Below are 57671 nucleotides of genomic sequence, written 5' to 3'. Positions count from 1 at the left end.
GTGCCATGCTCAAGGCCGCTCCAAAAGATCAGGTTTTCGTAGTTGATGAGGCTTATGTCGATTTCGGCGGCGAAAGCTGCATTCCTCTCCTTGCAGAATTTCCGAACCTCGTGATTGTAAGGACTTCCTCAAAAAGTTTGTGCGGTGCTGGCCAGCGATTGGGATATCTCGTTGCAAATAAAGAACTTGTCCAGGCTGTTACAACCGTTAAAAATTCCCTCAATCACTTCCCGATTGATTTCCTTGCCCAGCAGGCAGGTATTGCGGCTTGCCGTGACGCAGGCTATTACGTCAAGGCGGCCCAGGCAGTTGCATTCGAGCGCGATGAGTTCATCGATTTTTTGCGCGAAAAAGGCTGGACTGTTCTCGACAGCCAGACAAATTTCGTATTCTGTAAAAAAGACGGCGTAAACGGTGATGCTGCCTACAAAAAAATCAAAGAAGAAGGAATTTTGGTCCGTCACTTCGCCACTCCTGGCATCGAAGAGTACCTCAGAATCACAATCGGCACTCACGAACAGATGCAGGCCTTGCGCGAAATAATGGAAGATATGTGAAGTTAGCAATTTGGAGGTTAATTATGAAATTTTTGGTTCTTTCTGATATACACGGAGATTTGGATAATCTCGATAAGCTGGATTCCCGCTTTAAGGAAGCTGATGCGGTTCTTTTTGGCGGAGATTTCGCTAAATTTGAGCATGAGGAAACTGGAAAGCCAGTGCTTGAAAAACTTTTGAGCAAGCACGAGAACATTTTTTCTGTTCTTGGAAACTGCGACAATCCGGAGTTCCTTTCTGATATTGAAAATGCCGATGTCTCTGTCGAGGGCGCCCTAGCTTTCCATGAAGGAATTGCAATCTGCGGAAGTGGCGGCGGCACAAAATTCACAGGCACAACTCCTTTCGAGCGTGATGAAGACGAGATTCTTTCTGATTACAATGTAGTCGAAAATTCCAGCGGTGAGTGTGCTGATGAGAACGGCCACTGGTCAAACCTTATCCTGATCATGCACAACCCGCCAAAAGACACTGCCTGTGATGCCCTTCCGAACGGAATCCACGTTGGCAGCGAAAAATTGCGCTCTTATATTGAAAAAAGAACGCCTTTTTTGGTCGTTACAGGCCATATCCACGAGAGCGCGGGCATTGAAAAGCTTTCTAATACAACAGTGATTAACCCGGGCTCGCTCGCCGAAGGAAAATACGGTTGGATCGAAGCCGAAAAGGATTCCGAAGGCAACTGGAGTGTAAAAAAAGCAGAACTTTTAAGCCTTTAATCTTGTTTTTCAAAAATACTGCATTAAAATAGTATTGATAGATATTACATCAATTGTCTATTTTAGTGCAGTTGACGTGATAGTTAAAAAGTTTACCCCAAAAGGAGTTCTCCTCTTATGAAAAAAGTTAATGTAAGCAAAAAAATCTTTCGTAACTTTCCATTTTCATTTTTCCACTTTTTGTATGTAATTACTATACTTTTGTTAGGGGGGGGGCTGCTAGTCTCCTGCAATAACATCCTTGAGGGGGGCGATTTCAAAGAACAGCTTGAAAAAGACATCGCCTACGCAAACGCAAAATCACTCGAAATCATTGTCCAGCCAAGAGAGGGGACTGGTTCTACAATTCCTTCTGGCAAGCAGACTGTCAAGCAGGGCTATCCGCTTGAAATCCGCTTTTCTGAGGCTGGCAGCTACAGTTTTATAAAATGGATTGCCGTTTCTCAGGAAGATGGATCAGAGCTTGAAGGAATTGTCTTTGACGATCCTAAATCTCCAAAAACGAACGTAACAGTCAATATTGACTCTGCTGACGTGCGAATCATTCCAGAGTGTTCCGAACGAATCGTAGTCACCGAAGCAAATCCTGGATATTCCGATGCCGGAGTAAGCCGCGACCGTGCAATTACAGTTACTTTTTCCAAAAAGCCTTCAAAATCAAGTTTCATTTTCAGCGAGAGCGAAATTCCTGCCGATGCAACCAATAAAAAGGCCGTTTTTGATGATGAAAAGAATGAAGTTCCGGGCGAATTCTGGGCTTACACTCTCGGCGGGCAGACTTACCTCAAAAATATTTCAATTACCAATTCCGACGGCATTTCACTTGCCGAGCATTTCTTGCAGCCGGAGCTTGACGGAAACATCCTCACAGTTCCAGTTGACAGATCAAATTCAATCGAAATCGAAAGCGGTTCAAGCCTTACAATTGTCGTCACAATTTCTGATGGCATATGCGATGACAATGGCGTTACTATGAACGGCGAAAAACAGTGGCGATACCGTGCAACAGAGGCGACAGACGAAAAGGCCACGCTCACTCTTTCATGTGAAAATGACGAAGGTTCTGTTTATCTGGCAGGCACCCGCGATTACAACATCAGCCAAAAGATAACACTTTCATTTACAGAAAATGCAGACTATCAGTTCCTGCGCTGGAATTATGACTCTAAAATCGTAAACATTGCCGAACCGGATAAAATCAACACGACGGCGATTGTCGTCGAAAAAACTGACGCTTCAGAAATCAAAGCTGTCTGTGCAAAAAGATTGCGAGTTTCTAGTTTCAGCCCGAAGATTGACGATAAAACACCAAGCGTAAGCAAAAATTCTTCTATTATAATCACATTTGACCATGACTTGCCGACTGATGCCGAAGGTTATGCCCAGCTTTCAAACATTTCGATTGCTGTGGGCGGCTCTCCTGTAAAATCAAGCTTCTTGGAGCCTGTAATAAACGGCAGTTCAGTCACTTTTGCGGCAGACAAAACAAATATGCTCGAGGTTCCGGGCGACCAGACAAAAACGGTTACAGTCTCAGTTCCTGCAGATTTCTTCTATAAAACTGATGACGGCGCAAAGGTCACTTTTGGTGGCAATGGTGAAGTCTTCAATTACAAAATCGACAGCACCACGCTTGAAAAAGCCGAAATCACTTTCGGGGCTGCCAAAGACTCTGGCGTAATCACACCGGCTACTGGCACTTATCATTATTCAATCGGAAGTGAAATCCCGCTCAGTTTTGCCCTTTCAGCCGGCTGGCAGTTCAATGGTTGGAGCGTAAGCGGGGCAGACCAGAACGTTGCCGACAAAATCAAAATTGCTGATGAAAAAGCCCTTTCAACAAAAATCTCTGTTTATGAAGCACTTCAAGGCGTTACTGTAACGGCAAAAACAAGTGAATGTCTTCGTGTCACTGAAACAAGCCCTTCAGAAAAAACAAATCCAAAAGATTCTTCTATTATAATTACATTCAACAAGCCTCTTGCCAAAGAATGTTCAGCACTTTTGGACAAAATTCGAGTCAGCTCAGACGGAAACAGCCTCGACAGCTATTACACAGACCGTTCCATCAGCGAAATTAGCGGAGATAACGGAGATTTTAAGCAAATCACAATCAAGAACACAAGCTATCTTTCTGTTCCTAAAAACAACACAAAAATCATAACAGTCACTGTGCCTTCTGATTTTTACTACAATGACGGGGACACAAAAATCAGCCTCGCCGAATATTCATTCAGCTTTACGATTGACCATACTACAGAGGCAAAGACTGGAATCACATATAAAGTTGTAAATGGTGAAGATGGTTCAAGTCTTTCTGCTGGAACTATAAACCGACCATCTTACGAAGAATACAATATTGGCGAAGAAGTAGAGCTTTCACTTGATTTGTATAGCGGCTACCAGTTCTATGGCTGGGATATTACGGATTCTTATGGCTATTCAGTTACAGACCAAATCAGCTATGTCAATTCAAATTCTTCTTATCTTGCACCAACTCTCAGCATAAATAAGCCAGCTGAAGGCATAACTGTCAGCGCAATCTGCTACAAACGTCCTACGATTAGCACTAGTAGCGTTGCACCGTACAGTTCAAATTCTGCGGAAGAGGTTGCAAAAAACACACCGATTGTCCTCACTTTTGACCATGCGATTTCTGATGAAACAAAAGATGAGATTATCGTAACTTATTCGGCAATCTCAAACTTCAATAAAGACTCTTATTTCTCAACATCAATCAGCACCGACAAAAAAACTGTCACACTCACTCCGATAAAAATGCTTCCTCTTGAACATGCCTACGAAACCGTGACCGTGACAGTTCCATGTCAGAAAGTCTATTATCTTGCTTCGGACGGAAGAACAAAAATCACCCCTGCAGATAAAGATTTCAGCTGGTCATACAGGGTAAACAGTTCGACATTGACCAAAACTGTAGTTCGATTTGCAACTAACGACGCTGCCGTAACTGGAAGACAGATTAATGCCGCCGGAACACTTCTTTCGAGTGGTACAAAGCAAGATATGAACGTAGAGCAGACTGTAAATCTCGAATTCCCTGTAGAAAGTGGATATAAATTTGCGGGCTGGAAGGTTGAATCTGCAACAACTGGCTACACTGTAGAGCCGGCAGGATATGTAACAAGCGGTACAATCACTGTAAAAAATGAAGACAAGTCTTACTTTACCCTTGTAATCGACGGCACAAATCCTGCAAAAGCCGTGATTACATCAAATGATGCAATTGGTAACGGAACGGACGGATATGGAATTACGGTGCTCGCAAAGGATGTTTTGCTGCCTGCAATTACTGAGCATACACCGTCTTCAGAAAATATAAATCCAAAAGACTCAACGATTACAATTACATTCAACAAGAATCTTGCCCCTTCATGTTCTGCGTCATTGGATTTGATAAAAATTACAATGAATGGAAATGATGTCAGCGGTTTCTTTGAAAAGCGTGAGTTGAAAAATAATGTCATCACTATCAAAAATACAAGTCTTCTGGACGTCACAGGAAGTGCAACCAAAAAAATTACGGTGACAGTTCCAGCAGTGTTCTATTATGAGCCAGAAGAAGGATTTAGGGCATATCTTTCTAAAGAAGAATCATTCGAGTACAAAATTGATTCAAGCACAGCGAATAAGACAAAAATCCGCTTCGATTCAAGCGAAAATTCCAAAAAATCACTCAAAGTAAACGAAGCCTCGACAAATGATGGCGGAATACTAGCATACAATAGGGGAGAGACAGTAAAACTTGAGTACGAAGTACCTGCGGGCTATAAATTTGCAGGCTGGAAGACAGTTTCACCTTCAAGTGATTACACAGTCAGCACTTCGGATTATGTAACAAGCGGAACAATCACTGTAAAAAACGGAGAGGACACATATTTAACTCTGAAAGTTGACTCAGATAATCCTGTAAAGGCAGTAGTTGAGACTATTGATGCTATTGAAGATTATGAGACGAGTGGCTATGGAATCAAAGTTCTGGCGAAGGATGTTGAAATGCCGGCTGTTACTTCTGTTACACCAGGGGATGGAATTCAAAAAACTGATGTAGCAATTAAATTGACATTTAATATGGCAATGGATGCTTCAAAACTTGTTTATGACACAGATAAAATTTCTATTACAAATGGCGCTAAGTCAATGAATGAACTTTTTGAAGCTCCTGTATTGAGTGAAAATCGAAAAGAACTGACTATTACACCAAAAGGACTTGCTTTAAAAGAGTATATAGATTCATTAAATGCTGCGGTTATGAATCTTACTGTATCTTTAGGAACAGGTATTACAATTACAAAAGACGGAGTAAGTATTCCGCTTTTACAAAATGAAAAATCAAGTTTTACAGTTTCTTATAAACCGGAAGTAGAACAAACTCCACCAACTAAAATTTCCTTTTTTGCTACAAGAAAAGAGTGTTCAATAGCAGGTGCTTCATCTATAGCTAGTGCTGATAAGTTTGTTTTGAAGCAAGTAAATAATATGACTAAGGCAGAAATTTTCCAGAATCGTACAAAAGGTACAGTATATCTTTACGGAAAGTATTCTGATTTAGACAGTGGTGTAAGCTCTGTAACAGTTACTCAAAGACTAACAAATAATACAACAAGAGGTATACCTGATGTTTCTGAGGAGACTACAACTGTATTTACAAAAACTACTAGTGGTGTTGAATTTAAGAATGAATCTGGAGGTATAACAACTTTCTGTATCCCTTATGAAATAACTGAAGAAGATGGAGCTATTCTTCTTAATGTTAGTGTAGCGGATGCTGTTGGAAATAAGGCAGAACCGACAGAAGTTTTTTCTGCTATAAAGAAAAGCGTTTTTTATATGGGAGAATATAATGGGGGGGACGGTAGTCCTTATAAGCTTTATAACAAATGTCTTGGAATAGATACTTCAGGCAATTATGATGGTGATCACGAATACAGAGTTGATTTTTCTACGTTTAAAAATGGTATAAATGACTTCATATTTAGTTTTGAAGATAGTCAACCTGCAATTTACGGTTCAAATATTTATGATAGTGATGCTGTTTGTCTAGGTTTTGACAATCTTACAATTCAAATGAAATATACTGATAAAAATAATAATCAAAAGATTGGTACCTTCACTGCAAACGGTGTGTCTTATGAACATCATTTAGTTTTAGACATAGATGGCTATTTATATGGAAGAACTATGGAGCTGATTATTACAGACGATATGGGAAATGTTGGAAGAAGAACATACTCATTCCCTGCTGAAACAGACTTCTTGTTTTTATTAGAAAAGCAGATTCCTTATCGGATTAATTATATTAACGTTGAATGTCCATCATCATATGTTGGGGCTGAATTTTCTTGTTGGGCATTTTTTAGATCTGGTGGAAACTATGCAACTGTAAATCAACCTATTTTTAGGGAAGAAATTGATTATTATCCAAATATTGAAATGAGGTATGATAAAACAGGTTGGGATGAAGGTGAAGATAGTTTTAATCTTGGAAAAACAAATACGCTTTCTAAGTCGTTAAAGAGTTTGAAGGAGGCTGCTTTACCAACAGTTACAGTTCCAAGTTCAAATAATTATTCTATTCAAAAAGGTAATTCTGATGAAATAAAAATCACACTAAATATAAATAAAAGTTCATGGAATACTTGTGATAAAATATTTATATTTAATAACGATGGTATAAAAGTTGATAAATCGCAAAATTGTTTGTATTTTACTGAAGGTTCAACAAGTATAACTTTCCCTTATTCTGCTATGAATGCTCATAAAAATGACATGTATTTTAGTATATATGGCGAAAAAAATAATTTACGTTCTTCTGCAACTACAATAAATATTCCAAAGGTTACAGCTACAGCATATGATACAGTAATGCCTACTATTAGGTTTAGATTTGATAATGAAGAGGTTCCTGATACTACAACTACCTCAATGAGGATTGCGAGTGAATATTCAGATTCTGTATATAGAGGTGAAACTTGTAGAATATATATAAAAGATGACTGGTCAGGTCCTAAAAGGGGTACATTTACTTTACCAGACGGTACAACTTATAATTTTAATTCAGCAAATTCTTATACAGTAGAAATTCCTTTCTGGAAATTGTTGAATGAATATAACACATTCAATTGTAGGTATGAAATATATGATAATAACAATAATAAAGCGGAAGGTGTGTGGTCACCTGTGATAGAAGACTGCTTTACTTGTTCTAACACAACACTAACTATTCCTGGTAGTCCACTTAACAGTTCATATTTCTATGTTGGACAAAATTCAGGTTCATGGTCAAAAAATGATAGTTTTATAGCTGATAATAGAAGAACAGAAAATCTTCCTGCTTCTAAATTTATAAAAGTTACAGGTTATCATTCATATGGATATCCAGGTAGTACTTTTAATGGTACAATATTTAAACCTCTTATCCACTACACAGGAAGTGCAAGCTCTGGAAAGTATGATTATATTTTACCAAATACAGAAAACTCAATTTTAATTGCGAGCGATGCCCCTGTATTTGCTCAGACTCTGGTTACAAATCTTCCTTACAGTGAATGCAGTAAGTGGACAGCAAAAGAGTGGGAAGCTTTCCATAAGCATGTAGGTGACAAATACATGGCATTCAGTTCAAGTGATCATAGCCCTCAGAAATACACAATTCCTGTAAGCGAGATTGAATCTGGTGAATGTTATTGTGTAGTTGTTCACTTTGCCGATAACAGTACATCTATGTCCGAGGTAAAGCAGAAGTAGTAATATTACAATAAATTTTCAATAGGAATCATGCCAAAACTTCTTGATGGAGCTGGCATGATTCCTGGAAATGTATCAGTCTTTCGCCAAATCGATAGATTGCCTGTCTTTGGCTAATCATGAGTTATATTTTCCAGATTCCAACCGAAAGTTTTTCCTTCACTTGATTTACCTATCCGTCAATCCTATTCAAAAAATTGACGGATAGATTTTGAGTTAGTTTGTTTCTGTAACCGGCTCGTGCGAAAGTTCTTCTTTAAGAGCAATTACTTGCTCCAGCGGGAGACTTGTACCTTGCGCAATTTGCTCTGGAGAACCAAGATTCATACGAAGAAAGTTCTTCGCATTTGCGATGGCAGTTTCTCGTGCACCGATTTGGATTCCTTCTATGCGACCATCGTTTCGGAGAGTCTCGTCATAAGATTCCTGATCGAACTCTGTATAAATGTCATCCAAAATCTTCATGCGCTTCTCCCGGAAAAATCCTTCCAGAAAGTCTCCTCTGATTGCGAAGTCAACTGCTTCATTAACCGCGCTGTCAAAAGTCATCCCTTGCGAAAGATTCTCCTTTACTTGATTTACAAACTCACAATAATAATACAACGGCTCACAGTTTTTTGAAAGGCTTTCATTGTGATTTTTGTTTATATTTATCACTGTCGCCGTCCATTCAAAATCTGTAGCAAATGTTTTACTGTCATTTGGAGCCTGTTCATCCTTAATGAACGCATCTGAGAGTTTGTATTTGATGATGTCCGCTTGTTTCGTATCGCCGTTATAGAACACAATGAACTGCGGAGCCGGAATCTTAACGAGCACGCTGCCGTAGAGATTTTTCTTGTGCTTGTCGATGTATTGCTGATACAGCTGAGAGAAATACAACAGCCCTCGGAGCGGCATATTTGGATTTACCGTACTCTGATGCTCGTACAAGCACATCTGTGAATGAATCAGGAACGACAAATCATTTTTCATCGAGACGTAAATAACATCCTCAAGCGTGGTGATTTCCAAGTCTTCAATGTTAGTGTGATTCTTCCCGCTGAGCGCATTGTAAAGCGAGAGAAGCCAGCGTTTGCTTCGTTCATCTTTGCCGCCGAAAATCGTGCGGAACAAGGTGTCCCGGTAAGTACGCTTCGGCTCTCGCTTCCGCACCGACCTAAACTGATTTTTCTTTTTGTTACGAATTCTCTTTTTCATGAATTCCTCCAGACAAATAGGATTTGAGAATCTGAAGAAGACACAGTGCGGCCGGTCACAAAGTCTTCTTCAAGTTCCCATACCTATTTATTTCCAAAAAAATTCGATTTTCGGCAATGTAAATGTAAAAAAGTCAGAAAATTACAAAAAAAATCTCCGCCCAGCCGTGGAGCAGTGGCGTTAGCCAGCCACTGGACTGAGCGTAGCGAGGGAAGCGGCCGAGGGTGACCGAGCTGCGGAAGGGCGCAAGGACATGGATTTGCGCCAAAAAAAATACTAGACAAAATGCATATTATCGCTATACTATAGAAAAAAAATATAATATGCATTTAAAAAAATTAAAAAAACTTATCCTTTTTACTCTTGCGGGGGGCTTTTTTGTCTCCTGCAGTCAAACCGTCGATTCAATGACGGAAGATTACAATTCAGTTTTTACTCTTACAAATTCTTCACAAGCTTCACAATCCGAAAATTCTAAAAATCCTTCAATTCACGACGCAGATTTTAATCAGGCGAATATGCTCACAGGTCCTTATACTGTACGCACTTACAGCACTCTTTGCCTCATCGCTCCTTCAGACGCGGAACGATACGAATGGACTGTGCTTCCCCTTCAAGGAAATGGTCTCAGCAAAGATTCTGCTTCTGTGACGATTTGCAAAAATCAGCAGCTTAATCTTTATCTTTCTGAATCTTCACTTCCTGTCTGGACTGAATATGCGCTGACGCTTACGGCTTATGCTGGTGATGGCAGTAAATACACCGACACAGCTACATTGTGGGTTGTGCCGGAATAAATAAAAAATGTATTTAAAAATAATGGAGGTTTTACCATGAAAAAAAGCTGGATAACATGTGTATCCCTGGTCGCAGCTGCTGCAGTCCTGATGTTTGCATCTTGCTCAAACATCTCTGAAGGGGACTCGGCAAGCTACTATTCAAAAAACGGAGCTTCGGCTAAGGCTGAGAAGACTCTCGTTGCAACAGTCAACGGAATTACAAGCATTGAGGCTGTTCAGTCTCAGGTTGCAAGCAGAACTGTTCTTCCTGAGCCTCAGGCAATCGACACCGGTCTTGTTTACGTACTCGAAGGAAAAAGCTCAATTGGTGGAAAGATTGACGCAAAGTCTGTGACCGTAAACGCAGGATCAGAAACTGGTACTGGTACTGTCACAATCAGCTTCCCGGACACATCAATCTGGGAACTTACGCTCACGGCATACAAAGATTCTGCTGTTGCAAGTGCTGCGACTCATGTTCAGGAAAAAGAATATTCTGCTCCGAATACTGCAAATGGTGCTGCTGCCGGAAGCACTGTTAAAAAATATGCCTATAACCCGGTTCTTACTGCTACAACAGAAGTAAGCCTTGTCGCAGGCAGCCCGAAAATTACATTCAACATGAACGTAAAAGGTCTTGAAACTCCCGGAACTGTTGCAATCGGTGCAAATCCAAGCGATGACTCAAAAAAGGCCGGATTCGTTTACACTGGAAAATCAGTTAAAATCACACACTACGAAATCGCTTTGTATGACCGCATTAGTGGTGCCGCAATCCTTAACAAAGCTGAACCATCGGTTGCTGCTACAACAGGTAAAGTTGAGGTAACTCCTACTGCTGGTAATGTAGATTTCAGTGCTGATAGCACATCTCTTGCAAATGTTGCACCCGGCGAGTATGTTCTTGGAGTTGCTTTCTATAATAATTATAACGAAGTTGACTATCAGGTTGGCTTCTGGTCTGATTACGTTGTTGTAGCTCCTGGACAGACGACTACATTCAGTGAGCTCATCACGGGTATTGATGAAAAACCAAAAGCTCCAGAAAACTTTACGGCAGAGCTTGTCGCAAACTCAGAAGTTAACGGAACCTTCCTTGCAAAACTCACATGGGAAGACAAGGCAACAAACGAGAACAACTACGAGATTGACTTGTACGAAGTCAATGATGATGCTGCTAAAACTGCACTCACTGTAGAGACAATTAAGACTGCAGCAAACGCAACTAAACTTGCAACTCTCGGTTTCTCTTCACACTATGATGCTGATACTGTAGAAAGTGACAAAATCGTTGACTTCAAGGACGGCTCACTCTACTATGGTGGCGGTTCTCTCTTCGCTTCAAGTGAGGAAGCTACACTCAAACTTGACACAGGAAAACTTTATGAAGTTGTAATTCGTGCTGTTAAGAGCGCGAACGACAAATCTGATGATGTAGCCCGTACAGCGACAGCTGATTTCACGGCAGCAAACCACATCAACCGCGTACGCATCTCATACATCACAGCACCATACACAATCAAAGTTGGCTCAAAGGAAGGCCAGCAGTACGTAACATATCATACGTTCAAGGGTGATGAGATTGCGCTCCTCGCAGATGCAAAAAATGGTTTCACTCTCTCTTATAAAGGCACTGATGTTCCTGCTGAAAACTTCAAGGGCTGGATTAGCGCGGCGGACGGAGAATCTTCTGTATCAGCTGCTACTTACAAGAACGTAAACGTACTTGCAGACATTGCGGTTGACTTTGCTGCAACTCTTAAAACATATTCTTACAGCACAGATGTAACTTCTGACTTTGTAGCACTCAAATCATTTACGAATTCTGCTGATTCAACAGGAACTGATGTAAATGTTACAGGAAATGTTGCAACTGTAAATGCAAAAGCCAATGAGCGTCTTAGTGTTTCAGCTGTTGATGCTGATTCAGAATATTCAGGTTACGTAATTGCAGTTGACGGATATTTGTACACTCAGGAACAAGCATGTACACTTTACCTCAGTCGTCTTGCAACAGGTACCCATAACATCCTCGTTGCCGGAGAAAAGGCTGATGGTTCGGGTAAAACAACTCTCTACTCATACAGCTTCACGCTCAAAGTAGAACGATAAAAATCTGATATAAAACCAAAAACGCATAAAATGCGGAATAAAAATCCAAAGATTGAGAATTTGAACTTGTTTCGGATATCAATTCTTTGGATTTTTTTTATTTTCCCAAATGAATTACTACTCCGGCACCGGCTTTTACTATAAATCCAAGACTTGAATCAAATTCACTTCCCGCATATATGGTCAGGGCTTTCCATTGGATTCCTGCCAGGGCATCTGCAAGGATGCAGTAGCTTGCTTTACTCGTGCGCCTGTATTTTAATTCGTTGTTGAAGAGCATGTTTCCGCCCAGGCCCAGCCGGCCCTCACAGAAGAAAAGAAGATTGTATTCCTTTATGTAGTGGCCTAAACCTGTCAGGGCATAAAGATGGGCACGGTAGAGCCAGGGATTGTTTAATTCTATTCCCTCGTAGCTTGTTGTATATGGATAATCACTTGCCGGAACTGCAAAAGAAAACTCTGCTCCGGCTCCGTAAAAGAAAGGAAGCTTTTTGTATGACTTCCATGCGGCGGAAAGTCCGAAAGAAGTGTGATAGTAGTCCTCATTTAAAGAGGTGACTAAAAAAGAAAGCTCCAGGGCATTCTTAAGGTTTTGAGTCTCCGCTCCGGCTTTATCTAGCTCCTTCTCTTCTGCCTGACTTTCCTGATTTGAGAAATATCCGTCTGCTTCTTCGCTGGTCTGGCTTAAAGGAATATCGGTTACAGGTTTTGCTTCCTTTTTGCCGGAATTTTTCTGTGAATTGATGAAGTCTTCCGGATTCTGCTGATTTTTTACAGCCTGAGAGTTGTCAGAAATATTCCAGCAGAGTAAAAGCCCCTTTTCAGTGCCCGCAAGCATTTTCTGGGAATTCGGGCTGAAAGCGAGTGAAGTTACCATGTCCTGATCCAAAGGAAGGGTGAAAAAGTGTCGTGTTCTTTTTGACTGAAGGCTGAAAATCTTTATTCCGCCGTTTTTTACCGCATAGGCAATTAATCTTCCGTCTGAACTGAATGAGGCGGTCTTTACAGGAAAATCAGAATCCCTGATTGTAAAAGATTCTCTTCCGTCTATTGAAGTGACTTCAAGGCTCTGGCTGTCAGACTGATAAAAAATGAATTTTCCGTCCCCAGAAATCCGCGGAGGAATTCCTGAATCCTTATAATAGGAAAAAATCCTTTCTCCTGAGCCGTCGTTTATATTTAAAATGTAAGCCTTTCCTTCCTCAGTACCTGCAAGAAGGGTTGAGCCGTCGTAGGATAAGTCAAAGGATGTTACAGGAGAAGCTGTTTTGACAAGCTTTTTTGATATGAACTGATTTGTAAGGCGGAGGGGAAAGTAAAGGGTTGCAACGTTGCCCTCGCCCGGCAAGATGACTGAAGTGTTGTCTCCTGCAAAGACAGCGTCATTCATGGGCTGTAAGTCGCTGCCGACTGCACGGATTGTGCCTGATGAGCCGACAATGTCCCGCATTACAACGATATTATCCTGACCCAGAGAGAGAAGACGGTTTCCGCCCTTGCTGAAGTGAACTTTTTTTACAGGCTTTGTGTGCTCCCGGTAAATTTCTATGATTTCGCCCGACTGGCTGTCCCAAAGGGCAATGCTGTTATTCCAGGCTGAGGCAAAGAATTTGCCGTCCTGACTCCATGCAACAGATGAAACTTCTTCGTCTGATTTTGCAATTATACAGTTTTGATTGATTTTTTCTTGTGAAAAGGAAAGACTTCCTGCCGCAAAAAAGAGGGCAGAAAATCCCAAAAGGCTTAAACGCCGAAAGAACATATTTTTAACTCCGTTTTTAGTATAGCACAAAAAACGGAAAAAATACTATAAATAGTCTTAATAAAAACTAAGTTGTATTATTTTACTGTCCGGGCAAAGCGGAAGCCCAGGTAGTTGTAGCACTCGTTTGGATCGTAGCTGTAGCGGTCGCCTGCGTATATGAAGGGAGTGTATTCGCTCCAGCTGCCACCCCGGCTTACACGCTCGCTGCCGGCTTCAATTCCTGTGGAACGCTCTCCCGGCTCTGTTTCAAGGTATCTTCCGCTCCAGTCCCAGACGAATTCAGTGACGTTGCCGCTCATGTCAAAAAGGCCCATGCCGTTTGGATTGCCGCTGGCTGCCTGTGGAGGGGCTTCCTCGCGGAAGGGAGTGCCTGCCGTGCCGACTTTGTGGGTGCCGTGGGAGTTGAATGATGTCCATGCAACTTCTTCTTCTGGGATTGAGTCGTCTTCCTTGCCGTATTTATCGACCTGACCGGATGCGAGGGAGCCTGACTGCATTCCTGAAACTGTTTTTCGGGCTGCGTATTCCCATTCTGATTCGCTTGGAAGACGGTAGCCGTCTGCCTGCCAGTCGCAGGTGCAGAGGTCGCAGCTTACGGTGTCCGTGGCGTCTTTGAGGACTTTGCCGTTGAGGATGTAGCAGGGAGTGAGGGCGTGGATTTCTGAAAATGCGTTGCACCAGATGATTGCGTCATACCAGGAAATCATTGTGACCGGCTGCTCGCAGTCTTCTGTCGGTTGGGCTCCGCGTTTGCCCCGGCTTCCTTCCTGACCCGGATTGATGAATTTGTAGCCAAGTGCCTCAGCGATTTCGCGGGTTTCGTACCAGAGCTCGTAAGTCGTTTCGTAGCGGTTGATTTCAAAAGGGGTAATCCAGCGCATGGCCGTGTAAGACTGGCTTCCGTCACCGATTACATAAACATCGTACTGGGCAGGCTCTTCTGGCCCAAGTCGGACTGGAGAAAGGGAGTTGAATTCCTGGGCTGCAAGGGAAAATCCCGCCATAAGCAAAATATATGTTACGAATAAAAATCTTTTCATATATAACTCCTTATACCAGGGGGCGTTACGGGGGCTTCCCCCGTAGAGTGGGTAGCGGCCAACGAAGTGGGCGCGAGGGAGAGGCTTCTCCCTTTTATTTTTTACGCTTCTTGTTTTTCTTGACTTTTTTGACAGGCCTGAGGTTCATGAAGATGTATGCAACGGCTCCGGAAATTATACAGAGGCCAGTGATGCAGAAGAAGCCGGCCCATGAATTTGACGTGCTCCATGGAAGGCGGATGTTCATGCCCCAGAAGCTTGTGATGAAGCTCATAATCATGAGGACCAGAGAAATTACCGTGAGTTTTTTCATGGTGACGTTCATGTTGTTGGAGATTACGTTTGCGAAAGCATCCATTACGCCCGTGGTGATTGAACTGTAGGTGTCGGCCATTTCCATAGCCTGTCGGTTATCGATTTCAACGTCGTCGAGCCATTCCTGATCGTCTGAGTCCAGCTTGAGGATGCGCGTGCGGCGGATTTTCTCGAGAAGAAGCTGGTTGGCCTTGAGTGACGTGGTGAAGTAGGTGAGCGACTTTTCGAGGTTGAGAAGCTGGATGAGCTCGGCGTTTTCGATTTGTTCGTGCAGTTCGTTCTGAATCGATGTGACCCGGCGGATGATTTCCTTGAGGTAGCGGAGGAACATGATGTCGCTGCGGGCCAGAATACGGATTAAAAAGGCCGGAAAATCTGAAAGGGAAAGACCCTTGATGCGGTTGGCGCTTAAATCCTTGAGAACCTCGCAGTCAGTCCAGCAGATTGTGATGATTTTGTCGGGAAAAATGACCGCGCCCACTGGTGCCGTTGAGTAACTGACTTCGGCGTTGGGCGTAAAGACCGGAAGACGCATGATGGAAAGAACATAGTCGTCCCAGTTTTCGATTCGGGAAAGCTCGTCCTGGTCCATTACGTCGAGCAAAAGCTCAGGGTCGAGCTTATATTCAGTTTGGAGGAAGGTGATTTCGTCCTGTGAGACTCTGCGCGCGTCAATCCAAAGGCGGCGGTCTGATTCGATTTGAGAAAGCTCTTCCCTGCTGATTTTGACAAACTGATTGTCTTCCTGAATCCAGTAGTTGATCATTTTAAGAATTATACCACAAAATCATTTTACAGTAAATTCTAACAAATGACCATAATTTTTCCGATATTCAAAAAGAAGAACAAGTTTTGTGGGAGAAACTAATCATGAAAAGAATTTTTAAGGAAGCAGCCCTTATTTTTACAGTTTGTATCTTTCTTGCAGGCTGTGCCTCTACGCCTGTAAAGTCTGCCTCAGTCCAGGAACTTATCATGCAGGGACGATATGATGAGGCAAAGGAAATTTTCAAGACAAAAACTGATATTAACGCTGTTGATGAGAACGGAGACTCGGCCCTTCATGTCGCTGCCCGTGTAAATGAGGCTGATTTGGTCAGCTTCCTTATCATCAAGGGAGCGGACACTGAGGTTCGCAATAACGATGGTGACACAGCCCTTCATGTTGCAATCAAAAATGATGCCATTGATGCGGCCAAAGTCCTTGCCATCGTCCACGGTGACATTTTCGCAAAGGATGCCGAGGAAAACACAGCCCTTGAGATTGCCCTTGAAAAAGGCGACGTCTGGTATGAGGCTATGATTACTTCTCAGACCGGCGAGCTCCGTGACATTGACGGAGAATCAATCGTTCATTATTTCGTTAAGACCCGCGATGAAAAGGCAATCAACCGCTGCATCCAGGTGGGCGTTCCCCTTTCAGTCCGCGACAATTACGGCCTTACTCCTCTGGACCTCGCATTTAAAAACGCGGAAAATGCGGCTTCTGTAAGGATTGCGGCAAAACTCCTGCTTGCGGGTGCTACTCCTGTCCGAGGCGATTACGCTTACTTTGAGGACGCCGTCCGAACCCATAACATGATTTTGCGCTTCAATGACGGTCAGACCCCTCTTCATCTTGCCACAATTGACGGCCACACAGGTGTCGTTGACTACATTTTAAATGATAATTCTTCAGTCCGTACTATAGATTTGCTCAAAGCCCAGGACATCAGCGGTGCGACTGCCCTTCATGAGGCTGTCCGCTACGGCCGGGTAGACATTGCAAACCTTTTGCTTAAGCACGGCTCAAACGTCAATTCAATGGATTCAATCGGCAAGACACCGATTCTTTTGATTATTCCGGAAGCTGCCCAGCAGGATATGTACCCCCTTCTTCTCAGATACAAGGCAAACGTAAATCAGAAGGATATGTACGGTGATACAGTCCTCCACGTTGCGACCATGGCAAATGCTCCAGTCAACACTCTTTCCCTTCTTGTCAGCAACGGAGCTGTCGTCAACGAGCGAAACAAGGAAGGCGTAACACCTCTTGCCCTTGCAATTGAGACCCAGCACCCAGAGCAGGTAAAATTCTATGCCCAGAACGGTGCTGACGTTTATGCGGAAGACATGCAGGGAAATACTCCGATTACAAAGGCCCTTGATTCAGAAACCCGCGAAATGCTTGAGACCTTGATTACAAAAACAAACGTAAATTCGACTGACTCAAGCGGAAACACGGCCCTTCATATCGCTGTAAACCGTGACGCTCCTATTGATTATATCCGCTATCTTGTTGAGATTGGCTCTGACGTAAATGCCCGCAACAAGAACGGTGACTCGGCCCTTTTCATCACAGTTCAGAAAAACCGACGTGATGCCGGAGACCTGCTCCTTGAAAAAAATGCCGACATCTTTGCGACAAACACCCAGAACAATTCTCCTCTCCGCCTTGCCTTGACCCGGGGCGGTGACGTTCAGGACTGGCTGATTACTTCAAAAACACTGAATTCAACGGACGGAAGCGGAAATACACCTTTGCACTATGCTTCTGAATGGCACTTGAACGGAGCCATCATTGCCTTGATTCAGAAAGGAGCAAAAGTTGATGCCCAGAACGGAAACGGCGAGAGTGCTGTTTATTCTGCAGTAAAGGGCGGTGATGATTCTCCTGCTACAATCAACGTGCTTGTTGCAAACGGTCTTGTCATTGATTCAAAAGACAAGCTGGGACGTGACAATCTTGGAAACACGCCTCTTCATGCGGCAGTAAAATGGAATGCCTTCAACACGGCAAAAAATCTGATTGCCCTGGGAGTTGACGTTGACGCCCAGAATTTGAGCGGTAAAACTGCCTTGAGTGATGCCTGCCGTTCTGCCAAAAAAGACATGGCTGTTCTTTTGATCCGAAGCGGTGCCGACATCAATGCTACTGACGCAACCGGCCGGACTGTCTTGATGGATGCAATCTCAAGCTCAAATGAGGAACTGGTCCGGCTTCTTTTGCAGTACAAGGCAAATGTTCAGGTTCAGGAAATGAGCGGACGCAACGCCTATCACGAAGCGGCCCTTACAGGCAATATCGGCATCATCAACTTAATCAGAAAATCGGGCGGAAATCCTCTGGCTCGGGACGCAGCCGGAGACACACCTTTCTCACTGGTGCTCAACTCTGACATTTCAGTTATTCAGGCTGTTCTTGGAAGCGACATTACAATCGCTGACTCAGACGGAAACACTCCGATTCACATTGCAGTTCACAAGCATGCTGACAGGAAGACTTTGACCCAGCTTTTGAACATGGGCTATCCTGCAAGCCAGAGAAACGGAAAGGGCCTGACCGCTTTGAACGAGGCCGTTGCCGCAAACGAAAAATCTCAGGCTCTGGTTCTTCTTGAATACGGCGCTGACCCATACATTTCTACGACAACTGGCGAAAATGCCCTTACTACTGTATTCACCACAAAAAATACGGATTTGCTGGACGCCATCGTAAAATACAATGCGACTAAGACTGACAGGCAGGGAGACGGAATCCTCCACTATGCCTCAAGAACGGCTGACCGTGCGACAGTCGAGCATCTGGTCGCCCTCAAGCTGGACAAAAACGTCCGCAATATCTCAGGCGAAACCCCGGCTCAAATGGCCGCAAGATGGGGCAGGGCTGATATTGCGGAATTACTGAAATAAATTATTTATATAGTAGAAAGATGGTCGGAATCTTTGCGATTTCGGCCTTTTCTTTTTTCCACTGGGCTATCGTTTTTGTCTTGATTGACTCTTGGTCAGTGGTGATTCCAGTGGCTATGCAGAGCTTGCTTTCGGGGCGGCAGGTTTTTATGATTGCCTCCAGCATTTTCTGATTGCGGTAGGGAGTTTCGATAAAAAGCTGAGTCTGGTCTTCTTTCCAGACCTTGTTTTCCAGCTGCTTGATTTTGCTTTCGCGTTCGCCGTTTTTGACCGGAAGGTAGCCGTTGAAGGCGAAGTTCTGGCCGTTAAAGCCTGAAGCCATGATGGCCATAATCATTGAGTTGGGGCCTACGAGCGGAACTACAGGAAGATTCTTTTTCTGAGCAATTTCTACAGCCCGGCTTCCTGGGTCTCCGATGCAGGGGCAGCCAGCGTCAGAAATCACGCCTATGCTTTCGCCTTTTTCGAGCGGCAAAAGAATTTTTGAAAGATCGGCCTTCTGGTCCGTGTGCTCGCTTAGCTCGGTAAAAGTGCAGCTGTCAATCGGAAAATCCTTGTCCAGCGAAATCAAAAATCTTACGGCTGCCTTGCGGCTTTCGACGATAAAATGCCGGATATTTTTAACAATCTCAAAATTATAAGAAGGAAGAACCTGTTCATTCGGAGTTTCGCCCATCGGGCAGGGGATTAAGTATAAGGCTGTTTGCATGATTAGATTATAGCAGAAAAATTTTAAATTAGGAATTAGCAATCAGGAATGAGAAATTAGCAGAAAATTTAAAACTGTGAAAAGAAATTTATCTTTCTATCTATATAAATCTGTGCTAATCTGTGAAAATCTGTGGATGTCTGTAATAATCTGTGGATAATTATATTGGAGAAAAATATGAAGATTTTGATTAGACCGCATGATATTGGAAAAGGCTCGGCTGACTGGCTGGGCGAGACTGCTCATGAATGGGGCTTTGACGGAGTTCAGCTTGCCATTGCCAAGGCTGTCGAGGGGCAGAACGGAAATCCCGGCACCCTTACGGACCAAGTGGTTTCTGAAATCCGCAATGGCTTTAATTCTCACGGCGTTGAGATTCCTCTTCTGGGTGCTTATTTTAATCCTGTCCACTCAAACAAGGACAAGGTAAAGCTGGGGGCAGAAAAATACGCTGACCATCTGCGCCATGCTGCTGAATTCGGGGCAAAATTCGTCGCTTCTGAGACAGGTAGCTATAACGATGACAAATGGACTTACAATCCCAAGAACCAGACCGAAGAAGCCTTTCAGGAAGTAAAGAAGATTTTCGCTCCCATGCCTGCAATTGCAAAGAAAAGCGGAGTTTGCATGGCTTTGGAAGGAGCCTGGGGCCACTGTATGTACAAGCCGGAACTTCTCAAGCGACTTGCCGACGAAATCGATCCGGACCAGGAAAATTTCCGCTTTATCGTTGATATTTACAATTATCTTTATATCGGGAACCACGAGGAACGGGCAAAGATTTTTGAGACCTGCCTCAAGCTCTTCAAGGGCAAAATCGCGGGCTTCCACCTCAAGGATTATGTCGTAAATGGTGACGAGCTTGAAATCGCGCCGCTGGGAAGGGGCCTTATGGGCTGGAAAGATTTCCTTCCGCTCATAAAAGCCGAGTGCCCGGATGCCTACCTGATTTTCGAGGGTGTTAAGGACGTTCCGAATTCCCTGAAATTCGTAAGGGAAATTGTAGGCTAATCTGAAACAGTCCTTCCGCCCCATTCTTTTGAGTGGGCGCGTTCGTGCTCTAGCGTTGCTTCGAAGTCTGCCATTGGCTCACAGTTTGCTTCAATCTGGCGGGCTGTGGCGTTCAATCTTCTGATGCATTCGCTTTTATCGTTGTAGCCCAGCTTTGATTTTTCGATTGCATCTCCGAGCACGCGGATTGACTCGTCGTAGATGCGGCAGGGGACAGGGAAGGGGTGACCGTCCTTGCCTCCGTGGGCAAAACTGAAGCGGGCCGGGTCAGAGAATCTGCTTGGTGTGCCGTAAATCACTTCGCTTACGAGGGTAAGGCTCTGCAGGGTGCGGGGACCGAGCCCCGGAGTGAGCAAAAGGGACTCAAAATCCTTGTTGTCGCTTTCGTAAGCCGTTGCCAGAACAGAACCCAGCCGATTTAAATCCACGTCTTCCGGCCTTACTTCATGGTGAGATGGCATTACAAGATTCCTGTCGTTACGGATTAAGATTTGACTACCCTGCCAGCTTGGGGCTTGGGGTGAAACCCCAGGAGAAGGGGTAGCGGAAGACGGCTTGCCGGCTGAAGCGAGGGGAAGGCTTTCCCCCTCAAAATCAAACTCCAGTTGTTTTGAAAAATCATTTCCTGAGATTTTTGCGATTTCCTTAATCATCCGGTCGGGATTTTCGTGGGTGAGGGTGAGGATTGTTCCCCTTGTTTCCCTGGCATTGCTGTCCGTGAGGTTTAAAATCTTGCCCTGATTTTCGCCCGTGACTCCTGAATGGGGATTTTCCACGAAAGAACGAAGATTTTCCGAGCTCCAGTGGTAGCGCCTTGCCGTCCGAAGATTTGTGTTCATTCCCTGCTGGACTACGACCCAGTCTCCCTCGTCACTGAGGACAAAATTGTGCATGTAAAGCTGAAATCCGTCCTGAACAGCGCAGCCGTCGACCTTTGCCGTGAGCTTGCTTGCATTTACCAGGGAAGTTCCGTCGAGGCCTGTCGCGTCTGCAAGATACAAAAGCTCGTCGGGTGTTTTTCGGGAGTATTTTCCGCGGCCGCCACATACGCAGAGACCGAATTCCCGGGCCCTTTCGTTGATTCCCCTTTTGAGGGCGTACATTACGCTGGTGGTGATGCCGCTTGAGTGCCAGTCCATGCCCAGAACCGCTCCCAGTGACTGAAACCAGAGGGGATCACTGAGGCGCACCAGCACTTCTTTTTTGCCGTAGTTAATAAGAAGGGCTTCGACAATTTCTGTTCCGAGAAGTTTCATTCTGTCTGCCAGCCACTTGGGGACAGTGCCCGTATGAAGGGGCAAATCCGCATGGCCTGAACGCTTAAGCATGATGAAGTGATTATATCGGTTTTGTTCAAAAAAATCCCTTATTTTCTCAAAAACGAAGTGAAATTTTTGTTGACAGAAAGTGATAGTGATACTATCATAAACCTTGAAAAAGAAATGATAGTACTACTATCAAATTAACAAGCGACTTCCAGAAAGGATACAAAAACAGGAGGACAATATGAAAAAAATTATTGCTGCGGCTTCGGCTCTTGCTCTTACAGCAGGCCTGGCTTTTGGCGAAACTCACGAGACTTTGAAAGCCCGCACATTGCAGACTGGCGTTGGTGACATTTCTTTTGGTGCATGGGGCAGGTCTACTTTCAATGTTGGACATGAGAGCAATTCTACTAAGATTACAGTGGATGCAAACTCTACAGCTAAAAATGCAGAGAGTGAATTTATGAAAGCAGCAATGGCTTATGAGGCAGCTAAGGTTGCTACAGATGCTTCAAGCCTTACTTATGTAAACACTGCTGTTGGAATGGCAGCTTCATCTGTTGGTGCTGAAGCCAACAATGTTAAAAATGTTACTCTTGCAGCTGACAGTTCAAATTTTGCAGAATATGCTGAGGCTGTTGCTACTTATGCAGGTTATACAGCTGCCCTTACAGCATACGGAAAAGGTGCAGATGTTCCTACTGTACTTGGAACAGCAAAGTCTGTTGGTGGCCAGGTAGGAGATTATGCAACAAAATATGCTACTGCCAAAGCCCTTGTAGCTGCAATTGAAGAAAAAGACGAGTCTTCTTCACGCAACTACGCTGGCCTTGCTCCTGACTGGTCTTATGGAAGCCGCGTTGGATTCTGGATTATCGGCCGCACTCCTGACGAGCACTTCGGCTTTGACTTCAACCTCGACTCAGACGCACGCGCTCTTTTCGTTCATAAGCTCTGGGACTCAAACGAATCTGCTGATAAGGTAAACTACAACGAGGACGGAAAATATGCCGTTGCAATCGGTGACCAGGCAAAAATCTGGGGTCTCTTCGACAACGACCTCTTCCAGACAAAAGTTGCTTTCGGCCGCATGCGTGAGCAGGAACTCCGCGGTACAATCGGTGATTTCGGTCAGCGTGAGTCTGGCGACGTAAAATCTGAGGACGATATTTTCCAGGAAATCTGGACTGCAACAGGTCTCTTCGCTTCAATCAAGGGTAACGAGGATTCTCCGCTTGCCGGCTTCTACATGAATGGTGCAGTTGATTTTGCAGGAACTTTGGGCGGAGAAAGTGCCGCTGATACTGACAGTGGAAAATCTGTCCGCCTCTATGATGCTGTCCGCGACTCACAGTTTGGTATCGGTTACACACTTCCTGGTCTTTTCCAGATTAAGGCTCAGTACTGGGGCGATTCAATTTCAGAATCAAACTACCGCTACGAAAAAGCTAAGTATGCTTCTGCCCGCGCCGCTGGATTTGACATGAACGATTACTATGGTAGAATGGAATTCGGTATCGACTGGCTTGGCTTCATGGGTGGAGCTACAAGCTTCCTCGACCCTAACTTAAATCTTTCAGAAACACCTAACGCTAATCTTATCGAGCTTGGCTTGAAACTTCCTCTCGTAAGCAAGAGTGAATTGCGCGAATATGATCCTGAGAAGTTCTACAACTGGTACGCTTGTTTGGGAACAATGGGCGTCATCAAGCAGGGATTCATCATGTACAAAGGTCACGTTTGGGGCGGAATGGGTACTTCAAACTTGAGCCAGTATTCTTATGGTCTTGTCAGCATGAAGGCTAATGAAGGTGCAGACATCGTTATGGCTGGTGCTGACTTCCTCGCTGAGGTTTGTATCAATCCATTCGGCAAGCAGGACGTTTTCGTAGGTCTTTCTGGAAACTACAACATCACTTCTGCAAATGCAAGCGGAAACATGACAAGCGGTCTTTCTGTAAAGGACTTGAAGTTGAACCAGCACAAAATCGCTGCTGAGGTCTATGTAAAGAAAACTTTTGCTGCCAACAACTTTATGTTCGCCGGAATCGCTGGTGACTTCACACTCCAGTCAATGGAAGGAAGTGTAAACGACGTTGTAGACCTTAAATATGACGGAAAAGCAAGCAAATTCTACATGCCAATCGGCGTAGAGCTTTTCTTCTAAAAATAACAAGGAGCTGAGTCATGAAAGAGATTGAAAAAAAAGAATATTTTTTTCACGGTGCGGACTGCACTGACAGTGAAAACAGAATTTTTGCAAATCTTTCCATTGACTCGCTCGTTGAATCTTACTTTGCCGGTGACGATGCCGAATTCTGCGAGAATCATGACTTCGCTTTTTACGCTTCGGGCTGGCAGAGCTGGGGCTTTGGCGGTGAAATTGATGCCGGAAGATACCAGAAAAAATATTTTCCGATTGTTCCCCAGTGGAAACAATATTTTACTGTTCCGGGAAAACTTCCTGAAAATCTTCGCTCAAAAAAACTGCTTGTTGGAAGTTTTTTCATCTACTTGCGCTGGAACCTAAACGGCAAAAATCTTTACCTTGCCCTGGCCTCAACAGGTAATGTTTCAGACCTTCTTCCTCCGGTGAATTTCTATGTTGACCGAAAGAAGCGGAAAATTACCTGCACGGCTTACGCTGACGGAAAAACCTGGCATGAGGGCGATAAAATCGCTGAGCTGGCAATTTTTTCTGCGCGTGACTTTTTTGAACTTCGTAAAATAACTCAGGAGCTTTTTCTTACTGACAATGCTGAGCGTTTTAGCTCCTTGGGTTTCCTCAATACAACTCCCTACAAAAACAAAATCACCCTTGGCGGCTGGGAATCCTGGTACAATCACTATGCTGACATCAACAATGAGCTTATCAAAGTCGATTTGGAGAGCCTGTCGCATACTGAAAATTTAATCAAAACCCACTTTATGGATTCGAAAAAGCCCTGCGTATTCCAGGTTGACGACGGCTGGGAAATAGCCCTCGGTGACTGGGATGCCCGAAAAGACCGCTTCCCCCAGGGAATGACGGCCCTGGCTTCATCGATTTCAGACAAGGGCTATGTTCCGGGGCTTTGGATTGCTCCCTTCATCATCGACTGGCGCAGCGACTTTGCCCAGAGCCACCGGGACTGGATTTTGTGCGATAAAAAGGGAAAGGCTATCGCTGCCGGTTTGAATCCTCTCTGGGGCGGAACTTTCGGCAAAAATCAGCCGGCCCTTCCGTATTCATACTTCTGCTTTGATTTGAGCCGGGATGAAGTCATTGAATATCTCGACTCCCTCATGGAAAAAGTTGTGAATGAGTGGGGCTTCCGCTACATCAAGCTGGACTTCATGTTCTCAGGAATGATTTGCGGAAACTTTAAAAACGGCGGCTCAGCATATCAGTGGTATGACCGTGCCGTCAAAGTCCTTACCAAGCGCAAGGTCAATAAAAAGGGAGAAAATGTGGCTTATCTTGGCTGCGGAATGCCATTTGAGTCAAGCTTTAAATCCCTTCCTCTTTCGCGAATCGGGCCGGACACAAAGGAAGCCTGGGATGTAGCCTGGATGAAGAAAGCAAATTTCCCTTCAAGAACGAGTGCCTTCCTTAACATGCAGAGCACACTGGGACATGCTTTCTGGAATCAGTGCATTTACATCAACGATCCGGATGTCGTTTTCCTGCGTTACGAAAACATCACTTTGAACGACAAGGAAAAGGTCCTGATTGCCCTCGTAAACTATCTTTTTGCAAGTCAGATTATGCATTCGGATGATCCTGTGCATTTTGACACAGAAAGGGAAGGGGCGCTCACAAAAAAAATCGAGGCCCTTTACAAGCTTTTTGAATTTGAGGATTTCGGCCTTGAGAACAGGAATTCGACATCTTACTTCATTTTCTCAAAGAGCAAGTATTCGACGGATTCGAAATACACGGGCTTCATCAATCTGAGCGACGAGAGCATTAATATAGAAAGAAGAGAACTGATTTCAAGATTCCGGGAAAAGACCGAGAATCTTGAGACTGTAATCGAATACGGAAATCGTGACGGCGAAATCTTCACATTTGAGCCTCATTCGATTTCAATTTACGAAAGAAAATAGAATTTACGAGAGATAATAGGAGAGAAGAGTTTTATGGATAAAAGCTCTGTGATTTTTGGAAATGTAATCGATAAAAAGACACTCCGCAAGGCTGCGGCCCAGCAGAAAAAATTCATTAAGAAGTTCGGGGATGACAGGAACCTTCCCTATCATCTTGCTGCCGTTGACAATGAAGTGCTCACTCCTGCTTTCGGGGCAAAAGTCCTGGTTCTTTCAAAGGAGCCTATGGGACCTCTTCCTGAAAAGTCAATCATCATCGGAAACATCCGCATGGGATTCGGTCACTACCGCATTTCAATGGCAATGGCAAGTGCGGCTCACGCAATGGGTTACACACCCCTCTGGCTTGACCTCAATTCCTTCCCGGAGACGACCTGTACAAAAATCATAGCCTATCAGAATAAGCTTTATTCTATGGCAAGCCGCCTTTCCCAGAAATCTAAGCTTTTCAACAAGCTGGTCTGGGATCCCCTTAACACGGAGGGCTTCAAAAAACTTTCCTACAACGCAGGGGACCAGAAGACTGCCGAGCTCATGACTCCGGTCTTGAACGATCTTGCGCGCGAAACTCCCTTTATTGCAACTCACGTCTGGCCAGCCCAGGCTGCCGTTCACGCGGGCTTCAAGTCTGTCGTAAACGCAATTCCTGATAACTGGGCCATGGGACTTCACTTGAGCGAGGGTGCCCTGCATCTTGTTCAGACTCCTTCTTCTTATCTTTCGTACAGAACGCTTAAAGGCTTTGACGGAGAAAAAATCCTCAATCCAATGGGCGAAAAGGACATCTGCTATGCAGGTCACTACATGGACGACGAAATGGTCAGAAATATCGAGTCTGACTGCAAAAAACGCCTTGACCGCATTCAGAACGGAAAGCCTCTCCGCTTCCTTTTGACAATCGGCGGTGCCGGAGCCCAGGGAGACTATTTTGCTTCTTTGATACGCACTTTACTTCCATATATAAAGGGAGGAAAGGCAGCCCTTTACCTCAACATCGGTGACTACGAAAATGTCTGGAACATGTTCCGTGAGAAAATTCCTGGAATCGAGGCCCTTTCAAAGACTCACTTCCACGACTGGAATCATACAAAGTCTTTTGCGGAAATCGCCCTGAACGACGAGCTCTGCTCATTCGACGCATCTTCTGGAATCCATGTTTTCTGTCACAAGGACATTTTTGCAGCCGTTTACGCGACAAACCTGCTTATCCGGGCCTGCGACGTGCTGATTACAAAGCCGAGCGAGCTTGCCTTCTATCCTGTTCCAAAGCTTATGATTCAGCATGTCGGCGGTCATGAGTGCTGGGGTGCAATCCGTGCCGCAGAAGTCGGTGACGGAACTCCTGAATGTCCGAATCTCGATTACGCCTGCCATATGCTGCGCTGGTTTATAGAAACACCAGACTTACTAGAAAAAATGAATCATGCTATTATGGCTAATAAGAAAGCCGGAATTTACAACGGAGCATATCATGCCGTTGAAAAGGCGGTTGGAAAAGAGGTTAGCGGATATGAATGGGCAGGTCAGTGAGAAAAAGAACGAGACTCGTAAAGAAAAGAAAGACGGAAGAATCCAGTCAATAATCGAATGTACTTTCGGGCTCTTTGCAGATAACGGAATCGAAAACATCTCGATGAATGACATTGCGGCCGAAGCCAAAATCGGCGTCGCTTCTTTGTACAGGTATTTCCAGACAAAGGAAGAGCTTGCGATTGAAGTTGCAATTTACGCATGGAATCTTGAAACGGCTGTGTTCAACGAAGTCTTTACTTCCGAAAAATTTGACTCACTGACCGGTTTCGAGCAGATGAGGGAACTGCTTGAAATTTTTGCCGATGCCCTCGTTACCCAGCGGAGTTTTTTCAGCTTCGTCTACTATTTTGATTCTTTCATCAAAAAAGAGAAGGTTAGTCCTGAAAAACTCCGTGAATATGAAAAAACGATTGTCGTCACAAGCGAAATCGTAGTTAAGGCTCTGGAGAAGGGAATCAGCGACGGTTCGATTTCATTCTCTGGCTCCAAAAATGAAGTTCTTGCTGCTTCCACAACCCAGGAAATGTTCACCACGATGATGCATTCCCTTTTCTGCCTTGCCCAGAAGCTTTCGATTTCAGGAGAGCTTTTGAACATGGACAGAAGCGTGGCGGCCCGCAAGCAGATTGAAATTTTGATAAATATAATTCTTGTTGCATTGAGAAATTAAGAAAGGAGACTCCTATGCTGGGACTTAAGGAAAAAACTTCGTATGGACTTGGAGCTGTCGGAAAGGACATGGTCTACATGCTTTCTGCAAGCTACATCCTTTACTATTTTCAGGATATTCTTGGCGTCAGTGCCGTTGCTATGGGCGTAATTTTGCTCGTCGCACGAATTTTTGACGCATTCAATGACCCCATTATGGGTGTCGTCGTCGCAAAGACAAAGAGCCGCTGGGGAAAATTCCGTCCCTGGCTTTTAATCGGAACCCTCACAAACGCAGTAGTCCTTTTCCTCATGTTCGCAGCGCCTCCTGCTCTTGATGCCTCTGGTCTTGTTGCCTATGCCGCAGTCACTTACATCCTCTGGGGCGTTACCTACACGATGATGGACATTCCTTACTGGTCAATGATTCCGGCTTTCACAAACGGCGGAAAAGAGCGCGAAGGCCTTACAACCCTTGCACGAAGCTGTGCCGGAGTCGGTTCCGCAATCATTTCAATCCTTACCATGATTATCGTTCCCCTTCTTGGAAACATGTTTGCCGGACAGGTGCCTGCTGAGCTTGCCTCTCGCTATCCTGGAAAACAGTGGATTGAGCTTGCCGGATTTAAATATTTCACGCTGGGTGTTGCGGTTCTTTTCGTCCTCTTCACACTGATTATGTGCCTTACAATCAAGGAAAAATCATCTGTAGACATGAAGACTGCAAAAATCAGGGAAATGTTCCGCGCCCTTCTTCAGAATGATCAGGCAATGTGTGTGGTCCTTACGATTGTCGTCATCAACGTTGCCCTTTACATCACATCAAACCTGGTAATCTACTTCTTCAAATATGACCTGGGCGGCACAAACTGGAATGACGGTTATGCCCTCTTCAACATGGTCGGCGGCGGCACACAGATTCTGGCTATGATGATTCTCTATCCGCTTTTGAGAAACCTGCTCAAGCTCAACAACATCAAGATTTTCTACGTCAGCGTTGGAATGAGCATAACAGGCTACATAGCCCTTCTTGCAATGGCAAGTCTTGGCGTAAGCTCAGTAGTTCCCTTCCTCATTCCGGGAGTTCTCGTAATGGCAAGCGCAGGCGTAAACAACGTAATCATCACGGTCTTCCTTGCAAACACAGTAGACTACGGCGACCTTAAAAATCACCGCCGGGACGAAAGCGTAATCTTCTCAATGCAGACCTTCGTCGTAAAGCTGGCATCTGGAATTTCTGCCTTCATCGCATCAATCGCTCTCTCAATCCTCAATTTGAAGCAGATTACCGACTGCGGCCAGAACATGAACATCGACTTTTCAGAAGGAGTTTCCGCCGCATCAAAAATGGGACTCCGCATGGTAATGACCCTTGTACCGATTTTCGTCCTGATTTGCGGAGCCATCATCTTCAAGAGCAAGTTCATTCTGACCGACAAAAAAGTCGAAGAAATCAGCGAAGAACTCAAGGCAAGAGGCTAAAAAAAATAGGGGAGGGGGAAAGGCTTTCCTGGGGAGCCGGTCGCCGAAGGCTGCGCCTGAAGCGCGAACTCCACTTCCTTGCGCCCCCACCTTCTCCTAAGGGCAAGCCCTTAAAATCCTTTTTTATTTCTGATATAATCCCTGCATGAAAAAAATCCTCTTTATCTGTCACGGAAATATCTGCCGCTCGCCAATGGCAGAAATGGTAATGAAGCACTATGTCAAGGAAGCAGGGCTTGAAAAAAACTTTTACATTGATTCTGCCGCCACTGACTACGATGAAATCGGAAACGGAATGCACCGAGGAACCCGGCAGATTCTCAGTCAGAATGGCATCCCCTACACTGACCACAGGGCCCGCCTGGTTACCCCGGACGACTACAATGAATTTGACCTTCTGATAATCATGGACGGCGAAAACGAGCGCCACTTGCGCCGCCGGGTTGGTGAGGACACAGAGGGCAAAGTCCACTATCTTCTCGAGTATGCCGGCCTTGACCGTGACGTTGCGGACCCATGGTACACAGGCAATTTCCAGGAAACCTGGGATGACGTGACTTTAGGCTGCCGCAGCCTGCTTGATAGTTTATCTTAAGGAAAATTAAAATTCCCCTTTTACAAATCCATGCGTTTCGTTAGAATAGGCTCACTATGATTAAAAGAAACACTGGATTTGCAAATTTGACCGCGGGCTATTTGTTCCCTGAAGTTGCCCGCCGCCGCCGTGAATATGCTGCTTCTCATCCGGAAGCAAAAATTATTTCTCTCGGAATCGGAAATACAACAGAGCCGGTTTCAAAACACATTGCAAGTGCCATGAGCGATTACGCCCTCGGCCTTGCTACTCCTGAAGGCTATTCAGGCTATGGTGACGAGCAGGGAAATTCTGCCCTCCGCCAGAAAATCGCTGAAGTCTTCTACTCTGGCAAAGTTGATGCAAGCGAAGTCTTCATTTCAGACGGAGCAAAATGCGATATTGCCCGAATTCAGACCCTCTTCGGAAATGACGTAAAGGTTGCAGTTCAGGACCCGGCTTATCCTGTCTATGTCGACGGTTCTGTAGTAGTTGGCGCTGCCGGCGAAAACATCGGAAGCGGCTACAAGGGAATCACCTATCTTCCTTGTACAGAAGAAAACAGCTTCTTCCCGGACTTGAGCAAAATCGAGCCTGACACACTCATTTATTTCTGCTCTCCAAACAATCCTACAGGCGTTACAGCCACAAAAGAGCAGCTGAAAAAGCTCGTTGACTATGCAAATGCAAAGGGCTGCATCATCATTTACGATTCTGCTTACAGCGAGTTCATCCGCGACTCAAATCTTCCTAAATCAATTTTCGAGATTGAAGGTGCTAAAACCTGTGCAATCGAAATCAATTCATTCTCAAAACCAGCAGGCTTCACGGGCGTTCGTCTGGGCTGGAGCGTAGTTCCAAACGAGCTCAAATTTGCCGACGGTTCAAGCGTAAACAAGGACTGGAACCGCGTAATGACAACTCTCTTCAACGGAGCTTCAAACATCGCTCAGGCTGGCGGTCTTGCAGCTTTGGACGAGCAGGGCTTAAAGGACATGAAGGCTCAGGTCGACTATTACCTTGCAAACGGCAAAAAAATCAAGGAAACACTTGACGGAGCCAACTTCAAGGCAATGGGCGTTGAGGCATACTTCACAGGAAACGGTCCTTATGTCTGGGCTAAATTCCCTGGAAAAAAGAGCTGGGATGTATTCGATGCAATCCTTGACAAGTGCCACATTGTAACGACACCAGGTTCAGGCTTTGGTCCAGCCGGTGAGTCTTTCATCCGCTTCAGCTCATTCGGTCACCAGGCCGACGTTGAAGAGGCTTGCGGACGACTCAGCAGCTTCTCAATGTAGGTTAGAATTCTTTTTTATAGCCGATGTGCAATTTAAAGGCGCCCGGCTTGCTGTCAGCAAACTTGTTCATGTTGGCAGTAAGCAGGACGTTGACTTTACCGCCGTCGGCTTCAATTTCTGTGAAGGGGCAGAATTTTACGTTCATTTTATCCATAAAATCGCTGTCGCCAAAATCCTTAAAGTGCTTGCCTTCAAATCCCACCATGCAGTGAAGTCCTGCAGTATAATTCCTGTGCTTTTTGTACATTGTTTCGGCATACATCTGCATGTCCAGACCGAAAGTATCTTCTATTAAAAAGCTTTTTCCGACAGATTCAGCTGATGCAATTTTCTTTGAAGGAATGTTGTAAATGCTGATGTTAAGTCTTGCGTCGCCAAACTTAAACCTCGGCTCAAAAATGAAGTGAGTTTCATTCAGGTCAAAATCCCTGGAATTGTCGCTTTTTCGTACCGGGAAGTAGTCAAATGCAAATTGCAGGAAAAGCGAGCTGGTTGAGTATTTGTTTCCGATAAGAATGTCCGCGCCTGAGTGCAAGTAAAGTGTGTCGATTAAAAGCACTACGTCTTCATTACTGGAATTTTTTGTGTAAAGTGGGGCTCCCAGTCCTGCCAGCATGTCAATCGTCAGGAATTTGCCGGCCATTGCGAACCTCAAGTCTGCGTTCAGCTGGGCTGCGTCATCGTCATTTTTTTCTTCGTTCTCATAGTTTTTGCTTACGACAAGACCGAAACTTGCAGGCAAATTTCTGAGGGTTAGCGAGTAGCTTCCGCCTGTTCCAAAAACCTCGTAAGCGGAAAGTCCGTTTTGCCCAAGATAGCTTTCTGTCAAAAGGGAAGAGTATTTTTCTACACCAAGTCTGCGGATTATGAATTTCTGGCTTCCGATTGATTCATTGCAGCCCTTAAAAAGAGTCAGAGTGTGGGTTGCTCCCATGAAAGACTGGGTGAAAGTTCCTGAAAGTTCGTTGAGCCTGAAGATTGCGTCAGCTTCTTTTGTAACTCCGTTTTCGTATAAGTCGCCTGTCTGAATGGAAAATTCGCCCTGCACTGAAAATGATTTTGATATTGCCAGCTGGCCTCCGAGAAAGCCGCTGAAAACAAGTGCCGGATCAAGAGCGAAAGATTTTTTATTTACAAAACTTGAGGCAAGTCCTGTCTCGCCCGAGAAAAAAGTTCCTGCAAAAAGAGACGGAGCAAGCAGAAAAATAATTGCTCTAAGAATTTTTTTCATAGGACTCCTCTTTTTTTATTTCCTTTGGATGTAAGTTGCTTTTGGCCTTGCGGTGATGATTACACGCCTGTTCAAAGCCCTTCCTTCCGGAGTAGCGTTTGATGCGACTGGCTGAGTTCCGCCGTAGCCCTTGTAGCTGAAAATTGAGCGCGCCAGACCGTTTTTGACAAGCTCATTGATAATAGTCTGAGTTCGTGCGATTGAAAGATTCATCTGACCGACAGGCTTGTTTACGTCGGCGGTGTGTCCTTCAACGAGAATCGTAAATGCGTCATCTCTGTTTACGTCTTTGAGCAGCCTTGCGAGATTTGCCATTTTGGGCAGTTCTGAATCCAAAAGCTGTGCGCTGTCCGCTACGAATTTCAAATCATACAATAATTGGATAAAATCTTCCTTAATATTTATGATCGGAGCTTCCTCATACTCTGGGAAATAGCTCTTAATATCGAGGAATGGAGCATAGTATTCCTGAATCTTGTCATCAGTCTTGATGGAGTAGGTCAGGTTTTCCTTGTCGAGAAGAACGACGACCTTGCCTTCCTGCAAAAGCTTGAGGTTTTCCGGCACGGAAAGAATCTTAAGGGCGTCCTCGCGGGAAATTACCGGGTCAGTACGAAGGTGGCCGTAAACTTTCCTTGCCTTTATGTGAAGGGGGTCTGAGCCAATTCTTGAGTGATAGGAAGTTTCATCATCCCGCCAGTCGTAGCCAATCATTCCGTTCTTGAATTCTGACTCAGGATTGCCCATGTTGCGCTCGTAAATCAAATTCATGTTTTCGTCCCAAATCTGGGGAAAGAAGCAGGGATAAACTGAGTCAGTCATGAATTCGCCGTGAACGTCAAGCTTGCCCCTCGCGTCGATTATGATTCCTGTGTAAGTTCTTGAAGAAACATTCTCAATCGGCTTTGCGTTTTCGTATGGAAAGTGATGCTTAATCATCAGTGAGGAAATTTCGTGAAGGTTGATTGTGTGGGTCGTCTTGAGGGTAAGGCTTCCGTCTGTAAAGATTCCCGGGCTCTTTTTTCCCTCGTCGATGATTTTTGTAAGCTGCTCAAGGGTAATGTTGTTTGCAAGCAAAAGGTCGCCGATCTGCTGGCTCGAATTGACATAGAGGGAGAGAAGGGGATCCTTGATGAGGTCAGGAAGCTTTGTGTCCACAAAATTGATTGCCGCGCGTTTTCCCGATGGCATGCTGATTCTTGCACGCTCAGTGTCCAGGTTTACGTCAGATACAAAAACTGACTTTGACCAGTCGATTACGCTGGAAGACGAGATTACTGGCTTTCTTTCCAAGGCAGCTGCATTTCCTGCCAGAATTGCGGATATAATCAGCGAAGATAAAATTGACTTTCTCACGGCACGTTCCTTTAAATAGTTCTTCAACTTAGATTATCGGCAAGTAAAAATGAAAACTGAAAATTGAAAGTTGAAAAATAAAATTTTTATGGCAGCCTTACTGCATTCTTTCGATTTCAAAAATCGCTTCCTGTGCGGCTCTTTTCATTCCCATGGGAAGCCTGAGCTGATAGTTGTAGGGCGGAGTTTTTCCCTGAAGCAGCTCCGTGTTGAGGCTCTTGAGTATGCTGTGGTCAAGCCTGATTTCCTGGGCAAGCCGGTCCAGTGAAATTTCCCTGCTGCTTGTCGCATAGTCAAAGTCTGCGTAATGCCTTGACTCGCTGATTTTTGGAAGGGTGACCTTGTATTCCTCACCGTTTTCTGCAATCTCATTGATGGCAATCAGCTTTGGAACGTAATTTATTGTCTCTTCTGGAATTAAATTGTGCTCGCTGAGGTACCAGAAGCTTTTTACAGGGGATTTTTGAAGTGCCCGCCTCATGGCTCCGGCTCCGCAGTTATAGGCCCCGATTGCAAGAGGCCAGTCATTAAAGGTCTTGTAGTTGTCCTGAAGCTTTGACAGGGCCGCGCTTGTTGCCTTCCAGGGGTCAAGCCTCTCGTCGAACCACTCGTTTTTCTTGAGGAAGGGAGCCATCGAGTTTTCCATGAACTGCCAAAGTCCCCTTGCTCCGCTTCGAGATTTTGCCGTGGGCTTGTATTCGCTTTCGACCAGGGGCAGGTATTCTAAAATTGCGGGCATGTTTCGTTTTTTAAGCTCCTGGCGGACGTAAAGGCGGTAATATTCTCCGTCGTCAAGAATCTTGTAGAGGCTTTCCTTTCCGAATTGAGTCATGTAGCGGGCAATGTATTCGTGGATTATTTCCTGCTCGTACTTGCCCTGACTTAGCTTTATTCCGCCTGCTTCCTTTATGATTTTCTTCTGCTTGTGCTCAAGAAAGGCCTTCTGCCTCTCGTAATCTTCTTCGTCAAAGAGCTTGAGAATCTGATTTAAGGGCGAGTCGTCTATGTAATATTCATCAGCCGGAGGAAGTTTCTCCAGCTCCACCTTTTCAAGAAATTCTTCGTTTTCGACGGAAAAGAGTGGAAGCGAAAAAATGAGAAAAATGAATATGAGGGAAGTTTTTTTAAAGCTTTTCACCGAAGTAGATTCCTGCCCATTCCCAGCGTCCGTGGATTTCTGGGTCGGCAGGGAAGTTTACTTTGCGGAAATACAGGTACCAGACGTTGATGTACTGGCTTCAGCCCCAGGTGCGCAGGTAGGCTTCGGTCGGGGTGGAAGTGTCATCCAGGCTTTCGTTGTAGCGGATTCTGTTTCCCAGCATGAAGTTGTGCATTGAGAAGTTTTCGAGTGCGTTTGGGTCAGATTCGCTTGACTTCCAGCTCATTGCGAAGAAATTGACTTTTGAGCGGTAGCGGTCCAGGGATCGCCAGTTGTAGCTGGAAATTGCTTTTTTGACGGCATTTTCGAGGGCGTCAAGTGACTCAAAGGTCCAGTCTTTTGGGGATTTTGCGAAATCGACCATCTGGCGGGCCTTTGTGTAGGCATCCGGAATGCCCGGAATCTGAATCGTTGAGGAATCAGGCTGCTCCAGGAAGAGGGAGTATGATTTGAGGGCCATATCCCATTCGCCCACGTTCTCATATTCGAGGGCCAGACGGAGGTACATTTCGGTGATGCTTACGTTCTGAGGAAAATTGCTGATGATTCGGTTGAAGTAGTTGATTCTGTTTGCCGAGCTTTTGCTGATTTGAATCAGGTGCTGCAGGCAGGCGAAGTGAATTGAGTCTCCGTTTACAAGCAGGTCTGAAAAATTGTTGATGATGCGCTCGTAATAGTATTCCGCAAGTGGTTCTTCCCCGGCTTTTAAATAATTTGATGCGACCATGAAAAGCCAGTAGGCGTCGTAGGAGTCTCCTGGGTGAGTTTCAACCCACTCGGTAAGAAAAAGAACCATGTCGTCTGTTCTTCCCTGGGAGTAAAAAAGGTTTGCGATTCTGTTGATGACCGCATAGCGTGACTGGGCGGAAATTGTCTCGTCCTCAAGGAGATTTGCCAGCTGGCTTAAAGTTTCTTCTGTGCCGTCAGTTTTTGAATTCCTGCTGCATCCCAAGATAAAAAATGCTGAAAAAGAGCAGAATAATAGCGATGCAAAAAGAATGGTCCTTTTTTTCATGATTTTAAAAATATCACAAAACCAGCATTTCCTCAACGACATAAATTTGTGATTCTCCAATTTCTCTAGAAATTTCTTTGTTTCTATAGTATTCTATTCTGATTTACTTTCTTTTTTGTTTTTACCTTCTGGAGTTTGATATGAAAAAAATTACAGTTCCCATGTTGAATATTCTGCTTGCCGCAGGCGTAATTTTGATTATTGCCGGACTTCTTCTTATTTCCCGCTTTTCACACGGCTTCGGGCAGGTCTTTCCTGTCGCTTCCGTCTGCATAATGATTTTTGGGGCTGTCGTTTTTTATATAGCCATGACTCTGATTCACTGGGCGATTTTTTTCTTTGCGGGCCTGCTCCTCTTTTTCCTGGGCCTCTGCATGACCTTCGTTTTTACGAGCGTCCTTCCTTTTGGTCCCAGCCATTTGTGGCCCATCGCTGTCCTTCTTTGCGGAGTCTGCCTCATCCTCACCTGTATTTTCAAGCACCGTAAGGTCCGCGGCGTTTATTTGTTTCCAGCCGTCCTGATTGAGATTCTGGGGCTTGTTTTTCTTTTATTCTCAATGAACGTAATAAAAATTTCCTTCTCTGTCTTCGTATCAAAGTGGGGGCCTCTCGTACTGATTCTGGCCGGAGCTGCCCTGGTAGTCGTCTTTTTCTGGCAGAGAAATTTCAATGATTTCTTTCCTTACGATAAAGATGAATTATCTGACTTAACCGACGAAGATGAAAAAACTTTTTACGGGGAATAAGTGATTTGAAACAGTCATGGCGGAAGTTTTCTGCCTTTGTCTTTCTTTTTTTGATTTTTCTCACGCTCGCTTCTGCAAAAAAGAAGAAATCAAAGTCCTCTCCGGCAGAAGAAAAGCCCTTTGCGGCCGACGAGTCTCAGGCGACTTCGATTGCAGTCCCTGAGCGCAGGGATTTTTCTTATTTTTCCGGAATAGACCCTGAGATTATCGAAAATGTTGAGAAGGGCACGCCCGATTCCCTTCGCGCGGCAATCGCTTCCCTCAAGCGCGGCAAGGAATCGATGGCTGAAAATGAGCAGGTTCTTCATTACATAGCGGTTTCAATCATGCAGCTCTGCTGGAAGTCCCAGAATTTTACTGAGCCAACTAGCGGTCAGGACATTAAAAATGACTACACGGGCGCGATTTCTTCTTCCCGCAACGGATTTTATGATTGTCCTAACGAACCAAAGGATTTTTTTGCCGCAGCCCTTCCGTCTCTTGTTCTTGCGGCCTCAGAAACCCGCAATGATTATTATGAGCAGTCAGAAAAGGCCCTGCTTCATGCCCTTTCCCTTTATCCTTCGTCAGTCTTCGTAAATTATCTTCTTGGAATCCTCTATAAAAGGACCGGCGATTTTAAGCATTCCAATGAGTATTTCGGTTTTGCTTCTGACATGTCATCCTCAACTTTTGAGTGCTCCTATGCCTTTGCCGAAAGCTTCATGCCCCTTTCAGACCCTTCAAGTGCTTTTTCCCTTGCCGAAAAAATGCTTGTCTCTTATCCCCAGAATAAAAAACTCCTTCAGCTTTGTGCCGAGTCTTCCTTTGCGGCCGGAGATTATGCAAATTCCGAGCTTTATGTAGGCCGTGTCTTGCAGATTGAGCCAGAAAATTCCTATTATCTGCTTTTCCGTGCGAGAATTCTTGTGCAGAAGGGGGAGTATATCCGTGCCGCATCCCTGCTCGATGCCTATTCAAGAAAGGACTCATCTTCCCGCGACTATCTTGTCCTCCGCTTTGCCGTTCAGAAAAACTGGAACAAGAACATTTCGGCTGCCACTGCAACGATTGAAAACGCCCTTGTCCTTTATCCCGATGACGACCAGATTATACTTGAGGCGGCCCGCCTTGCTTCTGATTCTGGCGTGAAAATCGCAGGAAAGAGCGGTGAGGCCCTTGCCGACCAGATTCTTGAAAAGGACCCGGAAAATTTTTCTGCCCTTCAGATTAAAATTGACTCCATGGTTTATGAGCTCAAGTGGAAGGAAGCCTACAAGGCCAGTTCGGCCCTCATCAAAAAGGAAAGCGTTCCAAATACGGCTTTTTATACCCACATCAAGATTTGCCTTTCGTCAGGTCACAAGAATGAGGCCTGGCAGTACGCTTCAAGGCTTTATTCCGAAAACAGCGGTGACGAAGAAGCCCTTCAGTCTTATATCGAGGTTCTTGTCTCAACAGGCAGGACGGCAGAGGCTTCAAGGCTGATTACCCAGCTTCTGCCTGCTTCCGCCGCAAAAATGAAAAGTTTCCTCTATTATCAGCGTAGTTTTTTGTCGAACGGAGAGGCTGCCATTCTTGCTGATTTGCGCTCAAGCCTTACCGCCAACCCCCGCAACAGGGATTCTCTTTTCCGCCTTTACCGTATTTATTACAACAAAAAGGAATACCGCAAGGCCCAGTATTACCTCAAGCAGGTCGTCGCCCTCTCTCCAAAGGACGAAAATCTCCTGATTCTCAACCAGGAACTTGACCGCTTGCTCAAAAATTAAAATATATCGCTTTTTCTCAATGACATAGGGTAGAAATACCTTGATTTTGACTTCATTTAATGATATTCTGATAAAACCTATTTTAAACTGGTAAGAATACGGCTTGATAAACTGCGTTCTTATAGGAGTCAAAAAATGTTTTTATCATTACTTCAGGCGAATCCAGCTACTGGCAGCCAGACTTTGATGTCAGTCGTTCCATTCGTCCTCATCATCGCTATTTTCTATTTCTTTATTATTCGTCCGCAGAATAAAAAACAGAAAGAAACTCAGAAAATGATTGACGCACTCAAAAAGGGTGACAAGGTTGTTACAATCGGTGGAATCCATGGTGTAGTCACATCAACAAAAGAAAAAACTGTAATTCTTAAGGTTGATGAAAATGTAAAAATCGAAGTCAATCGTTCTGCAGTTGCTGGCGTAGAAAAAGAGTCAGCACCATCAAAATCGGAAAAAAAGGCTGATGAGTCAAAAGAGGCTTCAAAAGAAGAGTCTTCTGATTCAACAAAGTCTGAATAAATAAAAAAATACCGGAGTAAAAAAATGAACAAACGAAGTCGTTTCATCATTATTCTGGTAGTTCTTGCTGTCTGTTTTGCATTCCTCTGGCCATCAATCAGTTGGTATGCAAGAACTCCAAAGGACCAGCAGACTCTTGCGCTCGGTTCTCTTGAAAAAATCAAGGACTACACAGTAGTAAAGGCAAAGGAAGAGTCGGATAAGCTTATTGCCATGGCAAAAGCAAATCCAGAGGCCTCCCTTGATCCATCTTATGATTACCTTGTAAAAGCTGCAAAAAAGAATTACAAGGAAAATGCAAAAGCTTACAAAGCCGCTGGTCTTGAAGCTCCAAAAGCACCTGAAGTTATGAACGTCGGTGCTGTTTTGGATTCATTCACAGGTCCTTCTGCTTTGGCTGACTTGCGCGCCGTAATCGAAGGCCGCTACCGCGATGAAATTCTTGCTGCAAAAAAACGCTACAATTCATCAGTTAAGCTCGGCTTGGACTTGAGCGGCGGTATGAACATCATCGTTCACGCAGATTTGAACGCAGCCCTCGCTTCTCAGAAAAAAGACAACGAGGTTGCTGATGAGGCTCAGTTCAAAAAAGACGCAATGGCTCAGGCTATTGAAACTTTGACTGGCCGTATCGATAAATTCGGTCTTACTTCTCCTGTTATTCGTCAGCAGGGTGATGACCGTATCTACATTGAAATTCCAGGTGCCGCTGATTCAGAAAGCGTAAACACAATCATCATGGGTAAGGGAATCCTCAATTTCCGCCTCGTTGATGAAAACGCTACGGCAGCCGTCATGAACTACTACCGCGCAAACGGTATCCTTTTCAACTCAGACGGCAAACTTCTTGATCCTTCAATCCTTCCTGCAGACTGTGACGTAATGGGCTTCTATGAGAAAGACGATTACGGTCTTGACCAGCTCGTTCGCGGCGCAGAATATATCGCAGTCAAAAAAGAAATCGCCCTCGACGGTAAGCATGTCAAATCAGCTCAGGTTTCTGCTGACCAGACAACTAACCAGCCAGAGGTTAACTTCATGCTTGACTCAGAAGGTGCACAGATTTTCGCTGACTTCACAGGTGCTCACGTAAACGAGCGACTTGCAATCGTAAGCGACAACAAAATCAAGTCTGCTGCTACAATTCGTCAGGCAATCAACGGTGGACAGGTTTCACTTTCGGGCGGATTCAGCGTAGAAGAAGCTCAGAACATTCAGAAGGTTCTCCAGACAGCATGGCTTGAAGTTCCTCTCGAAGTTGAGAGCCAGCAGGTTGTCGGTGCTTCCCTCGGTGAAGCTGCAATCAAACAGGGTATGAACGCCCTCACATGGGGCCTGGCAGCAGTCCTCGTATTCATGATTCTTTACTACATGGGTGCAGGTTTCAACGCTGTTGTTGCTCAGGTTTTGAATATGTACATCATGTTCTCAGTTTTGAGCGCTTTCAACCTCACACTTACACTTTCTTCTATCGCAGGTATGATCCTTACAGTCGGTATGTCAGTTGACGCCAACGTAATCATCTTCGAGCGTATCAAGGAAGAGCTTAAAAACGGAAAGAGCCGGGCAGCTGCAATTGCTTCAGGATTCGACAACGCTTTCTGGGCAATCATGGACTCTAACATCACAACATTCATTGCGGCAGCATTCCTTTCAAAATTGGGTACAGGCTCAATCCAGGGCTTCGCTGTTTCACTTGCAATCGGTGTTTGTTCATCAGTATTTACAGCTCTCGTAGTTTCACGCCTCATGTTCGACTTCAACACTGACGTCATGAACAGAAAGACAATGAGCATCGGCTGGGGAGTAAAATAATGAAAAAAGTAATTCAGTTTAGCAAATTTTTCCCTGTCGCTGTAGTTTTGAGCGCAGTAATCATTATCGCAGGCATTGTTTCAACAGCAACTCGCGGAATCAACTTCGGTCTTGATTTCAAGCCTGGTATGATTGAAGAAATTAAAATCGCAAACGCTGTCCTTGAGGTTACTTACAAGGGAACTGCAACAGTTTCTTTGGAAGCAATTGACGACGGTGTTCAGATTGTAGTCAGCGGTATCGGTGAAGAAAACCGCACAGTTTCAATTCCTTATTCTGAAGTAAGCACAGTTTCTGAGCTTGCTGCAAAAATCAACGGTGTAAACGGCGTTTCTGCCCACATCAAAAAGGAAATGTCACTTCCAAAAGCTGGTCTTTTCGTAAACTCAGGCTCTTCAAAGAACCTCGGTGAAAAACCACTCAACCTCTTCGCTGCAGACGAGAACGCCACTGTCACAGCTGATGACATCCGCGACACTCTCAAGGCATTCAATGATGTTGACGTAAAGGCTCTTGGTACAGATTCAGAGCGTAGCTTCCAGATCCGCATGGGCGTTACTGGCGACGAAGGCAAAACAATCCAGGCTGATGCAAACAAAGCCCTCGCTGAAAAATTCGGTGCAGACAAGGTTGCATTCGTTAAGTCTGACTTCATCGGTGCTCAGTTCTCACAGACTTTGATCCGTGACTCAATCATCCTTGTTCTCGCAACGTTGGTTTTGATTTTCATTTACTCTGCAATCCGATTCCACTGGGATTTCGCTCTTGCAGCTGTAATTGCTATCGTTCACGACTCTTTGATTATGGTTTCTTTCATCTCATTCATTCAGATGGAATTCAGCACAACAACTTTGGCCGCTATCCTTACAATCATCGGTTACTCAATCAACGCTACTGTCGTTATTCTTGACCGTGTACGAAGCGACATCAAGGTCGTTGAGGCAAAAACATTCAAGGAAGTTTTGAACTCAGCTCTTTCTTCAACATTGAGCCGCTCTATCATCACAACTTTGACAACTTTGTTCGCAGTTCTGGCTTTGTTCTTCTTCACAACAGGAACAATCCATGACTTCTCATTGGCCCTCACAGTTGGTTTGATTTCTGGATGTTATTCTTCTATCTTCATTGCAGGTGCATTTATCCTCGCAGTCCGAAAGAACCAGAAGTTCCAGACAATCGTTGCAAATCCAAATGTAAGCCAGTTTAAGGCAGAAGAGTCAGATTCTGAGTAGTTTTTGACTTTTCAGGTTAAACACCTTGGTCTTTCGAGGCTAAGGTGTTTTTTTATTTAAAATTCCTGTCATATAAAACTTCCCTTTATACTTCCTAAATCACCTGCCACAGATTTTTCTTTATATTTTCTGAAATGTATGCTAATATTTTAAATATGTTTTTTAAATCGAAGAGAAAAATAACTCAGAATACTTTGAGAATCCTTTCAACACTTGTAATAAGTTTAATTGTGACTATGGTTGCATTTTTGCTAAACAATATTGCAATGAAAAATGCACGAAAGATTGCGCAAAAAACTTATCATGAAAACTGTGAGATGATTCTTCAGGGATATTCTGTTGGAATACATCATTATCTGGATAATTACCGCACTTCTCTTGAATCTATATATTATCCCCAATTGTTTGCAAATGGTTCCACAGAAGAAATTCAAAAATGGATTATTCAAAATATACAATACTTAAGTGATGATTTTTGTCATGTTTTTTATGTCGATTCGAATTATCAGGGCTATTTTTCGACTGGTGAAGTCGTTGATTTAAGAGGTGAGTCATATCTTTCTCCGTCAAATTTTAAGGATACGGATTATTATGTAAGTGACATGCAATATTTTTCGATGGCTGATTATCCTGTATTCTTTATCGAAAAACCTTGTTATAATTCTGAGCGTGAATTTAACGGCTATCTCTGTGCGTCATTAAAAATCAGCGTGCTTTCAAAAATTGATAGTGAAATACGTATAGGCGAGAAGGCTGTTCCTGTGATTATAGATCGGGCGGGTCTTATCCTTACTCATCCTGATGAAAATTACATTGGAAAAATCTATATCCCGGCTTCCAAAAAATATCGTAAAATTACGTCTGACATTATAGCGCGAGAAGGCCGGGGCTATGTTGAAACTGAAAGCCACCTGGGTGAGCCAATCGACCTTTTTTATATGCCTATTGAAGATTGTGGTTGGATTCTTGCGGTTAGTTTTAAGAAAGAATATCTTTCTGCCATATATACAAAAGTTGATATAATAAAATATCTGATTCTTTTGGTGACTATAGGTGCCCTTGTCCTCCTGCTTTTTTTTGAAACAATCATTTCTAATTATTTTTACAGAAACCAGTTGATTGAGCCTCTCTATGATCCGCTTACAAAACTCTGGTCAAGGCAGAGATTTGAAACTGAAGTTGCAAAACTTTTCAGGCGTAATCCAAAATCCAAATTCATGCTGATTGATACTGATATTCGTGGATTTAAATTCGTTAATCAGAATTATACAGAAGATGAAGCTGACAAAATGATTGCCTTTTATGCCAGAACTCTTAATGACATTGTGCAGGAATACAAAGGGATAATAGGCCGCGGGTATGCTGATCATTTTTATATTTTAGTCAAGATTCGAAATGTGCGGGAAGCAATGAATATTTTTAAGGGAACTACCTATCTGCTCAATGAAATGATAAAAGCTTATGAAATACCGTTCTTTCCCAAATTTGGAATTACGTTTTGTAAACCAAGCTATCATCCCGAAATCACCGTAAAGGAACTGATTGGACAGGCCGCCTTTGCAAAAAGTACGATAAAAGACAATATGCTATCGCCTTATTCTATTTACAATGCCCGTCTTTTGAGTAAAATCAATGAGGAAAGAAAATTTGAGCAGTGCATGAAATCTTCCATTGAGAATCAGGATTTCTTCGTAGTGTACCAGCCCAAAATCCTGCTTGAAAACGAGTCTATTGTCGGAGCAGAGGCTTTGGTTAGGTGGAAGCATCCTGAACTCGGCATGATTTATCCTGACAAGTTTATCCCTCTTTTTGAGCGCAACGGCTTTATCGTAAAGCTTGATTTTTACGTCTATGACAAGGTTTTCCACTTCCTGGATTCCCAGCTCAAGGCTGGAAAGCCGGTCGTTCCGATTTCGGTTAACATGAGCCGGAATCACAATAAGCCCGAAACCTTCATGATGGAATTCATGCGCATTTTCCGGCGATATACTATACCGCCTTATCTTGTGCAGGTTGAGATTATCGAGCGTTCCGTCATGGACAGGGATACTCTGTGTAAGATTACAAATGCCCTTCACAAGGAAGGTTTTACTGTCGCCATGGATGATTTTGGAAGCGGTGAGTCTTCACTCAATATGCTTGCCAAGGTTCCTGTTGACGTGCTCAAATTTGACCGCGAATTCCTTCTTTCTTCCATGCACGAAAACGGTGAAATGGAAGAAAAGTCGGCGAATTTTATCCGCACTCTTGTAAAATTGAGCAAGAATCTTGAAAAGGAAACCGTTTTTGAGGGCGTTGAAACTCAGAGGCAGCGTGATTTCCTTCGCTCGATAAACTGCGACCAGGTTCAGGGATATTTTTATTCCAAGCCGCTGATTGAAGAGAATTTCGTGAATTTTATTGCTTCCAACATTAAGGATGAAAGAAATGAAAGTTCTTCGCGCTAAAATTCTCGGATTTTGTGCAGGCGTGCGCCGGGCCGTCGTTACTGCAGAAAAGGCTCTTGATGAAAACAAGGGGCAGGTCTACACGCTCGGACCTTTGATTCACAATCCTGTCGCACTGAACAAGCTTGCTGAGCGCAATTTAAAAATCCTCGTTGAAAGCAAAATTCCTCTTTTAGAGTCCGGGGACACTGTAATTATCCGGGCTCATGGAGTTCCGCCTGAGACGGAAGAAGCAATCCGGGAGAGGGGAGTGAATGTAGTAAACGCCACCTGTCCCTTGGTAACGAAAAGTCAGGAAAGGGCCGCTGAATATGCCTCAAAGGGATATGTGATTTTCTTTGCCGGTGACAAAAATCACGGCGAGGTCGTTGGAATCGAAGGCTATGCCCGCAAGGGAGCCAAAAATGCCGGAAAGGAACTCAACTTTGTCCTCATAAAAGATGTCGATGAACTGAAATCTTCTATTAATATGCTTTCCTCTCAGAAAAAACTTGCTTCTGATTCAAATATTGTCCTTCTTTCCCAGACGACCTTCAGCATAAAGATGTTTGACCAGCTTCAAAAGGAGCTTAAAAATTCCTTCCCAAAAGTCGAAGTCATCAGTTCGATTTGCCCGGCCACTCATGAGCGCCAGGACAGTCTGGTTGAACTGTGTGAAAAAGTTGACGGAGTGGTCGTAATCGGCGGCAAAAACTCTGCCAACACAAACCGCCTTTTTGCTACCGCTCAAAAACTCTGCAAAAAAGCCGTCCTTATCGAGACGCCTCAAGAAATTCCCCGGGAATTTTTCGAGCTTGAAAGCGTTGGAATTACGGCCGGGGCAAGCACTCCGGACGATACGATTTCTGCCGTCGAAAGAAAATTGAAGGCTGAATGAAAAATTACTTTTCGGTTTTCTACTTTCCATTTTCCACTTTCTACTGTATAATTATAAAATTATGACAAGATGTTTTGCTATGTGTAAGCCTGGCGTATTGAACCGCCGGCTCGTTGGTCAGGTCATTACTCGTTTGGAGAATAAAGGCCTCAAGTTGGTTGGATTGAAACTCATGAACATTTCAAAAGAGCTTGCTTCTAAGCATTATGCTGAGCATCAGGGCAAGCCTTTCTATGACGAGCTTGTTTCTTACATTACAAGTGCTCCTGTTGTAGCAATGGTATGGCAGATGGACAACGATGACTGCGTTACTCTGGTTCGCAAGGTTGTCGGTGCTACAAAGCCAAGTGAAGCTGCTCCTGGAACAATCCGCGGAGATTTCTGCTCACACACAAGCCACAATATCATTCATGCTTCTGACTCAGACGCAAGTGCAGAGCGTGAAATCAATCTATTTTTTAAACCGGAAGAGATTATCGATTGGAAAGACGAAGCTGAGTGCTGGTTCTAGAAAATAAGTCGAGGATAAGAATGAAAGCAAAGAGTGTCGGTGTAATTGGTGCTGGTGCGTGGGGCTCAGGTCTTGCGCAGGCTATCGCACGAGGTGGGCATAAGGTCCAGGTTTGGGCTATGGAAAGCGATGTCGTTGAAAGCATCAACAATGAGCATGAGAACAAAAGGTATCTCCCGGGATATCCGCTCTCAGAAAATCTCACTGCATCTACAAATATCGAAGAAGTCGCAAACGGAAAGGAATATCTGATTCTTGCTTCTCCTTCTTTGTTCATTGCGAGTACGGCCAAAAAGATTGCCAGCGTTCCTTCAATTAAAAACGGGGAAACCGTAATCGGTGTCCTTACAAAAGGTTTCGTTGCATCTGATGACGGTCCTCGCCTTATCCTCGACACTCTCGAAGAAGTGCTTCCTGAGTGCTACAAGGGTGCCCTCGTTTATATTTCGGGTCCTAGCCATGCTGAGGAAGTTGCAATGGGCAAGCTTACAGGCCTTATCGCCGCAAGTGAGCATGCCCTCAATTCAATTAAATTCCGTGAGCTTTTGCGTGTGCCTGGGCTTATGGTTTATTCATCACTTGATGTAATCGGCGTCCAGATTTGTGCCGCCGCCAAGAATGTCGTTGCTGTTGTTTACGGTGCTTTGGATGCCGTCAGCGAACATTCTGATATTTTCGGAGACAATTCCGAGAGCCTCCTTCTTGCAGCCGGTTTGAACGAGCTTCAGACAATCGGTTTTGCTATGGGAGCAACCCATGCCGAGACATTTACTTCAATTGCCGGAGTGGGGGATTTGGATGTAACCTGCCGCTCAAAATACGGACGTAACCGCCGCTTTGGCCAGGACATCATCAAAACAGATATTCTTTCAAAATTCAAAAACCTGGATGATTTAATCGCCAGAATCGGTGAAATCGGCTATCTTTCAGAAGGCGCTGTTGCCTGCAAATTTATTCATCAGATTGCCGAAAAGCACAATTTAAAACTCCCGATTTGTGACAGTCTTTATCGAATCCTCAACAAAGAAATCGAGCCTATGGCCTTGTTGCAGGAACTTATGATGCAGGGAAAAATGGCGTCCGAAGAGGACTAATAAATAAAAGGAATAAATTGAACAAATGTTAGAAAAACTTACGAATACCTTCAGTGACATCATGCGCTCTGTGAGCGGAAAGTCAAAAATCACTGAGAAAAATATCGAAGAAACTGTTGAGCAGATTAAAATGGCCTTGCTCGAAGCCGATGTCAACCTCCGTGTTGTACGCCGCTTCGTAAATGCCACAATCGAAGAAGCCAAGGGCGAAAAGGTTCTCCGTGCGGTAGATCCTGGCCAGCAGTTCACAAAAATCATCTACGACCGAATCGTAAAGCTTTTGGGCGACACAAAGGTCGATCTGCAGCTCAAAGGACCGGACACTCAGTCTGTGATTTTGCTCCTCGGTCTGCAGGGTGCCGGTAAAACAACCGCTGCCCACAAACTCGCAGCCCGCCTTGCCAAAAACGGGCGCAAGCCACTTCTTGTTGCCTGTGACCTTGTTCGCCCTGCCGCCATGGAACAGCTCAAGCAGCTGGGCGATAAAATCGGCATCCCTGTCTATCTTGAAGATGGGGCAAAAGATGCCGTTAAGGTTGCCAAAAACGCAATTTCTTACGCAAAAAAGAACGCAATAGATACAATCATCGTCGATACGGCCGGCCGATTGCAGATTGACGAAGCCATGATGAAAGAGCTGGTCGACGTTAAAAAGGCTGTTGATCCGGTTGAGACTATTTTGGTCGCTGACTCAATGACTGGTCAGAATGCCGTTGACATCGCAAAATCTTTCGACGAGCAGCTTGGTCTTTCAGGCGTCATCCTTACCAAGTTTGACTCAGATGCACGAGGCGGTGCAGCCCTTTCTCTCAAATCAATCACTGACAAGCCGATTCTTTTCATCGGTACAGGTGAAAAAACAGAAGATTTCGAGCCATTCCATCCTGAGCGAATCGCCAGCCGAATTCTGGGCATGGGCGACATCGTTTCTTTGGTTGAAAAAGCTCAGGAAACCGTCGACATCGAGGAAGCCAAAAAACTTGAGCAGAAGATGGCCCGCAACGAGTTTACCCTCGATGACATGCTTTCTCAGTTCGAGAATGTCGGCAAAATGGGCAACCTTTCTTCTTTAATGGAAATGATTCCTGGTCTTGCAGGTCAGGTAGATCCTAGCAAACTCGATATGTCTGGAATCGCCCACCAAAAGGCAATCATCCAGTCAATGACAAAAAAAGAGCGTGCTAACCACCTGATTATCGGTCCTGCCCGCCGCAAGCGAATTGCAGCCGGAAGCGGTACCAGCGTTGCCGAAGTAAATAAGCTCATCAAGCAGTTTGAAAAGACAAAGCTCACCATGAAAAAGCTCAGCCGTAACCGCGGAATGCAGGCTAAACTCATGCAGCAGCTTGGCGGCATGGGCGGAGCCGGCGGAATGGGAGGCATGGGTGGTCTCGGAGATTTGAGCAAGCTTGGCGATCTTGCCAAACTTGCCGGTAAATTCAAGGGATTTTAATTTATCGTAATGCAGCTTACAATCCTGCCGTCGTTTGAATAACCTCGGCTAGGATTTGTTTCGTCTATGAATGAAGTGATTCCGTTGTAGTAGGAATAATAATATGTTCCCGGGTGCAAGGGAATGTCAATCACGTATTTTCCAGGTTCTGTTTCTTTCATTTCGTAAATCCAGCTGTCCCAGTTGGTAAAGCTTCCTCCAAGCCGGATTTTTCTGCCGCTTTCGCTGTGACAGACAAAGTGGGTAAGGCCGTTGTTGAGTTTTTCAGTTATTTCGATTTCTTCCGGCGGCAAGTCAATGTATGAAAGTGAGTAATTCTCGTATTCGTTGTAAACTACGTTCTGATTTTGCGGGTCAGTTGTCCAAAGTCCGTCAATTACAACCCGGTAGCTGATTCGGGAAAGTTTTTTCGGCATTTCAAGAATGTAAAAATAGTATGAAGAAGTAATCTCTCCTTCATAGCCGTAATTTTTTCTGAGCTGGTAGTAGTGAATCTTTCTGAATTCTTCAAAGTCAAATGCAATTCCGATTGAGTTGGCCGTGACAGGGGCGGTAAAGACAACGAAATTGTTCGAGATATAGGGTGCGCTGACTCCCTTGATTTCAGTGAGTGTCAAATCGTATTCGTAAGTGTCAATTTTAGGAGCGGCTTCCTTTGCAAAAAGTGGTGATGCAAAAGATGCAAAAAGAGTAAGAAATCCCGTCAAAATCAAAATCTTTTTCATACTTTATTTATCGGTATTTCAAAAAAAAAGTAAACAAATATAAGAAATTTTTTGCTATAAAGCCTTGTTTCCAAAATGCCGAAACTAGAGTATACTAGAGTAGGTGGGACTTTAAATGCCAGGATTAAATCAGCTCAAACAATTTTCAGAAGATATTCGCGAAGTAGGTGATGAGGTAAAGATTCGTGCCCAGCGCGGCGAAAAAGTGCCTGTCATTCCTTTTCCACAGGGAATTTCTGAGGACGACGACTCTGATGACTTTATCATCGGATTACCTGATAAGAACAGGCCTGTCGAAGCACAGGAAGAAGAAGATTTAGGCTCAATCGAAGACATTCTCGGGACAGCTCCTGCTTCTCCTGCGGGTGGCGATGATTTGTCGGGGCTTGATTCTGATATTGCGGCCCTGCTCAATCCACAGGGGGCTGCCGACGAAGATGCCCTTGCTGATTTTTTAAATGATGATAATCCTGCCTCTGTTACTTCTGATGCCGAACCGCTCGAAGAAGCTGAGCCTGAAACTCCGCTCGAAGATTTGGATTTGGATTCCCTGCTTGCTCCTAGTGGAGATAATGGCGGTGATGAAGAAGCCGCTCCTAAAACCGAAAAATTTACAGACTTGGGCGATGCCCTTTCAAATCTTGGTGACTTAACTGATGATTTGGGTGATTTAGGCGACCTTGCCGATGTAAGCGACTTAAAGGCGCCTGAAGCCCCGGCTCAGGAAGAAGAGCCTGCTGCTGATGTCCTTTCAGAGCCTCTTTCAGAAAATTCTTTTGCCTCTGATATTGCTGAAGCTCCTGCCGCAGATACGGCTGATTTTATCGAAGAAAGTCCTTCTGCAGACGATGATATTCCTACCGTTGATACAAGCGACCTTGGTGACCTTGGAGATTTAGGCGATCTGGGTGACCTGGGTGATCTGGATTCTTTTGCAGGAGGCGATTCTACAGAAAGCCCGGCTGCTCAAGGCGATGACCTTGCCCCGGCTTCTGAAGATGATTTTGCTTCCCCGATTTCTGAAATAGATCTTTCTCCAGACGCACTTGCTGCTGATATTCCGCCTGTAGAAAGCCCTCAGACTGATTCTGCTGCCTCTTCCGATGACCTTTTTGCCATGGATTTGGATGCCTTGGCTGACGGGGGCGATTCTTCTGCTCCTGCCTCAGAAGGTGATGGCGGATTTGATTTTAATACTGACATTCTTGATGACCTCGGCGATGCGGGAAGTGCAGACCTTGCTTCTGCTGCTGACCTTTCTGCCCCTGCTGAAATCCCGGATGCCTTTGATGAAGTTCCTGATGAAGCACCGGGCACTGCCGAAGATGTAGGGCAGGAAGAGCCGATTGACTCATTCGATACGTCTGCAATGGACGGCGTTGACTTTGGTCCAAGCCAGCCTGCCGGCGTAGATGAATTCCCTGCGACAGATGACGGTCTTGGCGGAGACGATGACTTTGTCCTCGATTCAAGCTTTGAAATTCCGGGCTTCTCAGACACAGAAACTGCTGATCTGGGCAAAAAAAAGCCCCTTCTTGATACAATTGACTTCTCAAAGGGCAAGGAAGGCCGTCCGAAGAATGCCTTAACTGATGAGGAATACGTTCAGTTCAAAAAGAACCTTTCTAATTATCCTCTCAACCTGCGAATTGCCCTCGAAGATTTTATTGCCCGCGACGAATTCACTGATGAGGCTGTATTTGAAATCATCGAAAAAGTCCTCAAAAAGGTTTCTGCCCGCCAGCTGGCAACCCAGCTCGAAAAAATCCTCGATATTTCAATCAATATCCCGCGCGATTTTGAGAGACGTTCTTTCGCTGAATACGAGGCTTACAAGCAGTCATTCCAGTATCAGCTCAAAAACAGAATTATTCCGGCCGCAATCGTGGGCGTTATCCTTGCCTTCGTCTGCTTTGGTCTTTTCAAGGCCGGCCAGCACTTCATTTACGAGCCTGTCATGGCTAACATGCACTATAAGCAGGGCTACACTCTGCTCGAGGCAAACGAATTCCCTCAGTCCGAGGACGAATTTGCAAAGGCTGTCCGCTACCGGGCTGTCAAAAAATGGTTCTTCAAGTATGCGGTCGGCTATCGCGGCAAAAAGCAGTTTGAGCGTGCCGCAAAAATGTACAGAAACATCCTTGCTGTCTTCGATCATGACAAGCAGGCCGGTCTCGATTACGCTGACATGGAATTGTATGACCGTGCAAACTACGAGCGTGCCGAAGAAATCGTCCGCCGTGAAGTCCTTGACTACCATATAAATGATGCCGACGGAATCCTCATGCTGGGAGACGTTTTCCTTGAATGGGCCGAAGTCGAGCCTTCAAAATACGAGCTTGCAAAAGAGCAGTATCTTGATTTGATTCAGCGATATGGAAGCAACAATGTCTATCTCTCACGAATGATGCGCTACAACATCCGCACAGACAAGCTTCGTGAAGTCATTTACTACAAGAATATTTTCTATCAGAGCAAGCAGGACAAGCAGAACCTTAAGAATCTTGGTGCTGCCGACTGGACTGAGCTCAGCGGCTACATGCTTGAAAAACTTTACGGTGCTTTGAGCAAGAATGACGAGTATCTGCGCTCTTCTATTGAAGACGTCCTTGCAATGCTTAACCTTGCTATTAAGGCAGATCCTTCAAATCCTGTCGCCCGCTACAACCTGGCCCGATATTTCATCCACAACGGAAATACAGAGCAGGCAAAAGTCGAGCTTGAGCGAAGTCTTGATCTCTTTGAGAAGGTAATCGTCCGCACTAAAAAGAATGTTTACCGCGAAATCAATGCTTCCCGCGTTCTTGGTGAGCTTTATGCGGCCAACCGAGAGTATCTCAAGGCTCAGACGATTTACACCCGTGGAATCAACCTCTACAACGAGGAGCATGAGGCCAGCGAGCTTGAAGGAGACGCAAATACAGGAAAACTTTTCGCCGATATGGGTGATTTGGATTACTTTATTTCCGGCGAAATGGATGATGCCCTTTACAATTACGAAAAGGCAATCGAAATCAAGAATGATACTCCTTCAATCAATTACCGCGTGGGTGCAATTTATTATAACAGAAAGAATTATGATAATGCCCTCGTATCATTCATCAAGGTTGCGGAAAAAGAGCCTCGTGACCCTAACATCCTTCTTTCTCTTGGAAACGTGCTTTCACTCCGCGGTGACAATTTTGCTGCCGAAAGCTATTATGCTGACTTGCTCAGAGTTCTTGATCAGGGCCGGGAAAAGCAGAAGCTTCTTCTCCCTCAGGAAGATGACGATGATTATGCAGTCGTAGATTTGTACCTCAAGGTAAACAACAACCTTGGCGTCACTTTGTATCGTCTTGCACAGCAGACAGGTGACAGCGGAAGAAATGCTGAGGCAATTGTCCGCCTTTCTGACTCAATCCGTGCATATGACGCCCTCACACGCAACCAGCAGACTATGATCCGCATGGAAGGAAGCAATCTCGCTGCCCAGAACTCAAAATATATCACTCATCCGTATCCTGATTTTGAGCCTGCAATTTACACGGATATTCCGCGCTTGCTTTCTGGTGAAAAGGGCCTGGAGTAATGAAGTATTTTTGCTATCAGATAGGAATTGAATTAAAGAATCAGCTCACTTCGCTTCGAAAAGAGTTTTTCCGAAAGACAATTCATATCTGTACGGCATTTGTTCCACTTTTCATGCATTTTGCCCGGGTTCCGGCCATCCTCTGCCTTTGTGCGGCCGGAGTCCTTTACATTATCGCAGAAAGCCTCCGCTCAAACGGACATGAAATCCCCCTCGTATCTGACATAACTGCCGCCGCTGCCCGTAAGCGTGATGAAAATAAATTCGTGCTTGGGCCTGTGACTCTGGTTGCCGGAATCATTGCGGCTGCCCTTTTATGGGATGAAAAGGCTGCCAGTGTCGGCATTCTCGCCCTGGCCTTTGGAGATGGACTTGCAAGCCTTGCAGGAAAGTCTTTTGGAAAAATCCACGTGCCCTATACCCACGGTAAAACTGTTGAGGGAAGCCTAACTTGCTTTGCGGCTATTTTTTCATCAACATTCTTAGTGACTGATAACTGCCAGATGTCGCTTCTTGTGGCAACCCTGGGTGCCCTGATTGAAGTCCTTCCCCTCAAAGATTTTGACAATCTGATTATTCCGATTTTCCTTGGCGGAATCGTAACTTATTTTTAGCCTTTTAATTAAAAATCAGCTCCACATGTACATCTTATGAATAAAATAGAGGTAGCGGTAACTTCCAAGAACTAAGGCAAGCGAACCCAAGACAAGAAAAACAAAGGTGTCACAGCTTACAATCATCGAATAGCCTAAAATCAGAAGAAATGATGACGAAGACAGGTGCTTGTGCTCAAGACTGTTCTTTTTTATTCCCTGAACCCAAAATGAAAGGGTGGTCGTGACGAAAAGCAGAAGCCTGAAAATATTAATCAGAATCATAAAGCCTTCCGTTACAAGACCTGTGGAAGCGATTCTTGCCGTATTCATTGGAATGATTGCCGCAAAAACGACCGAAGCCGTCATCATGATGATGTAATTGCGTTCAACGTCCTGCCTTTGGCTTGTCTCGCTGAAAAGAGCGGCGCACAAAAAACTTAAGGGGGCAAGTGTTCGGCCAAAAAGAACGACCTTGCCTGCGAAAATCAAAATGTTGGAAAATGACTGCCAGAGCCCCAGGCAAATGGAAACAAAGCGGGCTGATTCTGCCATGCAGGCGATTAAAAAGCCCGTGAAGAAGATGATTTCGCTGGTCTGGGTGTTTTCAAAATATCTTATAAGGAAGAAAAAGCAAATCGGAATGTAGAAAAAAAGAATGGCAAAGGAAAGCATGACCGCTAGAAAGTTGTTCTTCAAAAAGGGAATACTGTTGAAAAAAGCCGGGAGACGGTAGGCCGGAGGAATGAGGATATTTTTTGTGGCTATTGAATAGATTAAAGTCGCAAGCATTGAAATGAAAAGCAGCAGGCTTGAAATAAGAAAAATCTGTATGAAACTGTTGCGGTTTTTTAATGTCATATAAAAATCTTAATCGGAAGACAAAAATATGTAAAGAGTTAATTTCAAAAGCCGAAAATAATATAGAAGTCTGATTTACTGAAATTTTCAGTTTTTGATTTTTGGGAGGACGTATGAAAAAGCTACTGATATCTGGAATTCTTCTTGCTGCTGGATTTAGCTTGTTTGCAGGAGATGCTGCCGCTTTTGTTGATTTGGGACTTTCGAGCGACGGCAGAACTTATGCGTTCGGAGAATATGGAAAGACTGACAAAAGTTTTCAGGGCTATGCCGAAATTTATACCGTTGACATTGAAAAAAATGATTTCATAGCCGGTGAGGTTTTTAAGACTCAGGCTTCAGCCGCTACAGGTTCAAAGAGCGGTAAGGCGGTTTTCGACGAGCTTTACAGCAAGGCGAACTGGAAACTCAAGAAATATGACTTTAAGCCGGCTCCAGTTGATAACCTCTTGTATCTTCGTGATGACAAAAAGGCCGGAGAAAGCGAAATTGTTTTCAAGGACTTTGAGGGCTCAACAGTAGAGCAGAGCGTTTTCTACCATATAAAACTTGTAAAGACTTGCGAGGGTAGCGGAGAAAACCTTCGTTCTTCATTCTTCATCACTCTTGAAAAGAAGAACGGCGACGGTGAGGTCATCAGCCGAAATATCGTTGGCTCGCCTGACATCAAGCGCAAAAAGGTTACTGATTACAGGATTGACCGAATCTTCTCTGACAAAAGCGGACGAAACCTCGTTTTCGTAGTTGAAAAGACTCTCTCAGACGTGAACGGAAGTTCCATCCGCTACATGGTTGAGACAATCCGCCTCTAGTTAAAAATATATTTCCAAACAAAAAATTTTCTCTATCTTGACAAAAAGACAAATAATGTCATAATGAAATAATCTTAAAATGAATGGCATTTTTGTGCCCAAAAGGAATTTCCGATGGACTTGTCGAAGTTTGAGAAAAATCTTGGTAGCAACCTTCCTCTTCTTTTTAAAGCAAAAGTGAATAAATGCCCGCACACAACCCTGCAGGCCGTCAAAAATAAGAGCGGAATGTTCGTCCGTTACAGCTATTCACAGGTCTATCAGCATGTAATTGAGCTTGCCTCAGCCCTCAAAAAACTGGGCGTCAAAAAAGGCGATAAAATCGGCCTCATGAGTGACAACCGCCGCGAATGGCTCATCACTGACTTTGCCCTTCTTTCTTTGGGAGCAATTGACGTTCCGCGAGGCTGTGATTCAATGGGCGTTGAGATGCGCTTTATACTCAATTTCGTTGAGGCAGAAATTTCTTTCTTTGAAAACGCCCGCCAGCTTGAAAAAGTCCTCGAAAATATCGAAGAAGTTCCTACCCTTAAAAAAGCCATTCTTTATGACCATGCAGATCAGAAAACCCTCGATGAAGCAAAAGCCAAGGGAATCGAAGTCATTTATTATTCAATTCTTGAGTCAGAGGGAACTGCCATCACCAAGGAAGAGTGGCAGGAAATTGAAGCTGGCATGCAGAATATTTCAAAAGATGATGTCGCAACCATTATCTTCACTTCGGGTACGACCGGCCTTCCAAAGGGCGTTCAGCTTACCCACGACAACTATCTTGCCCAGTGCGAGGTTTGCCGCAGCGTTCTCGGCCTCATGCAGGCAGGCGATTTGTGGCTCACAGTCCTTCCAATCTGGCACAGCTTTGAGCGAGCCTTCATTTACATGGTAATTACCCTTGAAGGTGGCTTTGCTTATTCAAAACCGATTGCTTCCGTAATGATTGCTGACATGCAGCTTGTCCAGCCTCAGTGGATGAATGCCGTTCCGCGTTTGTGGGAGTCCGTTGCCCAGGGAATTTACCGTGAAGTCAAAAAGCAGAGCGCGCTTAACCGTCTCATTTTCAAATATTCAGTTCTTTTTGGAAACTGGTACTACAAGTCAAAGGCCCGCTTTTTGGGCTTGAGGTGCCGCTATCACTGGTATCCCCGCATCATCGACTATGTAACAGGATTTTTCCCCTTCGTCCTTTTGTGGCCGTCACATGTTTTGGGCGAGCAGTTTGTTTTCTCCCGCATTCGCCAGAAGTTCGGCGGAAAATTCCGTGCGGCTATTTCAGGCGGCGGAGCTCTGCAGCCTGAGACAGAGGATTTTTTCAACGCAATCGGCTTCCGTCTGCTTGAAGGTTACGGCATGACTGAAACTGCACCGGTAATTTCAGTCCGCAACTCAAAACGCCCTCGAAACAACAATGTCGGCTGGATTTTTCCAAGCTTCGACCTTAAAATCGTGGCAGAAAAAGACGGTCAGATTGTTGACGGAAAGCCTTTGAAGCCTGGAAAACGCGGTTTGGTTCTCGTAAAGGGCCGCCAGATCATGAAGGGCTACTACAAACGTCAGGATTTGACCGATGCCGTAATCGACAAAGACGGCTGGCTCAACACCGGTGACCTTGGAATGATTTCATGCGACCACGAGCTTAAAATCGTAGGACGAGCAAAGGACACAATCGTTCTTCTTGGCGGTGAAAACATCGAACCTGCCGTTATCGAAAAGGCTATCAATGCAAGTCCTTATGTCGAGCGCACTGTCGTAGTCGGCCAGGACCAGAAATACGTTGGCGCCCTTATCGTTCCTGACCAGAGCAATGTAATTTCTTATGCCGAAGAAAACAACATCGTTTATGACACATACGAAAGTCTTTTGGAGACAAGTGAAATCCAGAACCTCTTCCGCTCGGAAATCGACACTCTGGACAACGCAAAAACAGGATTCCGAACATGCGAGCGAATCTTTAAATTTGCCTTGTTGAAGGAAAGTTTCGAGCTTAACCGCGAAATCAATGCCAAGCAGGAGCTCATGAGGCATAAAATCAACAAATTGTACAAAAAAGAGATAAATATGATTTTTAAGGCTTGACATAATCGCGGGTAATTTGTACAATACCGTCACATTTGCTGCTTTAGCTCAGTTGGTAGAGCACGTGATTTGTAATCTCGGGGTCGTGGGTCCAAGTCCTACAAGCAGCTTTCAAGCCAGTTCCACTTTTGGGATTGGCTTTTTTTGTATATGGAGAGTTTTATGGCACAAATCGCAGAGAATTTAAAAACAATACTGAATAAAATCCGTGAGATTGAAAAAAAAGCGGACAGAGCAGAAAATACCGTAAAGCTCGTTGCCGTGAGCAAGTTCCATCCGGCTGAGGCCGTGATT

At 44.6% G+C, this 57671-nt stretch carries 41 protein-coding genes and 1 tRNA gene (2 of these 42 only partly in view); 30 read left to right on the top strand and 12 right to left on the bottom strand.

Annotation, left to right across the window (positions count from 1 at the left end; all coding sequences use genetic code 11):
- The 3 genes from hisC to HNP76_RS05895 all read left to right on the top strand — a co-directional run.
- A protein-coding gene (gene hisC / locus HNP76_RS05905) for a histidinol-phosphate transaminase (RefSeq protein ID WP_184658453.1) crosses the window boundary here: on the top strand, positions 1-557 show its end. It extends 613 nt beyond the left edge of the window; only the last 557 of its 1170 coding nucleotides appear in the window; its start codon lies beyond the left edge, outside the window; its stop codon occupies positions 555-557.
- 23 nt (positions 558-580) lie between these two features.
- Entirely contained in the window at positions 581-1276 is a 696-nt protein-coding gene (locus HNP76_RS05900; RefSeq protein WP_184658451.1) for a metallophosphoesterase family protein, read from the top strand.
- A 117-nt stretch (positions 1277-1393) separates the two neighbouring features.
- Complete coding sequence (locus tag HNP76_RS05895) at positions 1394-8041, top strand: Ig-like domain-containing protein (RefSeq protein ID WP_184658449.1); 6648 nt, start codon at positions 1394-1396, stop codon at positions 8039-8041.
- A 216-nt stretch (positions 8042-8257) separates the two neighbouring features.
- On the opposite strand, the gene HNP76_RS05890 is transcribed toward HNP76_RS05895, so the two are convergent.
- A complete protein-coding gene (locus tag HNP76_RS05890) occupies positions 8258-9241 on the bottom strand; it encodes an RpnC/YadD family protein (protein WP_184658447.1) in 984 nt (327 codons plus the stop codon).
- Between the two features lie 407 nt (positions 9242-9648).
- Here HNP76_RS05890 and HNP76_RS05885 point away from each other — a divergent pair, with 407 nt between their 5' ends.
- Both HNP76_RS05885 and HNP76_RS05880 read left to right on the top strand, forming a co-directional pair.
- The gene (locus HNP76_RS05885) at positions 9649-10038 is read left to right on the top strand and encodes a hypothetical protein (protein ID WP_184658445.1); all 390 of its coding nucleotides are present in this window, start codon (positions 9649-9651) and stop codon (positions 10036-10038) included.
- A gap of 36 nt (positions 10039-10074) precedes the next feature.
- Positions 10075-12132, top strand: a complete 2058-nt coding sequence (locus tag HNP76_RS05880; protein ID WP_184658443.1) for a hypothetical protein — start codon at positions 10075-10077, stop codon at positions 12130-12132.
- Between the two features lie 97 nt (positions 12133-12229).
- Here HNP76_RS05880 and HNP76_RS05875 read toward each other — a convergent pair whose 3' ends face one another.
- From HNP76_RS05875 to HNP76_RS05865, 3 genes are all read right to left on the bottom strand, one after another.
- The gene (locus HNP76_RS05875) at positions 12230-13894 is read right to left on the bottom strand and encodes a WD40 repeat domain-containing protein (RefSeq protein WP_184658441.1); all 1665 of its coding nucleotides are present in this window, start codon (positions 13892-13894) and stop codon (positions 12230-12232) included.
- A gap of 77 nt (positions 13895-13971) precedes the next feature.
- Positions 13972-14937: a formylglycine-generating enzyme family protein gene (locus HNP76_RS05870; protein WP_184658440.1), complete on the bottom strand. Its 966-nt coding sequence runs from the start codon at positions 14935-14937 to the stop codon at positions 13972-13974.
- Between the two features lie 94 nt (positions 14938-15031).
- Positions 15032-16018, bottom strand: a complete 987-nt coding sequence (locus tag HNP76_RS05865) for a magnesium transporter CorA family protein (protein WP_184658438.1) — start codon at positions 16016-16018, stop codon at positions 15032-15034.
- Positions 16019-16122: 104 nt separating this feature from the next.
- Here HNP76_RS05865 and HNP76_RS05860 point away from each other — a divergent pair, with 104 nt between their 5' ends.
- The gene (locus tag HNP76_RS05860; protein WP_221301060.1) at positions 16123-18924 is read left to right on the top strand and encodes an ankyrin repeat domain-containing protein; all 2802 of its coding nucleotides are present in this window, start codon (positions 16123-16125) and stop codon (positions 18922-18924) included.
- A 1-nt stretch (position 18925) separates the two neighbouring features.
- On the opposite strand, the gene HNP76_RS05855 is transcribed toward HNP76_RS05860, so the two are convergent.
- Complete coding sequence (locus HNP76_RS05855) at positions 18926-19633, bottom strand: SAM-dependent methyltransferase (RefSeq protein WP_184658436.1); 708 nt, start codon at positions 19631-19633, stop codon at positions 18926-18928.
- 177 nt (positions 19634-19810) lie between these two features.
- Here HNP76_RS05855 and HNP76_RS05850 point away from each other — a divergent pair, with 177 nt between their 5' ends.
- A complete protein-coding gene (locus tag HNP76_RS05850) occupies positions 19811-20644 on the top strand; it encodes a sugar phosphate isomerase/epimerase family protein (protein WP_184658434.1) in 834 nt (277 codons plus the stop codon).
- Here the strand turns inward: HNP76_RS05850 and HNP76_RS05845 are convergent.
- Positions 20641-21972 (bottom strand): DUF763 domain-containing protein, encoded by a 1332-nt coding sequence (locus tag HNP76_RS05845; protein WP_184658432.1) that lies wholly within the window; start codon positions 21970-21972, stop codon positions 20641-20643. The two genes, HNP76_RS05850 and HNP76_RS05845, sit on opposite strands and share 4 nt — an antisense overlap.
- A gap of 178 nt (positions 21973-22150) precedes the next feature.
- Here HNP76_RS05845 and HNP76_RS05840 point away from each other — a divergent pair, with 178 nt between their 5' ends.
- From HNP76_RS05840 to HNP76_RS05810, 7 genes are all read left to right on the top strand, one after another.
- The gene (locus HNP76_RS05840; protein ID WP_184658430.1) at positions 22151-24076 is read left to right on the top strand and encodes a hypothetical protein; all 1926 of its coding nucleotides are present in this window, start codon (positions 22151-22153) and stop codon (positions 24074-24076) included.
- A gap of 20 nt (positions 24077-24096) precedes the next feature.
- Complete coding sequence (locus HNP76_RS05835) at positions 24097-25998, top strand: glycoside hydrolase family 36 protein (RefSeq protein WP_184658428.1); 1902 nt, start codon at positions 24097-24099, stop codon at positions 25996-25998.
- Between the two features lie 33 nt (positions 25999-26031).
- The gene (locus tag HNP76_RS05830) at positions 26032-27528 is read left to right on the top strand and encodes a DUF6937 domain-containing protein (protein ID WP_184658427.1); all 1497 of its coding nucleotides are present in this window, start codon (positions 26032-26034) and stop codon (positions 27526-27528) included.
- Positions 27509-28201, top strand: coding sequence for a TetR/AcrR family transcriptional regulator (locus HNP76_RS05825; RefSeq protein ID WP_184658425.1), 693 nt, complete (start codon positions 27509-27511; stop codon positions 28199-28201). Before HNP76_RS05830 ends, HNP76_RS05825 begins: the two co-directional genes overlap by 20 nt.
- A 14-nt stretch (positions 28202-28215) precedes the next feature.
- Complete coding sequence (locus HNP76_RS05820; protein WP_184658423.1) at positions 28216-29661, top strand: glycoside-pentoside-hexuronide (GPH):cation symporter; 1446 nt, start codon at positions 28216-28218, stop codon at positions 29659-29661.
- Positions 29662-29806: 145 nt separating this feature from the next.
- Positions 29807-30256 (top strand): low molecular weight protein-tyrosine-phosphatase, encoded by a 450-nt coding sequence (locus HNP76_RS05815; protein WP_184658422.1) that lies wholly within the window; start codon positions 29807-29809, stop codon positions 30254-30256.
- A 56-nt stretch (positions 30257-30312) separates the two neighbouring features.
- Positions 30313-31536: an LL-diaminopimelate aminotransferase gene (locus HNP76_RS05810; protein ID WP_184658420.1), complete on the top strand. Its 1224-nt coding sequence runs from the start codon at positions 30313-30315 to the stop codon at positions 31534-31536.
- A gap of 1 nt (position 31537) precedes the next feature.
- Here HNP76_RS05810 and HNP76_RS05805 read toward each other — a convergent pair whose 3' ends face one another.
- From HNP76_RS05805 to HNP76_RS05790, 4 genes are all read right to left on the bottom strand, one after another.
- Positions 31538-32767, bottom strand: coding sequence for a hypothetical protein (locus HNP76_RS05805; RefSeq protein WP_184658418.1), 1230 nt, complete (start codon positions 32765-32767; stop codon positions 31538-31540).
- A gap of 15 nt (positions 32768-32782) precedes the next feature.
- Entirely contained in the window at positions 32783-34123 is a 1341-nt protein-coding gene (locus HNP76_RS05800; protein WP_184658416.1) for an OmpA family protein, read from the bottom strand.
- A 97-nt stretch (positions 34124-34220) separates the two neighbouring features.
- Positions 34221-35261 (bottom strand): lytic transglycosylase domain-containing protein, encoded by a 1041-nt coding sequence (locus tag HNP76_RS05795; RefSeq protein ID WP_184658413.1) that lies wholly within the window; start codon positions 35259-35261, stop codon positions 34221-34223.
- Between the two features lie 100 nt (positions 35262-35361).
- Positions 35362-36297 carry a tetratricopeptide repeat protein gene (locus HNP76_RS05790; protein WP_184658411.1) on the bottom strand — a complete coding sequence of 312 codons (936 nt, stop codon included), beginning with the start codon at positions 36295-36297 and terminating at the stop codon, positions 35362-35364.
- A 140-nt stretch (positions 36298-36437) separates the two neighbouring features.
- Between HNP76_RS05790 and HNP76_RS05785 the strand changes: the two genes are divergently transcribed.
- The 10 genes from HNP76_RS05785 (at position 36438) to ffh (ending at position 48742) form a co-directional block, all read left to right on the top strand.
- Positions 36438-37043: a hypothetical protein gene (locus tag HNP76_RS05785; RefSeq protein ID WP_184658409.1), complete on the top strand. Its 606-nt coding sequence runs from the start codon at positions 36438-36440 to the stop codon at positions 37041-37043.
- A 5-nt stretch (positions 37044-37048) separates the two neighbouring features.
- Entirely contained in the window at positions 37049-38794 is a 1746-nt protein-coding gene (locus HNP76_RS05780; protein WP_184658406.1) for a tetratricopeptide repeat protein, read from the top strand.
- Positions 38795-38929: 135 nt separating this feature from the next.
- A complete protein-coding gene (gene yajC / locus HNP76_RS05775; RefSeq protein ID WP_184658404.1) occupies positions 38930-39313 on the top strand; it encodes a preprotein translocase subunit YajC in 384 nt (127 codons plus the stop codon).
- Between the two features lie 24 nt (positions 39314-39337).
- The gene (gene secD, locus HNP76_RS05770; RefSeq protein WP_184658402.1) at positions 39338-41128 is read left to right on the top strand and encodes a protein translocase subunit SecD; all 1791 of its coding nucleotides are present in this window, start codon (positions 39338-39340) and stop codon (positions 41126-41128) included.
- Positions 41128-42360, top strand: coding sequence for a protein translocase subunit SecF (gene secF / locus HNP76_RS05765; protein ID WP_184658400.1), 1233 nt, complete (start codon positions 41128-41130; stop codon positions 42358-42360). Before secD ends, secF begins: the two co-directional genes overlap by 1 nt.
- 266 nt (positions 42361-42626) lie before the next feature.
- Positions 42627-44807 (top strand): GGDEF domain-containing protein, encoded by a 2181-nt coding sequence (locus HNP76_RS05760; RefSeq protein ID WP_184658398.1) that lies wholly within the window; start codon positions 42627-42629, stop codon positions 44805-44807.
- A complete protein-coding gene (gene ispH / locus HNP76_RS05755) occupies positions 44788-45684 on the top strand; it encodes a 4-hydroxy-3-methylbut-2-enyl diphosphate reductase (RefSeq protein WP_184658396.1) in 897 nt (298 codons plus the stop codon). The genes HNP76_RS05760 and ispH overlap by 20 nt, the downstream gene beginning before the upstream one ends.
- 61 nt (positions 45685-45745) lie before the next feature.
- Positions 45746-46195: a nucleoside-diphosphate kinase gene (ndk, locus tag HNP76_RS05750; RefSeq protein ID WP_184658394.1), complete on the top strand. Its 450-nt coding sequence runs from the start codon at positions 45746-45748 to the stop codon at positions 46193-46195.
- A gap of 14 nt (positions 46196-46209) precedes the next feature.
- A complete protein-coding gene (locus tag HNP76_RS05745) occupies positions 46210-47289 on the top strand; it encodes an NAD(P)H-dependent glycerol-3-phosphate dehydrogenase (RefSeq protein ID WP_375781883.1) in 1080 nt (359 codons plus the stop codon).
- Positions 47290-47314: 25 nt separating this feature from the next.
- Positions 47315-48742 carry a signal recognition particle protein gene (gene ffh, locus HNP76_RS05740; protein WP_184658391.1) on the top strand — a complete coding sequence of 476 codons (1428 nt, stop codon included), beginning with the start codon at positions 47315-47317 and terminating at the stop codon, positions 48740-48742.
- Here the strand turns inward: ffh and HNP76_RS05735 are convergent.
- Positions 48739-49467, bottom strand: a complete 729-nt coding sequence (locus tag HNP76_RS05735) for an early set domain-containing protein (RefSeq protein WP_184658389.1) — start codon at positions 49465-49467, stop codon at positions 48739-48741. The genes ffh and HNP76_RS05735 overlap by 4 nt on opposite strands.
- A gap of 115 nt (positions 49468-49582) precedes the next feature.
- On the opposite strand from HNP76_RS05735, the gene flcA reads away from it, so the two are divergent.
- Together flcA and HNP76_RS05725 are read left to right on the top strand one after the other, a co-directional pair.
- Complete coding sequence (gene flcA / locus HNP76_RS05730; RefSeq protein ID WP_184658387.1) at positions 49583-53038, top strand: periplasmic flagellar collar protein FlcA; 3456 nt, start codon at positions 49583-49585, stop codon at positions 53036-53038.
- A complete protein-coding gene (locus HNP76_RS05725) occupies positions 53038-53652 on the top strand; it encodes a diacylglycerol/polyprenol kinase family protein (protein WP_184658385.1) in 615 nt (204 codons plus the stop codon). Before flcA ends, HNP76_RS05725 begins: the two co-directional genes overlap by 1 nt.
- A 15-nt stretch (positions 53653-53667) precedes the next feature.
- Here HNP76_RS05725 and HNP76_RS05720 read toward each other — a convergent pair whose 3' ends face one another.
- Positions 53668-54492: a hypothetical protein gene (locus tag HNP76_RS05720; RefSeq protein ID WP_184658384.1), complete on the bottom strand. Its 825-nt coding sequence runs from the start codon at positions 54490-54492 to the stop codon at positions 53668-53670.
- Positions 54493-54605: 113 nt separating this feature from the next.
- On the opposite strand from HNP76_RS05720, the gene HNP76_RS05715 reads away from it, so the two are divergent.
- The 4 genes from HNP76_RS05715 to HNP76_RS05700 form a co-directional block, all read left to right on the top strand.
- Positions 54606-55304 (top strand): DUF2259 domain-containing protein, encoded by a 699-nt coding sequence (locus tag HNP76_RS05715; protein ID WP_184658382.1) that lies wholly within the window; start codon positions 54606-54608, stop codon positions 55302-55304.
- A 114-nt stretch (positions 55305-55418) separates the two neighbouring features.
- A complete protein-coding gene (locus HNP76_RS05710) occupies positions 55419-57377 on the top strand; it encodes an AMP-dependent synthetase/ligase (protein ID WP_184658380.1) in 1959 nt (652 codons plus the stop codon).
- Positions 57378-57414: 37 nt separating this feature from the next.
- Positions 57415-57487, top strand: a tRNA-Thr gene (locus HNP76_RS05705).
- 52 nt (positions 57488-57539) lie between these two features.
- A protein-coding gene (locus tag HNP76_RS05700) for a YggS family pyridoxal phosphate-dependent enzyme (protein WP_184658378.1) crosses the window boundary here: on the top strand, positions 57540-57671 show its 5' end (the start). It continues 573 nt past the right edge of the window; 132 of the gene's 705 nt are visible here — the first part of the coding sequence; it begins with the start codon at positions 57540-57542; its stop codon lies beyond the right edge, outside the window.

Source organism: Treponema ruminis (assembly GCF_014201975.1).
In the GTDB taxonomy this organism is placed as follows: domain Bacteria; phylum Spirochaetota; class Spirochaetia; order Treponematales; family Treponemataceae; genus Treponema_D; species Treponema_D ruminis.
This window is presented reverse-complemented; position numbering and strand designations above follow the sequence as displayed.

Coding starts and splice junctions, on each gene's coding strand:
- HNP76_RS05835 (WP_184658428.1), top strand. CDS start 24,097: ATGAAAGAGATTGAAAAAAAAGAATATTTTTTTCACGGTGCGGACTGC.
- HNP76_RS05805 (WP_184658418.1), bottom strand. CDS start 32,767: ATGAAAAAAATTCTTAGAGCAATTATTTTTCTGCTTGCTCCGTCTCTT.
- HNP76_RS05860 (WP_221301060.1), top strand. CDS start 16,123: ATGAAAAGAATTTTTAAGGAAGCAGCCCTTATTTTTACAGTTTGTATC.
- HNP76_RS05710 (WP_184658380.1), top strand. CDS start 55,419: ATGGACTTGTCGAAGTTTGAGAAAAATCTTGGTAGCAACCTTCCTCTT.
- HNP76_RS05895 (WP_184658449.1), top strand. CDS start 1,394: ATGAAAAAAGTTAATGTAAGCAAAAAAATCTTTCGTAACTTTCCATTT.
- HNP76_RS05890 (WP_184658447.1), bottom strand. CDS start 9,241: ATGAAAAAGAGAATTCGTAACAAAAAGAAAAATCAGTTTAGGTCGGTG.
- HNP76_RS05725 (WP_184658385.1), top strand. CDS start 53,038: ATGAAGTATTTTTGCTATCAGATAGGAATTGAATTAAAGAATCAGCTC.
- HNP76_RS05735 (WP_184658389.1), bottom strand. CDS start 49,467: ATGAAAAAGATTTTGATTTTGACGGGATTTCTTACTCTTTTTGCATCT.
- HNP76_RS05855 (WP_184658436.1), bottom strand. CDS start 19,633: ATGCAAACAGCCTTATACTTAATCCCCTGCCCGATGGGCGAAACTCCG.
- HNP76_RS05815 (WP_184658422.1), top strand. CDS start 29,807: ATGAAAAAAATCCTCTTTATCTGTCACGGAAATATCTGCCGCTCGCCA.
- HNP76_RS05790 (WP_184658411.1), bottom strand. CDS start 36,297: ATGAAAAAAAGGACCATTCTTTTTGCATCGCTATTATTCTGCTCTTTT.
- HNP76_RS05870 (WP_184658440.1), bottom strand. CDS start 14,937: ATGAAAAGATTTTTATTCGTAACATATATTTTGCTTATGGCGGGATTT.
- HNP76_RS05785 (WP_184658409.1), top strand. CDS start 36,438: ATGAAAAAAATTACAGTTCCCATGTTGAATATTCTGCTTGCCGCAGGC.
- HNP76_RS05810 (WP_184658420.1), top strand. CDS start 30,313: ATGATTAAAAGAAACACTGGATTTGCAAATTTGACCGCGGGCTATTTG.
- HNP76_RS05875 (WP_184658441.1), bottom strand. CDS start 13,894: ATGTTCTTTCGGCGTTTAAGCCTTTTGGGATTTTCTGCCCTCTTTTTT.
- secF (WP_184658400.1), top strand. CDS start 41,128: ATGAAAAAAGTAATTCAGTTTAGCAAATTTTTCCCTGTCGCTGTAGTT.
- HNP76_RS05900 (WP_184658451.1), top strand. CDS start 581: ATGAAATTTTTGGTTCTTTCTGATATACACGGAGATTTGGATAATCTC.
- HNP76_RS05760 (WP_184658398.1), top strand. CDS start 42,627: ATGAAAAATGCACGAAAGATTGCGCAAAAAACTTATCATGAAAACTGT.
- HNP76_RS05845 (WP_184658432.1), bottom strand. CDS start 21,972: ATGCTTAAGCGTTCAGGCCATGCGGATTTGCCCCTTCATACGGGCACT.
- flcA (WP_184658387.1), top strand. CDS start 49,583: ATGCCAGGATTAAATCAGCTCAAACAATTTTCAGAAGATATTCGCGAA.
- HNP76_RS05850 (WP_184658434.1), top strand. CDS start 19,811: ATGAAGATTTTGATTAGACCGCATGATATTGGAAAAGGCTCGGCTGAC.
- HNP76_RS05820 (WP_184658423.1), top strand. CDS start 28,216: ATGCTGGGACTTAAGGAAAAAACTTCGTATGGACTTGGAGCTGTCGGA.
- HNP76_RS05880 (WP_184658443.1), top strand. CDS start 10,075: ATGAAAAAAAGCTGGATAACATGTGTATCCCTGGTCGCAGCTGCTGCA.
- ndk (WP_184658394.1), top strand. CDS start 45,746: ATGACAAGATGTTTTGCTATGTGTAAGCCTGGCGTATTGAACCGCCGG.
- HNP76_RS05720 (WP_184658384.1), bottom strand. CDS start 54,492: ATGACATTAAAAAACCGCAACAGTTTCATACAGATTTTTCTTATTTCA.
- secD (WP_184658402.1), top strand. CDS start 39,338: ATGAACAAACGAAGTCGTTTCATCATTATTCTGGTAGTTCTTGCTGTC.
- HNP76_RS05840 (WP_184658430.1), top strand. CDS start 22,151: ATGAAAAAAATTATTGCTGCGGCTTCGGCTCTTGCTCTTACAGCAGGC.
- HNP76_RS05825 (WP_184658425.1), top strand. CDS start 27,509: ATGAATGGGCAGGTCAGTGAGAAAAAGAACGAGACTCGTAAAGAAAAG.
- HNP76_RS05865 (WP_184658438.1), bottom strand. CDS start 16,018: ATGATCAACTACTGGATTCAGGAAGACAATCAGTTTGTCAAAATCAGC.
- ispH (WP_184658396.1), top strand. CDS start 44,788: ATGAAAGTTCTTCGCGCTAAAATTCTCGGATTTTGTGCAGGCGTGCGC.
- HNP76_RS05830 (WP_184658427.1), top strand. CDS start 26,032: ATGGATAAAAGCTCTGTGATTTTTGGAAATGTAATCGATAAAAAGACA.
- ffh (WP_184658391.1), top strand. CDS start 47,315: ATGTTAGAAAAACTTACGAATACCTTCAGTGACATCATGCGCTCTGTG.
- yajC (WP_184658404.1), top strand. CDS start 38,930: ATGTTTTTATCATTACTTCAGGCGAATCCAGCTACTGGCAGCCAGACT.
- HNP76_RS05715 (WP_184658382.1), top strand. CDS start 54,606: ATGAAAAAGCTACTGATATCTGGAATTCTTCTTGCTGCTGGATTTAGC.
- HNP76_RS05885 (WP_184658445.1), top strand. CDS start 9,649: ATGACGGAAGATTACAATTCAGTTTTTACTCTTACAAATTCTTCACAA.